The 55,827-nt window shown below is 72.1% G+C and carries 54 protein-coding genes and 1 tRNA gene (2 of these 55 running past the window's edge); 24 read left to right on the forward strand and 31 right to left on the reverse strand.

Annotated elements, in window-relative coordinates; translation table 11 throughout:
* From QSK37_RS23235 to moaA, 4 genes are all read right to left on the reverse strand, one after another.
* On the reverse strand, window positions 1-203 hold the 5' portion of the coding sequence (locus QSK37_RS23235) for a DUF6457 domain-containing protein (protein ID WP_285624740.1). 58 nt of this gene lie to the left of the window's left edge; the window shows 203 of its 261 coding nt (coding positions 1-203); the start codon lies at window positions 201-203; its stop codon lies beyond the left edge, outside the window.
* Window positions 196-783 (reverse strand): molybdenum cofactor guanylyltransferase, encoded by a 588-nt coding sequence (gene mobA / locus QSK37_RS23240; RefSeq protein ID WP_285624742.1) that lies wholly within the window; start codon window positions 781-783, stop codon window positions 196-198. Before mobA ends, QSK37_RS23235 begins: the two co-directional genes overlap by 8 nt.
* Complete coding sequence (locus QSK37_RS23245) at window positions 770-1,081, reverse strand: DUF3467 domain-containing protein (RefSeq protein ID WP_285583313.1); 312 nt, start codon at window positions 1,079-1,081, stop codon at window positions 770-772. Before QSK37_RS23245 ends, mobA begins: the two co-directional genes overlap by 14 nt.
* Before the next feature lie 127 nt (window positions 1,082-1,208).
* Window positions 1,209-2,192, reverse strand: coding sequence for a GTP 3',8-cyclase MoaA (moaA, locus tag QSK37_RS23250; protein WP_285624745.1), 984 nt, complete (start codon window positions 2,190-2,192; stop codon window positions 1,209-1,211).
* A 93-nt stretch (window positions 2,193-2,285) separates the two neighbouring features.
* On the opposite strand from moaA, the gene QSK37_RS23255 reads away from it, so the two are divergent.
* Complete coding sequence (locus QSK37_RS23255) at window positions 2,286-3,095, forward strand: alpha/beta hydrolase (protein ID WP_432705589.1); 810 nt, start codon at window positions 2,286-2,288, stop codon at window positions 3,093-3,095.
* A 39-nt stretch (window positions 3,096-3,134) separates the two neighbouring features.
* On the opposite strand, the gene QSK37_RS23260 is transcribed toward QSK37_RS23255, so the two are convergent.
* The gene (locus QSK37_RS23260; protein ID WP_285624751.1) at window positions 3,135-4,325 is read right to left on the reverse strand and encodes an RtcB family protein; all 1,191 of its coding nucleotides are present in this window, start codon (window positions 4,323-4,325) and stop codon (window positions 3,135-3,137) included.
* 129 nt (window positions 4,326-4,454) lie between these two features.
* On the opposite strand from QSK37_RS23260, the gene QSK37_RS23265 reads away from it, so the two are divergent.
* Window positions 4,455-4,772, forward strand: a complete 318-nt coding sequence (locus tag QSK37_RS23265) for a hypothetical protein (RefSeq protein ID WP_285624754.1) — start codon at window positions 4,455-4,457, stop codon at window positions 4,770-4,772.
* A 105-nt stretch (window positions 4,773-4,877) separates the two neighbouring features.
* Here the strand turns inward: QSK37_RS23265 and QSK37_RS23270 are convergent, their stop codons facing one another.
* Genes QSK37_RS23270 through selA form a run of 4 tightly spaced genes read right to left on the reverse strand, consistent with a single transcriptional unit; the run spans window position 4,878 to window position 9,185 of the window.
* A complete protein-coding gene (locus tag QSK37_RS23270; RefSeq protein WP_285624756.1) occupies window positions 4,878-5,810 on the reverse strand; it encodes a pirin family protein in 933 nt (310 codons plus the stop codon).
* Window positions 5,807-6,118, reverse strand: coding sequence for a GNAT family N-acetyltransferase (locus QSK37_RS23275; RefSeq protein ID WP_285624758.1), 312 nt, complete (start codon window positions 6,116-6,118; stop codon window positions 5,807-5,809). The genes QSK37_RS23270 and QSK37_RS23275 overlap by 4 nt, the downstream gene beginning before the upstream one ends.
* Window positions 6,119-6,147: 29 nt before the next feature.
* A complete protein-coding gene (gene selB, locus QSK37_RS23280) occupies window positions 6,148-7,899 on the reverse strand; it encodes a selenocysteine-specific translation elongation factor (RefSeq protein WP_285624761.1) in 1,752 nt (583 codons plus the stop codon).
* A complete protein-coding gene (selA, locus tag QSK37_RS23285; RefSeq protein WP_285624764.1) occupies window positions 7,899-9,185 on the reverse strand; it encodes an L-seryl-tRNA(Sec) selenium transferase in 1,287 nt (428 codons plus the stop codon). The genes selB and selA overlap by 1 nt, the downstream gene beginning before the upstream one ends.
* A 521-nt stretch (window positions 9,186-9,706) precedes the next feature.
* Between selA and QSK37_RS23290 the strand changes: the two genes are divergently transcribed.
* A complete protein-coding gene (locus QSK37_RS23290; RefSeq protein ID WP_285624766.1) occupies window positions 9,707-10,624 on the forward strand; it encodes an ornithine cyclodeaminase family protein in 918 nt (305 codons plus the stop codon).
* Window positions 10,625-11,293: 669 nt separating this feature from the next.
* On the forward strand, window positions 11,294-12,364 hold the full coding sequence (locus QSK37_RS23295; protein ID WP_285624768.1) for a lytic polysaccharide monooxygenase auxiliary activity family 9 protein: 1,071 nt from the start codon (window positions 11,294-11,296) through the stop codon (window positions 12,362-12,364).
* A gap of 47 nt (window positions 12,365-12,411) precedes the next feature.
* Here QSK37_RS23295 and QSK37_RS23300 read toward each other — a convergent pair whose 3' ends face one another.
* On the reverse strand, window positions 12,412-12,897 hold the full coding sequence (locus QSK37_RS23300; RefSeq protein WP_285583331.1) for a MarR family winged helix-turn-helix transcriptional regulator: 486 nt from the start codon (window positions 12,895-12,897) through the stop codon (window positions 12,412-12,414).
* A gap of 80 nt (window positions 12,898-12,977) precedes the next feature.
* On the opposite strand from QSK37_RS23300, the gene QSK37_RS23305 reads away from it, so the two are divergent.
* The gene (locus QSK37_RS23305; RefSeq protein WP_285624770.1) at window positions 12,978-14,426 is read left to right on the forward strand and encodes an MFS transporter; all 1,449 of its coding nucleotides are present in this window, start codon (window positions 12,978-12,980) and stop codon (window positions 14,424-14,426) included.
* A 54-nt stretch (window positions 14,427-14,480) separates the two neighbouring features.
* Window positions 14,481-16,379, forward strand: a complete 1,899-nt coding sequence (locus QSK37_RS23310; RefSeq protein ID WP_285624772.1) for a propionyl-CoA synthetase — start codon at window positions 14,481-14,483, stop codon at window positions 16,377-16,379.
* Here the strand turns inward: QSK37_RS23310 and QSK37_RS23315 are convergent.
* The 4 genes from QSK37_RS23315 to QSK37_RS23325 form a co-directional block, all read right to left on the reverse strand.
* Entirely contained in the window at window positions 16,376-16,639 is a 264-nt protein-coding gene (locus tag QSK37_RS23315) for a GlsB/YeaQ/YmgE family stress response membrane protein (protein WP_285624778.1), read from the reverse strand. The two genes, QSK37_RS23310 and QSK37_RS23315, sit on opposite strands and share 4 nt — an antisense overlap.
* Before the next feature lie 118 nt (window positions 16,640-16,757).
* Window positions 16,758-17,516, reverse strand: a complete 759-nt coding sequence (locus tag QSK37_RS23320) for a DUF6082 family protein (protein WP_285624781.1) — start codon at window positions 17,514-17,516, stop codon at window positions 16,758-16,760.
* A 248-nt stretch (window positions 17,517-17,764) separates the two neighbouring features.
* Entirely contained in the window at window positions 17,765-17,884 is a 120-nt protein-coding gene (locus QSK37_RS51780; RefSeq protein WP_432705584.1) for a DUF397 domain-containing protein, read from the reverse strand.
* A 21-nt stretch (window positions 17,885-17,905) separates the two neighbouring features.
* Window positions 17,906-18,799, reverse strand: a complete 894-nt coding sequence (locus tag QSK37_RS23325) for a helix-turn-helix domain-containing protein (protein WP_285624784.1) — start codon at window positions 18,797-18,799, stop codon at window positions 17,906-17,908.
* Window positions 18,800-19,337: 538 nt separating this feature from the next.
* Between QSK37_RS23325 and QSK37_RS23330 the strand changes: the two genes are divergently transcribed.
* The 3 genes from QSK37_RS23330 to QSK37_RS23340 all read left to right on the forward strand — a co-directional run bounded on the left by QSK37_RS23330 (window position 19,338) and on the right by QSK37_RS23340 (window position 21,337).
* A complete protein-coding gene (locus tag QSK37_RS23330; protein WP_285624788.1) occupies window positions 19,338-20,234 on the forward strand; it encodes an alpha/beta hydrolase in 897 nt (298 codons plus the stop codon).
* Window positions 20,235-20,330: 96 nt separating this feature from the next.
* Window positions 20,331-20,747 (forward strand): DUF2795 domain-containing protein, encoded by a 417-nt coding sequence (locus QSK37_RS23335; protein WP_285624790.1) that lies wholly within the window; start codon window positions 20,331-20,333, stop codon window positions 20,745-20,747.
* Between the two features lie 116 nt (window positions 20,748-20,863).
* Window positions 20,864-21,337, forward strand: coding sequence for a YflT domain-containing protein (locus QSK37_RS23340; RefSeq protein WP_285624792.1), 474 nt, complete (start codon window positions 20,864-20,866; stop codon window positions 21,335-21,337).
* A 10-nt stretch (window positions 21,338-21,347) separates the two neighbouring features.
* On the opposite strand, the gene QSK37_RS23345 is transcribed toward QSK37_RS23340, so the two are convergent.
* The 4 genes from QSK37_RS23345 to QSK37_RS23360 all read right to left on the reverse strand — a co-directional run bounded on the left by QSK37_RS23345 (window position 21,348) and on the right by QSK37_RS23360 (window position 23,631).
* Window positions 21,348-21,743 (reverse strand): hypothetical protein, encoded by a 396-nt coding sequence (locus tag QSK37_RS23345; RefSeq protein ID WP_285583346.1) that lies wholly within the window; start codon window positions 21,741-21,743, stop codon window positions 21,348-21,350.
* Window positions 21,740-21,985, reverse strand: a complete 246-nt coding sequence (locus QSK37_RS23350) for a hypothetical protein (protein ID WP_285583347.1) — start codon at window positions 21,983-21,985, stop codon at window positions 21,740-21,742. Before QSK37_RS23350 ends, QSK37_RS23345 begins: the two co-directional genes overlap by 4 nt.
* Before the next feature lie 64 nt (window positions 21,986-22,049).
* Entirely contained in the window at window positions 22,050-22,862 is an 813-nt protein-coding gene (locus QSK37_RS23355) for a hypothetical protein (RefSeq protein WP_285624796.1), read from the reverse strand.
* Window positions 22,855-23,631 (reverse strand): protein phosphatase 2C domain-containing protein, encoded by a 777-nt coding sequence (locus QSK37_RS23360; protein ID WP_285624799.1) that lies wholly within the window; start codon window positions 23,629-23,631, stop codon window positions 22,855-22,857. The genes QSK37_RS23355 and QSK37_RS23360 overlap by 8 nt, the downstream gene beginning before the upstream one ends.
* Window positions 23,632-23,898: 267 nt before the next feature.
* On the opposite strand from QSK37_RS23360, the gene QSK37_RS23365 reads away from it, so the two are divergent.
* Together QSK37_RS23365 and QSK37_RS23370 are read left to right on the forward strand one after the other, a co-directional pair.
* Window positions 23,899-24,849 carry a hypothetical protein gene (locus QSK37_RS23365; RefSeq protein WP_285624801.1) on the forward strand — a complete coding sequence of 317 codons (951 nt, stop codon included), beginning with the start codon at window positions 23,899-23,901 and terminating at the stop codon, window positions 24,847-24,849.
* A 219-nt stretch (window positions 24,850-25,068) separates the two neighbouring features.
* Complete coding sequence (locus QSK37_RS23370) at window positions 25,069-26,013, forward strand: GNAT family N-acetyltransferase (RefSeq protein ID WP_285624803.1); 945 nt, start codon at window positions 25,069-25,071, stop codon at window positions 26,011-26,013.
* A 63-nt stretch (window positions 26,014-26,076) separates the two neighbouring features.
* On the opposite strand, the gene QSK37_RS23375 is transcribed toward QSK37_RS23370, so the two are convergent.
* Together QSK37_RS23375 and QSK37_RS23380 are read right to left on the reverse strand one after the other, a co-directional pair.
* Window positions 26,077-27,171, reverse strand: coding sequence for a Vgb family protein (locus QSK37_RS23375; RefSeq protein WP_285624806.1), 1,095 nt, complete (start codon window positions 27,169-27,171; stop codon window positions 26,077-26,079).
* A 230-nt stretch (window positions 27,172-27,401) separates the two neighbouring features.
* Window positions 27,402-27,845, reverse strand: coding sequence for a hypothetical protein (locus tag QSK37_RS23380; RefSeq protein WP_285624809.1), 444 nt, complete (start codon window positions 27,843-27,845; stop codon window positions 27,402-27,404).
* Between the two features lie 1,041 nt (window positions 27,846-28,886).
* On the opposite strand from QSK37_RS23380, the gene QSK37_RS23385 reads away from it, so the two are divergent.
* Genes QSK37_RS23385 through QSK37_RS23400 form a run of 4 tightly spaced genes read left to right on the forward strand, consistent with a single transcriptional unit; the run spans window position 28,887 to window position 34,675 of the window.
* Window positions 28,887-29,411: a hypothetical protein gene (locus QSK37_RS23385; protein ID WP_285624811.1), complete on the forward strand. Its 525-nt coding sequence runs from the start codon at window positions 28,887-28,889 to the stop codon at window positions 29,409-29,411.
* Window positions 29,412-29,448: 37 nt separating this feature from the next.
* Window positions 29,449-30,435 carry a COG1361 family protein gene (locus QSK37_RS23390; RefSeq protein ID WP_285624813.1) on the forward strand — a complete coding sequence of 329 codons (987 nt, stop codon included), beginning with the start codon at window positions 29,449-29,451 and terminating at the stop codon, window positions 30,433-30,435.
* A 57-nt stretch (window positions 30,436-30,492) separates the two neighbouring features.
* Window positions 30,493-31,092: a hypothetical protein gene (locus QSK37_RS23395; protein ID WP_285624815.1), complete on the forward strand. Its 600-nt coding sequence runs from the start codon at window positions 30,493-30,495 to the stop codon at window positions 31,090-31,092.
* Between the two features lie 52 nt (window positions 31,093-31,144).
* Window positions 31,145-34,675, forward strand: coding sequence for a protein kinase domain-containing protein (locus tag QSK37_RS23400; protein WP_285624819.1), 3,531 nt, complete (start codon window positions 31,145-31,147; stop codon window positions 34,673-34,675).
* A 6-nt stretch (window positions 34,676-34,681) separates the two neighbouring features.
* Here QSK37_RS23400 and QSK37_RS23405 read toward each other — a convergent pair whose 3' ends face one another.
* Both QSK37_RS23405 and QSK37_RS23410 read right to left on the reverse strand, forming a co-directional pair.
* Window positions 34,682-35,248 (reverse strand): hypothetical protein, encoded by a 567-nt coding sequence (locus tag QSK37_RS23405; protein ID WP_285583365.1) that lies wholly within the window; start codon window positions 35,246-35,248, stop codon window positions 34,682-34,684.
* Between the two features lie 464 nt (window positions 35,249-35,712).
* The gene (locus QSK37_RS23410; RefSeq protein ID WP_285624822.1) at window positions 35,713-37,131 is read right to left on the reverse strand and encodes an FG-GAP-like repeat-containing protein; all 1,419 of its coding nucleotides are present in this window, start codon (window positions 37,129-37,131) and stop codon (window positions 35,713-35,715) included.
* 340 nt (window positions 37,132-37,471) lie between these two features.
* On the opposite strand from QSK37_RS23410, the gene QSK37_RS23415 reads away from it, so the two are divergent.
* Window positions 37,472-38,110, forward strand: a complete 639-nt coding sequence (locus QSK37_RS23415) for a hypothetical protein (RefSeq protein ID WP_285624825.1) — start codon at window positions 37,472-37,474, stop codon at window positions 38,108-38,110.
* Window positions 38,111-38,256: 146 nt separating this feature from the next.
* Here QSK37_RS23415 and QSK37_RS23420 read toward each other — a convergent pair.
* The 4 genes from QSK37_RS23420 to QSK37_RS23435 form a co-directional block, all read right to left on the reverse strand.
* Window positions 38,257-38,352, reverse strand: a tRNA-Sec gene (locus tag QSK37_RS23420).
* Between the two features lie 14 nt (window positions 38,353-38,366).
* Window positions 38,367-39,059 carry a YidC/Oxa1 family membrane protein insertase gene (locus QSK37_RS23425; protein WP_285624827.1) on the reverse strand — a complete coding sequence of 231 codons (693 nt, stop codon included), beginning with the start codon at window positions 39,057-39,059 and terminating at the stop codon, window positions 38,367-38,369.
* 199 nt (window positions 39,060-39,258) lie between these two features.
* On the reverse strand, window positions 39,259-39,552 hold the full coding sequence (locus QSK37_RS23430; protein ID WP_285624829.1) for a DUF6412 domain-containing protein: 294 nt from the start codon (window positions 39,550-39,552) through the stop codon (window positions 39,259-39,261).
* 365 nt (window positions 39,553-39,917) lie between these two features.
* Entirely contained in the window at window positions 39,918-41,708 is a 1,791-nt protein-coding gene (locus QSK37_RS23435) for an AMP-dependent synthetase/ligase (protein ID WP_285624832.1), read from the reverse strand.
* Between the two features lie 117 nt (window positions 41,709-41,825).
* Between QSK37_RS23435 and selD the strand changes: the two genes are divergently transcribed.
* The 3 genes from selD (at window position 41,826) to QSK37_RS23450 (ending at window position 45,303) form a co-directional block, all read left to right on the forward strand.
* On the forward strand, window positions 41,826-42,812 hold the full coding sequence (gene selD / locus QSK37_RS23440) for a selenide, water dikinase SelD (RefSeq protein ID WP_285624835.1): 987 nt from the start codon (window positions 41,826-41,828) through the stop codon (window positions 42,810-42,812).
* Window positions 42,813-42,874: 62 nt separating this feature from the next.
* Window positions 42,875-44,362 (forward strand): peptide MFS transporter, encoded by a 1,488-nt coding sequence (locus QSK37_RS23445; RefSeq protein ID WP_285624837.1) that lies wholly within the window; start codon window positions 42,875-42,877, stop codon window positions 44,360-44,362.
* 182 nt (window positions 44,363-44,544) lie between these two features.
* Window positions 44,545-45,303, forward strand: coding sequence for an LppU/SCO3897 family protein (locus tag QSK37_RS23450; RefSeq protein ID WP_285624840.1), 759 nt, complete (start codon window positions 44,545-44,547; stop codon window positions 45,301-45,303).
* Here the strand turns inward: QSK37_RS23450 and nrfD are convergent.
* From nrfD to fdh, 3 genes are read right to left on the reverse strand one after another with little or no spacing between them, the layout of a single operon-like run.
* Window positions 45,290-46,228, reverse strand: a complete 939-nt coding sequence (gene nrfD / locus QSK37_RS23455) for an NrfD/PsrC family molybdoenzyme membrane anchor subunit (protein WP_285624843.1) — start codon at window positions 46,226-46,228, stop codon at window positions 45,290-45,292. The genes QSK37_RS23450 and nrfD overlap by 14 nt on opposite strands.
* A complete protein-coding gene (locus tag QSK37_RS23460; protein WP_285583385.1) occupies window positions 46,228-47,067 on the reverse strand; it encodes a 4Fe-4S dicluster domain-containing protein in 840 nt (279 codons plus the stop codon). The genes nrfD and QSK37_RS23460 overlap by 1 nt, the downstream gene beginning before the upstream one ends.
* A gap of 1 nt (window position 47,068) precedes the next feature.
* Window positions 47,069-50,281 (reverse strand): formate dehydrogenase, encoded by a 3,213-nt coding sequence (gene fdh / locus QSK37_RS23465; protein ID WP_285624846.1) that lies wholly within the window; start codon window positions 50,279-50,281, stop codon window positions 47,069-47,071.
* Window positions 50,282-50,396: 115 nt separating this feature from the next.
* Here fdh and QSK37_RS23470 point away from each other — a divergent pair, with 115 nt between their 5' ends.
* From QSK37_RS23470 to QSK37_RS23485, 4 genes are all read left to right on the forward strand, one after another.
* A complete protein-coding gene (locus QSK37_RS23470; RefSeq protein ID WP_490246502.1) occupies window positions 50,397-51,392 on the forward strand; it encodes an SRA domain-containing endonuclease in 996 nt (331 codons plus the stop codon).
* A complete protein-coding gene (locus tag QSK37_RS23475; RefSeq protein WP_285624851.1) occupies window positions 51,368-51,592 on the forward strand; it encodes a hypothetical protein in 225 nt (74 codons plus the stop codon). The genes QSK37_RS23470 and QSK37_RS23475 overlap by 25 nt, the downstream gene beginning before the upstream one ends.
* 68 nt (window positions 51,593-51,660) lie before the next feature.
* Window positions 51,661-52,476 (forward strand): formate dehydrogenase accessory sulfurtransferase FdhD, encoded by an 816-nt coding sequence (fdhD, locus tag QSK37_RS23480; protein ID WP_285624852.1) that lies wholly within the window; start codon window positions 51,661-51,663, stop codon window positions 52,474-52,476.
* Between the two features lie 102 nt (window positions 52,477-52,578).
* Window positions 52,579-53,502, forward strand: coding sequence for an alpha/beta fold hydrolase (locus tag QSK37_RS23485; RefSeq protein WP_432705590.1), 924 nt, complete (start codon window positions 52,579-52,581; stop codon window positions 53,500-53,502).
* 173 nt (window positions 53,503-53,675) lie between these two features.
* On the opposite strand, the gene menC is transcribed toward QSK37_RS23485, so the two are convergent.
* Entirely contained in the window at window positions 53,676-54,782 is a 1,107-nt protein-coding gene (gene menC, locus QSK37_RS23490; RefSeq protein ID WP_285583392.1) for an o-succinylbenzoate synthase, read from the reverse strand.
* On the reverse strand, window positions 54,783-55,532 hold the full coding sequence (locus QSK37_RS23495; RefSeq protein ID WP_285624856.1) for a hypothetical protein: 750 nt from the start codon (window positions 55,530-55,532) through the stop codon (window positions 54,783-54,785).
* A gap of 90 nt (window positions 55,533-55,622) precedes the next feature.
* Between QSK37_RS23495 and QSK37_RS23500 the strand changes: the two genes are divergently transcribed.
* Window positions 55,623-55,827, forward strand: partial view of a M20/M25/M40 family metallo-hydrolase gene (locus QSK37_RS23500; RefSeq protein WP_285624858.1) — the beginning only. Its footprint extends 923 nt past the window's final position; only the first 205 of its 1,128 coding nucleotides appear in the window; its start codon is at window positions 55,623-55,625; the stop codon falls past the right edge of the window.

A 55,827-nucleotide genomic window follows, 5' to 3' on the forward strand; every position in this document is an offset into this window, starting at 1 on the left:
ATCTCGGTGAGGCGGGCGGCGGCGTCCCGTACAGGAGTGCCGCGGCCGACGGCGAGACCCATGAGGTAGGCGGTCAGTGGGGCGGCGGGCCTCGCGACGCCGTGGGCGACGTCGCGGGCCACGTCGAGGATCAGGTCGCGATGCATGTCGGCCGGGTCGATCCCGAGCTCGGCGCACGCCGCTCGGATCCACTCGTCAAGCACGGTTCTCTCCGATCATCCGGGACGCCGTCGCGATGTCCGACGGTGTGTCGCAGTCGTACCAGGGCGCCTCGCCCTCCGGGGCCGGTACGAGACGGGGTGCCAGGGGATCCATCAGACCGCGCAGCGACGTCGAGCGGTAGCCGGCGAGGGCCTCGGCCAGGTCCGGGGTCCGCCAGACGCCGGCGAGCCACTGCGGCCGGCCGTCCGCGTCGACCAGCACCGCCCCGGTACGGCCGGCCGCCTCACGCAGCAGCCCGGCCACGTGCGCGGGCCGCAGGAAGGGCAGGTCGGCGGCGAGAACGGCCGTCCACGGCGCCCGAACCCGCGTCAGCCCGGCTCGCAGCGCGGGCACCGGTCCGCCGCCGGGCGGATCCTCGCGGACGACGATCGCCTCCGGCAGTTCGGGACGGGCCGGGCCGACCAGGACGATCCGCTCCGCGGAGGCCACCGCCGCACCGACCCACGCGACCAGCGGACGGCCCCCGACCACCACGCCGGGCTTGTCGGCTCCGGCGAGCCGCCGCGCTCCCCCACCGGCGAGCACCACGGCGTCGTACGGCTCCGGATCACTGGTCGTCATGAGCGCTCTTGGCGTTCTCCCGCTCGTACGCGCTGAGGTTCTGCTCCAGTGACTTCATCAGTTCCCAGACCTGGGTGGGCGGGATGCGGACGCGGGCGACCACGCGCGCCGGCACGTGGAGGTAGCGGGTGCCGCTGTCCGGGTCCTCGGCCACCTCGGAGGGGCGTACCTCGGTGGAGAAGTCGATCACGAAGGAGTCCTGGGTACGCCAGACGGAGGCGAAGCTCGCGTGCGCTCCGACCTCGTGGTCCGGCGGGACCGTGATCTCGACCCGATGCTCCTGCGGCTGTTCGGTCACGGCACCTCCTTCGTCGACACCGCGACCAAGGTGCTGCGCCCACCCGTTCCCTCGGTCACGGCACCTCCTTCGTCGGTCCGGCGCCCAAAGTGCTGTCCCTGCCGGTTCGCTCGGTCACGGGTCCTTTCTACCCGCCGATGGCGGACATCGGACGTGCCGGCTGCAGGAAACTCGGATCATCGATGCCGTGTCCCGGCCGCTTCGTCGCGACGGCGGCGCGCCAGCGGGACGCCAGCTCCTCGTCCGAGGCGCCCGCGCGCATCGCGTCGCGCAGGTCGGACTCCTCGCGGGCGAACAGGCAGTTGCGGATCTGGCCGTCCGCGGTCAGCCGTACCCGGTCGCAGGCCCCGCAGAACGGCCGGGTCACCGAGCCGATGACGCCGACCGTCGCCGGGCCGCCGTCGACGACGAACCGCTCGGCGGGGGCGCTGCCGCGCGCCTCGTCGGGCTCGGGCGTCAGGTCGAAGGCGGCCGAGAGGCGGTCGAGGATCTCGTCGGCCGTGATCATGCCCTCGCGCCGCCAGCCGTGCTGGGCGTCGAGGGGCATCTGCTCGATGAAGCGCAGTTCGTACCCCTTCTCGAGGCAGAACCGCAGCAGCGGCACGGCGTCCGCGTCGTTGATCTCGCGCATGAGCACGGCGTTGACCTTGACCGGGCGCAGGCCGGCGCGCTCGGCCGCGGCCATCCCGTCGAGCACGTCCGGGAGCCGGTCGCGGTGCGCGAGCCGCTTGAACGTCTCGCGGTCGAGGGTGTCGAGCGACACGTTGACGCGGTGCAGCCCGGCCTCGGCGAGCGGGGCGGCCAGCCGGGCCAGCCCGATGCCGTTGGTGGTCAGCGAGATCTCCGCGCCCAGCGCGGACGTCCGCGCGACGATGTCGACGAGGCCCCGCCGCAGGAGGGGCTCGCCGCCGGTGTAGCGGACCTCGGTGACGCCGAGCCGCTTGACGCCGATGCGTACGAGGCGGACCAGTTCGTCGTCGGTGAGCAGCTCCGGCTTGGGCAGCCAGTCGAGGCCTTCCGGCGGCATGCAGTAAGTGCAGCGGAGATTACAGCGGTCGGTGAGCGAGACCCGCAGATCGGTCGCGACCCGGCCGTAGCCGTCCACCAGCAAGGAACGTTCCCCCTTGAATAGCCGCTGATCCCTTCAGCCTATGCCGTACCGGAACCGCGACGGCGGGTCTGGTGTTCCCCGGCCGGGACAACGATCATGGCGGGCATGGAATGGGACTTCACCGGTGCGCGCGAACGCATCACCGCCCGCGAGTGGCCCGCCGGCTCCCCGCGGTGGGTGGCGCTGCTGGCGCACGGCTACGGAGAGCACATCGGGCGGTACGAGTACGTCGCGGACACGCTGCTGCGGCACGGCGCGGTGGTGTACGGACCGGACCATCTCGGGCACGGCAAGTCGGGCGGCGAGCGGGTCCTGGTCCACGACTTCGAGGAGATCGTCGCCGACCTGCACACCGTCGAGGAGCACGCGCGCGAGCGCCACCCCGGGCTGCCCGTCGTGCTGATCGGGCACTCCATGGGCGGCATGATCGCGGCCCGCTACGCGCAGCACCACGGCGACGGGCTGGCGGCCCTCGTGCTGTCCGGGCCGGTCCTGGGACCGTGGGGGGCGATCACGGCGCTGCTCGGCGTGGAGGAGATCCCCGACGACCCGATCGACACGGCGACGCTGTCCCGTGATCCGGCGGTCGGCGAGGCGTACGCCGCCGACCCGCTCGTGTGGCACGGCCCGTTCAAGCCCACGACGGTGAAGGCGTTCGACCACTGCCTGTCGGCGATCGCCGGCGGCGGGCGGCTCGGCGCCCTGCCGACCCTGTGGGTGCACGGGGAGGCCGACGAGCTGGTCCCGTTGCGCGAGACACGCATCGGCATCGAGCAGATCCGCGGCGACGACCTGACCGAGATCCTCTACCCGGACGCCCGGCACGAGGTCTTCAACGAGACGAACAAGGACGAGGTCCTGGCGGACGTCACCGCGTTCGCCGCACGCCACGTCGGGGGGTGAACGACGGCGGCGGCGCCCCGGGCGGGGCGCCGCCGCCGGTCAACCCTTGACGCAGACGAGCTGGCGCAGGTGAGCCACGACCTCCACGAGGTCGGTCTGCGCCTCGATCACCGACTCGATGTCCTTGTACGCGCCGGGAATCTCGTCGATGACACCCGAGTCCTTGCGGCACTCGACGCCCCGCGTCTGCTCGATCAGGTCGTCGACCGTGAAGGACTTCTTGGCCCGGTTACGGCTCATCCTGCGGCCCGCGCCGTGCGACGCGGAGTTGAAGGACTTCTCGCTGCCGAGGCCGCGGACGATGTAGGTGCCCGTCGCCATGGAGCCCGGGATGATGCCGAGGTCGCCGTCGCCCGCGCGGATCGCGCCCTTGCGGGTGACGAGCAGCTCGACACCGTCGTAGGTCTCCTCCGCCACGTAGTTGTGGTGGCAGGAGATGATGTCGTCCCAGCGGACCCGCTTGCCGGCGAAGTACCGCGTGATGACGTTCTGGGTGAGCGCCATCATCACGGCGCGGTTGCGCCGCGCGTAGTCCTGCGCCCAGAACAGGTCCCGGCGGTACTCCTCCATCTTGCGCGTCCCGCTCAGGAACACCGCCAGGTCGCGGTCCGGCAGGTCCTGGTTGTGCGGCAGCCGCATCGCGGCCTCGATGTGGTAATCGGCCAGCTCCTTGCCGATGTTGCGCGAGCCCGAGTGGAGCACGACCCACACCGCGCCCTCGTCGTCCGCGCACACCTCCAGGAAGTGGTTGCCCGACCCGAGCGTGCCGAGCTGGGACGTCGCGCGGCCCCGGCGGGACCGGGCGATCGGCGCCAGCTCGTCGTAGCCCTGCCAGAACTCGTACCAGCCGCGTTCCTTCAGGCCCGGCACGGCCGAGGGGTCCACGGCCGTCTTGTGCGCACCGCGCCCGACCGGCACGGCCTTCTCGATCTTGGCGCGCAGGCGGCTCAGGTCATCGGGCAGGTCGTCGACGGTGAGGCTGGACCGGACCGCGGTCATCCCGCAGCCGATGTCCACGCCGACCGCGGCCGGGGCCACGGCGTCGCGCATCGCGATGACCGAGCCGACCGTCGCGCCCTTGCCGTAGTGCACGTCCGGCATGACCGCCACGCCGTGCACCCAGGGCAGATTCGCGACGTTGCGCAGCTGGTCGAGCGCGCTCGCCTCGACCTCGGCGGGATCGGTCCAGATACGGATCGGGACGTGACCGCCTCGCATCGTGTACGGCATCACCATCTCCTCTCCGAAACATCCGGTGTGCCGTGACTATGACGCCAGAAAATGATCACCCGTTTCAACTGGTTTTGCCGCGCCGCGCCGCGCCGACGTCCGCGAAGCCGCGCTGAAGCCGTCCCCCGCGTGATCACCGACAACGGCACCTCGCAGGTCGCCAACGACGAACCGCTGATGATCAACAAGCCGTCCGTTCCCACCGGTGTCAGGGGCCGCACCGGGAACCCCGGAGGACGCGCGGCCGTCACACGAGGAATGAATACGACGCCAAGGGCACAGGCCGCGATTCTCCTGATCGGCGCGATCATCGTGCTCCTTCAGGCGGCATGGGCGGCGACTCTGGCCGTGGCGTCCGGGGAGCCGCTGATCTGGCTGGTGTCCGGCACGGCCGCCGCCGCCGGCGTCTGGCTGTTGCGCCGGTGGCTCACGATGCGCCGCTCCTGAAGGCGTTCCCGGTGGTGCGGCGCTCCTTGGAGGTGATTCCTCCCGACCGGGAAGACCCGGACTCCTCGCGACCATTCGTTCCCTGCGACCGGGGCGCGGTCGAGGTCAACGAGGGCGGCGGCTCCGGGGGCGCAGGCGTACGGCGGGCAGGACCGGTGCGGGGATGCGCTCCCCTCCGTGGCCGGGGACCGTGCCGAACCGGTCGCCGTCCTCCCATTCGGCGCGGGCGGCGGCGATCTCCTCGTGGTCGCGGCCGACGAAGTTCCACCACATGACCAGGTCGTCGGGGAACGGCTCGCCGCCGAGCAGGACGGCACGCGCCTCGGCGGTGGCCGAGACGGTCACGTCGTCACGGCCGGTGCCGAGGTACAGCAGCGGGCCCGCGGCCAGACGCGTCCCGGCGACCTCCAGCTCACCGGACAGGACCAGCAGGCCGTGTTCGAAGTCACGGCGCAGCGGCACGCTCGCGGCGGTCCCGGCGGCGAGTGCCAGGTCGGCGCCGACGAGCGGCGTGTACACGGTGGCGGGCGAGACCGTGCCGCCGAGCGCGCCGGCGAAGACGGTCGCCCGCAGGCCGCCGTCCTCGTACACGGGCAGCTCGGTGTGCTGCTCGAACCCGGCCTCGATGGCCGCGCGGTCCGCGGGCAGCGCCAGCCAGAGCTGGAGGGCGTCCAGCAGCGGCGACTCACCGACGGAGAACTCCGAGTGGGACACGCCGTGGCCCGCGGTCATGAGGTTCAGCTGCCCCGGGCGCAGGAGCACGTCGTTGCCCAGGCTGTCGCGGTGCCTGATCTCACCACGCAGGGGCCAGGTGACCGTCTGCAGGCCGGTGTGCGGATGGGGCAGCACGCGCATGTCGGTGCGCTGCGGGCCGAACCGGTCGAGGAAGCACCAGCCGCCGACGGTGGGCAGCGACCGGTGCGGCAGCAGGCGGTCCACCCGCATTCCGCGAACACCGCCGAGGGGCACCTGCCGGGACTCGTAGAGCTCCGGCACCGCGCCCTCGGTGACCGCCGGACGAGCGTCCAGGTCGCTCATCCCGCGCCTTCGGGCCAGCGGACGTGCTCCTCGTACTCGGGATGCTTGCGCAGGTAGCCGGCGATGAACGGGCACAGCGGGACGATCACCCGGCCGCGGCGCACGGTGTCGTCGAGCGCGGCGGCCGCCAGTGCCTTGCCGACGCCCCTGCCCTCGAAGGCCGCCTCGACCTCCGTGTGGGTGAAGATCGTGCGGTCGGCCCGCTCCCGGTAGTAGGCCACCCCGGCGAGCGTCTCGCCGGACCACGCCTCGTACCGCTTCTTCTCCTCGTCGTGCCGCACGTCGAGTGCCGCGAGCTCTTCGGCCATGTGTCTCCCTTCGCCGCCCGGCCATCGTGTCAGAGGCCCCCGGCGGGCCCTCCCCCGGCCCGGAGCGTACGGCGGTCGCCGGTGCGGACGGTGAGCCCGCGGCGGTCCAGGTGTTCGAGCAGGGGCACGGCCACACGGCGGCTGGTGTCGAGGGCCCTGCGTGCCTCGCTGACCGTGAACGGCTGCGGCAGCGACGCGAGGACGCGCGCCGCCCGGTCGTCGGCGCCCGCCAGCAGCACGACGCCCTCGGCGACGCGCAACAGCGCCCCGGACCGCACGGCCGCTCCGAGGGCGCGTCCGGTGAGCCCCAGCTCGGCGAGCCGGTCGGCCTCCGGCGCGCGGAACGGGGCGCGCTCCAGGTCGGCGCGCAGCCGCCGTACGGCGTCGGCGACCGCGGCGGGCAGGCCCGCGGCGTCGCCGGCGTGCACGCGGCCGGACTCCAGGCGCAGCGGCGGGCCGGCGAGCGCGTCCACGAGCCGCCGGTCGGGCAGGTTCAGCAGGGAACGGGCGGCCTCGACCGGCAGGCCGGGTGCCAGCGGGTCGGCCTCGGCGTGCCGCGCGACCTCTTCGCCGAGCCGGCGGCGGAGGGACGCCCAGTGGGCGGGATCGGCGAGCCAGTCGCCCGCCACCGGCGCGCCCTCGGGCCGCACGCCCATCGCGACCAGCTCGGACCGGCGGATCAGGCCGTGCCTGCGCACCAGCTCCGCGGCGCCGGGCACGCCGGCGGCCAGCTCGCGGGCGCGGGCGGCCGCCGCGCCACGCCGCCGCAGGGCCGGCGGGCGCACGTCGAGAACGTCCGCGCCGGTGACCCGGCGGGCGCCGGGGTCGCGCAGCAGCAGCCGGTCGCCGACGTGCAGCGGCAGGGGCCGGGTGAGCGTGAGCCGCGCCGCGTCGTCGCCCAGCGGGCGCAGGCGTACGGGCACGGCGGCCGAGCCGATGTGCAGGATCGGCTCGCGCGGCAGCCGGGCGGCGTCCTCCACCCGGACGTCGACGAGGCCGGTGACCGTCCACTCGCCGGCGTGCAGCGCCATGCCGCGGAACACCTCGTCACGCTCGACGCCACGCAGGTTGATCGCGACGCGAGCGACGGCGGAGACCTCGGTGGCGTTCTCCTTCAGCGTCTGCAGCCCGCGTACGCGGACCGGGCGGCCGTCGAGGAGGAGTTCGCCGCCGGAGCGTACGGTGCCCGCGGGCAGGGTGCCGGTGACGACCGTGCCACTGCCCTTGATGGTGAACGCGCGGTCGACCCAGACGCGCACGGGGGCGTCCGGGTCGGAGGCGGGCAGGCGGGCGACGAGACGGCCGAGCGCGGCGCGCAGGTCCGGCAGCCCTTCGCCGGTGGCGCCGCTGACGGTGACCGCCTCGACGTCGCCCAGGGAGGTGCGGGCGATCTCGGCCCGCGCCTGCGCGAGGGCCTCCGCCGGGTCGGCGCGGTCGCAGCGGGTGACGACGAGCAGCCCGTGCCGTACCCCCAGCGCGTCGACGGCGGCCAGGTGCTCGGCGGACTGCGGCATCCAGCCCTCGTCCGCCGCCACGACGATCATGACGGCCGGGACCGGGCCGACCCCGGCCAGCATGTTCGTGACGAACCGCTCGTGCCCGGGGACGTCCACGAACGCCAGCCGCTCCCCCGCCTCCAGGCCCGTCCAGGCGAACCCGAGGTCGATCGTCATGCCGCGGCGGCGCTCCTCGGCCCAGCGGTCGGGCTCCATCCCGGTGAGCAGCCGGACGAGGGTGGACTTGCCGTGGTCGACGTGGCCCGCGGTCGCGACGACGTGCATCAGCGCTCCCCGAGAACGTCGCGCACACGGGCGGCGAGATCGGCCGGATCCAGCTCGGCCGGGACCGCGCGCAGGTCCAGTAGCACGCGGCCGTCCTCGACCCGGCCCACGATGCCGGCGCGGCGCAGCGGCACGGCGCAGTCCCCCGGGAGGCTGACGGCCACGCTCGGCAACTCCACGCCGGGCGCGCCACCGCCCCCGACCCGGGCGACCGAGTCGACGACCCGCGCGTCGTGGCCGGTGAGCTCCTTGGCGAGCAGCCCCGCCCGCTCGCGGACGATGACCGGGTCGGCGTGCAGGGCCCGCACGGCCGGCGGTTCCGGCCCGCGCAGCGAGGCCTCCAACGCGGCGAGGGTGAGCTTGTCGACGCGCAACGCCCGCGCGAGGGGATGCCGCCGCAGGCGTTCGACCAGCGCCGACCGGCCGAGCAGCAGCCCCGCCTGCGGGCCGCCGAGAAGCTTGTCCCCGCTGGCGGTGACCAGGTCGGCGCCCTCGGTCAGCGCCGTCGCGGCGTCGGGCTCGGCGGGCAGCAGCGGTTCGGGCGCGAGCAGACCGGAGCCGATGTCGGCCACGACGGGCACGCCCAGGCCGGTCAGGCTCCGTACCGGCGCCTCCGCGGTGAACCCCTCGATCCGGAAGTTGGAGGGATGCACCTTGAGCACGAAGCCGGTGTCCGGGCCGACCGCCTCGGCGTAGTCGGCGGCGGTCGTACGGTTGGTGGTACCCACCTCACGCAGGCGCGCGCCGGTCGAGGCCAGCAGCTCGGGCAGCCGGAAGCCGTCGCCGATCTCCACCATCTCGCCCCGGCTGATGACGATCTCCCGGCCCTGGGCGAGGGCGGTGGCGACGAGCACGAGCGCCGCGGCGTTGTTGTTCACCACGTGCACCGCCTCGGCCGCCGGACACGCGGCGGCGAGGGCGGCGAGCGTGCCGCGCCCGCGCCGGCCGCGCCCGCCGGTCTCCAGGTCGAACTCCACGTCGGTGCAGCCCGCCGCCTCGGCCAGCGCCACGCGCGCGGCCTCGGACAGAGGCGCACGGCCCAGGTTGGTGTGCAGGAGGACGCCCGTGGCGTTGATCACGGGCCGTAGGGTCGCCGCCGTCGCGGGCAGCGCCGCCACGGCCGCGTCGACGACGTCCTCGGCCGGAATCTCACCGGCGCGGGCGCGTTCCTGCGCCCGGTTGACGGCCGCCTTGACGATGCCCCGCCCCAGCCGTCCGGCCGCCTCGACGAGACGCGAATCAGCGAGCACGGCGTCGGTACGCGGCACGCGGCGTCGGGTGTCCATGCACTGAAATCTATGACCGCGAACGGACACGCGCCACGCGCGGCGACACCGCTGCCGAAGATCAGCGACGCGACGCTCCCACTCGGCTGAGACTGGAGGCACCGCGAACGGGAGATCCGTAACCGCGACCGGCGCGCCTGGCGCCACCGCCTTGGGGATCGGCGACGTGGCAGTCCCGCTCGACCACCGAGCCGAAAAGAACACGCGCCTGCGGCCGCTGCGCGCATGCTCACGGACAGAGTCAAGCCACACGCGGCGACGCCACTGCCAGGATCAACCGTCCTGCTCAACCACACCGACCCAAAAGCCGAACGCCCGCCTGCGGCCGCTGCGCGCGCGGCATTCATGATCACGAACAGACGCACGCCACACCCGGCGACACCACTGCCAGGACCAGCCGTCCTGCTCAACCACACCGACCCAAAAGCCGAACGCCCGCCTGCGGCCGCTGCGCGCGCGGCATTCATGATCACGAACAGACGCATTCCACACCTGGCACCATCGCTGCCAGGATCAGCCACGTGACACTCCTGCTCAACCGCACCGAGCTGACGGAACTCCTGGAGCCGGACGCGTGCCTGGAGGCACTGCGCGCCGGATTCCTCGCGTCGGCTTCCGCCGTTCGTCCGCTTCGGGTCCGCACCGACCTGCCCGGCCCGGGCACCGCCACCGCCCTCATCCCCGGGCTGCTCGACGGCGTGCCCGCGTACACGGTGAAGGTGAACGCCAAGTTCCCCACCGCGAACCCGGCCCTGCGCGGTGTCGTGTGCCTGCACGACCTGGCGACCGGGGAGCTCCTGGCGCTGCTGGACTCGGCGACCGTCACCGCGTACCGGACCGGCCTCGCGGCGGCCCTGGGCACGCACGTGCTGGCCCGTGCGGACGCGAGCACGGTCGCGGTCATCGGCGCGGGCGCCCAGGCCGACCTGGTGATCCGCGGGCTGCGCCGGCTGCGACCGGTGCACGACCTGCTCGTCACCGACCGCGAACCGGCACGCGCGGAGACGTTCGCCGCGCGGCACGGCGGCCGGCCCGTGACGCGAGCGGAGCTCTCGACGGCGGAGATCGTCGTCACCGCCACCTGGTCGCGGGAACCGGTCCTCCGCGGCGACGACGTCGCGCCGGGCACGCACGTGACCTCCCTCGGCGCGGACGAGCCGGGCAAGGCCGAACTCGCCGCGGACCTGCTGCGGACGGGCCGGGTGTTCGTCGACGACGTGGCGCTGTCGCTGGAGATGGGCGCCCTGGGCAACGCGGGCCTGGGCGCCGCGGACGCGGCCGGAACGCTGAGCGAGATCCTCGACGGCACGACCGGCCGCGCGAGCGATGCGGAGGTGACCGTGTACGCGCCGGTCGGCCTGCCGTGGCAGGACCTGGCACTGGCCTGGCTCGCCTTCCGCACCACGCGGTCCGGAACGCGCTTCGACTTCCTGGCCTGATCCGCCGCCACCCGCAACAGACGGCGACGGCCCTCTCTTCCGACCCGTCGCAGCGAACTCCCTACGAGCAACACGCCAGACCCACCGGCAACGAACATTCCGCCGACAGCACCAGCCCCGCCGCCGAAGGCCCCGCCGTAGCGGACGCCCGGCCGTAGTCGACGCCCGGCCGTAGCGGACGCCCCGCCGTAGCGGACGCCCCGCCGTAGCGGACGCCCCGCCGTAGCGGACGCCCCGCCGTAGCGGACGCCCCGCCGTAGCGGACGCCCCGCCGTAGCGGACGCCCCGCCGTAGCGGACGCCCCGCCGTAGTCGACGCCCCGCCCGCCCTGGGGGCTCCACCCCACTCCCATTGTCCAGGGCGGTTTCCCCCGGCGGAAGTACGCCCTGCCCGGCTGTGGACAACCCCCGCAGGTCCCGAAGGCTTCGGTGTCGCAGGCGGTGAAAGAGCGCCTTCCCGTCGACACGCAACGCGCTCGCACGGATACTGAGGGTGACGGCTCGTCCTCGCGGCGAGACGGGGGAACCGGACGACGGGCGTGGCCGTGGCGTCATTCGCATGCCGCATCAGCCGCGGCGTCACAACCCGCCGCCGGGCCCCTCGCTCGCGGCGAGACCCCAGGCGACTCCGTCGGACCCGACCGAACCGGCAGACAAGGAACGCGATCGGATGACCGAAACCCTCCCAGAGGTCGTGGCACCGCACACCCTCCGCGCCACGGCCGCCCATCGCACCGACGGTGACGTGACCCTGTACGGCGTCCAGCTGTCCTGGACCGTCGGCGACAACGACGGCGCGGACTGGCCTCCTCCGGCCGACTGGAACGACGGCGACGCCCCCTATCCGCACTACTACGAGGTCTGGCTCAATGACGGGCAGATCAGGCAGACCGCCGTGCTGTACTGGCCGGCCTGGGCACCGGGCTGGCAGCTGGCCCGTACTCACTGGGTCTGCCTGGGCGCCCACCCCTACCCGCAGTACCGGGTCAAGGTCCGTGCCAGGCTCTCCGACGGTTCCTGGAGCGCGTTCACCAACGAGGTCGCCGTCGCCGTCCGCTCGGGCGACAGCCGTCCGTACGTCGACCCGATCCGCGGGCCACGGACCGCCGCGCCGCCGCGCGGGAACACCCGGCACGGAAGCGCCGGTTCGCCTCCCAGCCGCGCCGTACGGGCGATCCGCGACAACGATCCCGCCGAGGTCTGCGAACGCGCACGGCAGCTGAACACCAGCCGTACCTGGCAGGAGGTCGTCCCGCCGGCGGAGGCGATGAAGGCCGATCCGCCGTGGAACGGCTCCTACCTCGAATACCGCAAGTTCTTTCGCGGCGGTGACATCGCCTCGGCCGCCAACCCCGCGTTCGCCGGACTCGACCTGGTCGGCGACTGGCCGGCCGCCACACTGCCGTCCTCGGCCGGCGAGTACGCCTTCTCGTACGCCTTCACCGCCCACCACATCGGTGAGACGTGGACGCACCAGTGGTTCGTCACCCGGGACGACTGGGATCCCAGCACGCCGCTGACCTGGGAGGACTTTGAGCCGACCCCGTTCATGACGGAGATTCACGGCGATCCCGGCGTCACCCGCCACACCACCGGGGCGCTCCCGCCCAAGGTCGGCCGGCACGTCATCGTCAACATCTGGGGCGGCCACGGCGGGCCGATCGACGACAACGGCAGGATGACCGGCGAGTTCTTCGTCTCCTGCTGCGACGTCGAGTTCACCGACGGGGCGGCGGTCTGACGAAGGAGAGGGCCGTGGAGGCGCGAGACACGCGCCTCCACGGCGTCTCAGCCGAGGCGGGGACCGAGCAGGTGACGTTCCTCGGCGTGGCGCAGGAAGTCGTCGACCATGCGGTGGCACAGCACGGCCAGGTCGTGGCGGTCCTCCTCCGACCAGTCCGCCAGGGCCTCGGCCATGCGGCGGCGGATCACCGCCCGCAGGCACTCCACCGCGTCCGCGCCCTCGGCGGTGATGCGGACGAGCTGGGCCCGTCCGTCGTCGGGGTCGGGGACACGTTCGACGAAACCGGCGCGTTGGAGGCGCTGCACCTGCCGGGTCACGTGGGGCGCCTCGACGGCGAGCCGGTCGGCGAGGGCGCCCATGCGTACCGGCCCCGGCGCGTCCGCGAGGGCGCGCAGCAGCGGCGCACTCGCCCGGTCGACGGCGACTCCCGCCTCCCCCACGATGCGGTCGTGCTGCCGGGCGCGCGTGAGAAGGTGCGCGATCCGGGTGAGGGCCCGCTCGATCTCGATCACGTCTTCGGGAGCGGTCATGGAGTTCATTCTAGTTAATACTTACTTAACTTAAGTAAGTAAGATATGGACGAAAACCGCATACCGGAGGAGACCCCCCGATGGTCGACATCGCCGCCAGACCACGCACCGACGGCGCGAGAACCCATACCGGGCTGACGTTGCTGGCCCTGTCCGTGTCCGGGATGGTGGTGTCGGTCCAGCAGACGCTCGTACTGCCGCTTCTTCCCCAGCTGATGCGGCACTTCCAGACCTCGGTCGGCTCGGTCACCTGGGTGTTCACCGCCTCGCTCCTCGCCGGCGCGGTCGCCACTCCCCTGCTGTCGCGGCTCGGGGACATGTACGGCAAGAAGAACCTCATCCTCGTCACGATGGGCCTGCTGCTGGCCGGCTCGATCGTCTGCGCGCTGTCCGGGTCCCTCCCGGTGCTCATCGCCGGCCGCGCCCTGCAGGGCACCTCGTCGGCCCTGATCCCGCTGGCCATCGGCATGATCCGGGACAGTTTCCCCCCGGCGAAGGTGACCTCCGGCATCGGCATCGTCAGCGCCACGATGGGTGTCGGCGGCAGCATGGGCATGATCGTGACCGGCTTGATCGCCGACCACACCTCCAGCTACCGGCCGGAGTTCTGGATCGCCGCGGCCCTCGCCGCCGCCGGGCTGGTGATGGTCGTGCTGAGCGCCCGCGACATCGGCGGGCGCACCGGCGGACGGCCCGACTACCTCGGCGCGGCCCTGCTGGCCAGCCTGCTCGTCTGCCTGCTGCTGGCGATCAGCGAGGGCAACGACTGGGGCTGGTCCTCCGGCGGCGTGGTGGGGCTGTTCGCCGCCGCGGCCGTGCTGACCGCCGTATGGGTACTGGTCGAACTGCGGGTACGCCAGCCGCTCGTCCGGCTGGGGCTGCTCATCGGCCGCCAGTCACTGTCGGCGAACTTCGCCTCGATGCTGCTCGGCTTCTCGATGTTCGCGGCGTTCACGCTGATCTCCACGTTCGTGCAGACACCCCGCTCGGTCGGCTACGGCCTGGGCGGCGACGTGCTGGACGTCGGCCTGTACATGCTGCCCAGCACGGTCACCATGCTCGTCTGCTCGGCGCTGGCCGGCCGCATCGCGCAGCGGATCGGCGCGGCGAACTCCCTCGCGATCGGCTCGGTGTTCGCCGGGCTCAGCTACCTCTGGCTCGCCCTCTCCCACTCACACGCGTACGACATGCTGGGCTTCAGCGCCGTCCAGGGCATCGGCTTCGGCGTCGCGTACGCCGCGCTCGGCACGCTGGCCGTGCAGCACGTGCCGATGGACCAGAGCGGCATCGCGAGCGGCATCAACTCCCTCGTCCGTACGGCGGGCGGCAGCGTCTCGGCCGCCGTCACCGCGGCCGTGCTGACCGGCGAGACGATCCCGGCGCTGCCCGGCGTACCGCAGCTGCACGCGTACGTGCTGTGCTTCGTGATCGTCGCGGTCGGCGCGTGGCTCGCCGCGGCCGTCGCGGTCGTCCACGGAATCCGGCACCCGGCGCCCGCCCATGGCATCGAAGCCCGGGAGACGTCTTGACGTAGGGGCGCACGCGATCGCCATAGTGGAGTCCCCCTTTGGCGGAGGTACGACATGGGCCCCTACACGGCCGCGTACGAACGCAGTCTCGGCGATCCGGCACGGTTCTGGGCAGAGGCCGCCCGGGACATCCGCTGGCGCACCCCTCCGGAGCGGGTCCTTGACGACGGCGCCGCGCCGTTCTACCGGTGGTTCACCGGAGGGGAGCTGAACACCTGCGAGAACGCCGTCGACCGGCACGTCGAGCAGGGCCGCGGCGACCAGCTCGCGCTCATCTACGACAGCCCGGTCACCGGCACGCGGCAGAAGTACACCTACCGGGAGCTGCGCGATGAGACGGCGCGGTTCGCCGGGGTGCTGCGCGGCCTCGGCGTCGAACGCGGCGACCGCGTCGTCCTCTACCTGCCGATGATCCCGCAGGCGGTCATCGCGATGCTGGGATGCGCGCGCATCGGCGCGGTGCACTCGGTGGTGTTCGGCGGCTTCGCACCGCGCGAGCTGGCCGTACGCATCGACGACGCCCGGCCCAAGGTCGTGGTGTCCGCGTCGTGCGGCATCGAGGGCAGCCGGGTGATCGAGTACAAGCCGCTGCTGGACGAGGCGCTCGACCTCGCCGCCCACAAGGTCGGCGGCTGCGTGATCGTCGGTCGCCCGCAGGCGCCCGCGCCCCTCGTCGACGGCCGTGACGTCGACTGGGATCAGGCGATGGCGGAGGCGCTGCCGGCGGACTGCGTGCCGGTCGCCGCCACCGATCCGCTCTACATCCTCTACACCTCCGGCACGACGGGGCGGCCGAAGGGCGTCGTACGCGACAACGGCGGGCACGCGGTCGCGCTGCGGTGGACGATGACGAACGTCTACGGCGTCTCGGCCGGCGACGTGTTCTGGGCCGCCTCGGACGTCGGCTGGGTGGTCGGGCACTCCTACATCGTGTACGCGCCCCTGCTCGCGGGCTGCACGACGGTGCTGTACGAGGGCAAGCCGGTCGGCACGCCGGACGCCGGGGCGTTCTGGCGGGTCGCCGCCGAGCACCGCGTGAACGCCCTGTTCACCGCGCCCACCGCGATCCGGGCGATCAAGAAGGAGGACCCGGAGGGCCGTCTCCTCGCCGGGCACGACCTGTCGGCGCTGCGCACCCTGTTCCTCGCGGGGGAACGCCTCGACCCGGGCACGTACGAATGGGCCACGCGCGTCCTCGACCGCCCGGTGATCGACCACTGGTGGCAGACCGAGACCGGATGGCCGGTCGCGGCGAACCTGCGGGGCCTGGATCCGCTGCCCGTCAAACCCGGCTCGCCGACCGTCGCCGTACCCGGCTTCGACGTACGGGTACTGCTGCCCGACGGGTCGATCGCCCCGCCCGGCGCCGAGGGCGACATCGCGATCCGGCTGCCGCTGCCGCCCGGGACCCTGCTCACGCTGTGGAACGACGACGAGCGGTACATCGAGTCCTACCTGTCCCGGTACCCGGGCCACTACCTGACCGGCGACGGCGGCTCGATCGACGAGGACGGCTACATCTGGGTGATGGGCCGCACCGACGACGTCATCAACGTGGCCGGGCACCGGCTGTCCACTGGAGTGATGGAGGAGGTGCTGTGCGCCCACCCGTCGGTGGCCGAGGCCGCGGTGGTCGGGGTACGGGACGCGCTGAAGGGACAGGTGCCGCGCGGCTTCGTCGTCCTGAAGAGCGGCACCGACCTGGACGAGTCGCGGCTGCGCGGCGAACTCGTACGCGCGGTACGTGAACAGATCGGCCCGGTCGCGGCGTTCAAGGAGGTCTCGGTCGTCCCGGCCCTGCCGAAGACCCGATCGGGCAAGATCCTCCGAGGGACGATGCGCGGCATCGCGGACGGCGACGAGGTGCCGGTCCCGTCCACCATCGAGGACGCCACGGTGCTGGACCGCCTGCGCCCGATCCTCCGGCCGCCCACGGCGCACGAGACGCGCTAGGTCTTCCTGGGCCAGAGCGTGGTCACGATCAGCACGCCGATCACGGCCACGATGATCTGGAAGATCGTCTCCCAGAAGTTGAAGCCGTGCGTCCTGAGGTTGAGCAGGTGAGAGATCCACGTGCCGATGAAGGCGGCGATGATGCCGACCAGGATGGTCAGCCAGATGGGCATGTTCTGACGCCCGGGCACCAGCAGCCGCGCGATCGCGCCGATGATGGCACCGAAGATGATCGCGGTGATGATCCCGCCAATGGTCATGACGACCCCCCGTGTTCGCGAGAACGACCCCGAAGGACATCCCGTTACCGACCGCATACCCCTGGCAGTGACGCATGACACCATCGCGGGACACAGACCGGCCTGAGTCGCGTCCGGTTCAACGGGCGCGGTGCCGCCCGTAAAGCCAGCCGGAGACCCCGCCCGCCCCGGCCGCCGCCAGCCAGACGATCCCGACCCTGACGAGGCTCGAGCCGGCAGGCGACCGGTGTGCAGCGCTCGGTGTACCGGCGCTCGAAGAGCACGCGCGAACGTACTCCGCCTCCGCGACCGCGGCGAATCGCCGCTGCCGTCTGCTCCCCACACCGATCCGATAACTGTCGCGCGCCGTCCTCCACCACTCACGCGTCTCGTCCTGGCGGAAGAACCGATCGAGGATCTCACGCAGCTCCCGCTCGGTCAGGTTGCCGAGGCCGAACTGAGAACGCCACTTGCTCATCCAGAGATTCATGAGCGTGTCGCGACGCGCCTGAGCGAGCGAACTCGGTGACGCTATGGTCCCGTCCACCGTGATGAGTTCGGGATTCTCGATGGCGATCCGCGCCAGCTCGATCTGCGTCAGCAGGGCGGTCTGTTCCTGGCCCGTGTGCACCTCCCGGCGCTGGGCGAGGAATGAGATCATCACTCCCCCGAAGGTCGGCACGGTCAGCAGGGCGGCGACGGCTTCGTACGTCTGGCCGACGTCGGCGAGCCCGGCCCAGTCGAGTCCGGGCAGCCGATCGATCGCCCGCAGCGCGAACGGAGACATGAGCACGGCCGCCAGACCGACGACAGCGGCCGTCGTCCAGATGACCAGCAGAACCGGGCGGGCGGCCCGCTCCGGAAGACGCCAAGGCCGGCGAAGCCTTTCACCGCTCACGTGAAACCCTCCAGCAGCGTGGCCGAGGGACCTTCACGCGCCGATCAGGGAGCGAGGAGAGCGGCCTGTCGGCAGAACCCTCGGGCCCGGCTCACCAGGCCGGACATCCGGACATCGGTGGTCCATGAAGAATATCGGCCCACCTCCTCCGTAGAAAAGTACGATCGAGAGGAAGTGGGCCTTGAAGTGCCGATGGTCACCATGACTCGACGCCATGCAGATCATCCGCACATTATTAATTCGCTATATCAAACCCGCGGCGACTCGTTCGCCGAAGCCACCAAAGCAACTTCAATGCACTGATTGTTCGCCATACTACGAGAGCTTTTCCTCCAGTCGAGGCCAGGACGCCCCACTTTTTGATCCATCACGGCTCACCCCCCTCCTTTTCATGATGTCCACATCTCCCGGGCGATCCTGGATATTCGCTCCATGGACTCCGCCGGCCCGAGCGCCTCTGCACTGAGTCGTTCGAAACTAAGCCTATACCGGTAGGTTTCGGTTGCCTCTTCTAGATACGAACACCCGTTGAGGTGCTCGATATACACGACATCATGAAACTGAATCCCGCCCACCAACGGGAATTGCAGAAGCGTGAAGGACCCCGTCGCGATGGGATGAGGTCCATCAAGTGGAAGAACTTGGAGGCTCAGGTTGGGGAGAACGGAGAGCTCTTCGAGGTGCTGCAACTGCTCGGTCATCACGGAGGCGTCGCCGTACCGCCTGAGGAGGAGGGCCTCGTCCAGCACGACCGACAGCTGGAGGGGCGTCTCGCGGGTGAGCACCGACTGGCGGGCCAGGCGGGCCTCCACCCGGGCGTCGACGCGGCTCGGCGGGATCACCTCGGTCGAGTGCGAGCGTTGCTCGACCGCCTGCGCGTACGCCTCGGTCTGCAGGAGGCCGGGTACGACCTGGGTCTCCCACTGCCAGATCTCCTCGGCCTCGATCTCGAGGCCGATATAGGAGGCGTACTGCTCCGGCAGCGCGTCGGAGAACGCCTCCCACCAGCCGCGGCGAACGGCGTCGCGGGCGAGCTGGAGCAGCTGTTCGCGGTACGAGCCTTCGACGCCGTACAGGTCGAGCAGCTGCCGGACGTCGGCGAAACGCGGAGCCTGGCGCGCATTTTCCAGCCGGCTGACCTTGGAGGCGGACCATCCCAGCCGCTCGGCGACGTCGTCACCGGTGAGATTGCCGACCTCCCGCAAACGCCTCAGCTCTGCCGCGAGCCGACGATTACGGACAGTGGCACTTCCGGGCCGGGGCAACCCTGAATCCTCTCCCACCCGGGCCGATGGCGTATTCCCGTCAGCCGAAATCTACAAATCTGGCGCAACTGTTATAGAGGCAGGAAGTAACGGAGTCAAGAAACCGCCGCTACACCTTTTAGTGAAACTTGCGAACGAGACGACCTTAGCGGACAACGCACCAAACAGCCAAGCGGTCAATCCGCTATCGGACACCTTGCGAAGATTGTGGACCGATACAGGTTCACAACAGAGATTCGTGTGACTTTCCTTCCCTGTGAGAACCATTGTGACACCTGAGGCGGGGGGTACACGAATGCCGCGCACGCCAGGCCGCCCCGCCTGCGAGGCACGGCGGTGCAGGATCGTACTGGATGTCCGGCCACAAGGGCGTGCGAATGGTGACAGTGGGGCCACGGATCGCACTCCCGCCCAGGTCAGACACCTCCGCCGGAGCCTCCCCACAGCGCGTGCGTGGACCGCGAACGCCCGCGAGACACGCGAACCCGCCCGGGCCTGCTCGCGTCGATACCTGTACGGACCGGCCGTAAGGGGCCGGCCAGAAAGGAGCCGTCGCATGGTGCGGAGGCGGACGTTCGTGTTCGGGGGCGCGGCGCTGGGGGGTGTCGCGGTCGCCGGCGGAGCCGGGGCGTTGCTCGTCGAGGAGGACGTCCTGCCGGGCAAGGTCGCGTTCGACCGGGCGATCGGACGGTGTCGCACGCTGCCGGAGGCGCCGGCCACCGCGGGCGTCGTCCGTTCCACGACCTTCCACTCGCGCCGCCGGCGCACCGACGTCACCGCGACCGTCGTGCTGCCCGCGGGCGTCACCTCGCTGCGCGGCCTGCCGGTCGCCGTCGCGCTGCACGGGAACGGCGGCACCGGGGTGAACACGGCCCGCGGCCTGCGGCTCGACCGCTATCTCACCGAGGCCGTACGGACCCGGAGCACGCCGCCGTTCGCTCTGGTGGCGGTGGACGGCGGGCCGAACTCCTACTGGCATCCGCGGGCGAGCGGCGACGACCCGCTCGGCATGATCACGGACGAGCTCCTGCCGCTCCTGAGCCGCCAGGGCGCGCGGACCGACCGGTTCGGGGTGATCGGCTGGTCCATGGGCGGGTACGGGGCGCTGGTGGTCGCCGAGACGGTGGGCGCGCCGCGCGTGGCGGCGACGGTCGCGGCGTCGCCCGCGGTCTTTCCCTCGTACGCGAACGCCCGCCGGACCAACCACCAGGCCTTCGACGGCCCGGGAGACTTCGCGCGGTACGACGTGTTCCGCGGGCTGGGACGGCTCCACGGAGTCCCGGCCTGGGTCGACTGCGGGACGAGCGACCCGTTCGCCCCGATGGTGCGGCGGCTGCGCGACCGGCTGCGTCCGGCCGGGGCGATGACGCGCGGATGCCATGACGGGGCTTTCTGGCTGCGGCGCCTGCCGGCCCAGCTCGCCTTTCTCGGCGACCGGCTGACATCCGCCTGAACACCATGCGACCTGGGACGACTTCCCCGGGGCGCGGCGGCGAAGGTAGACTCCGAAAACAAGGTCGAATGACGTCCGGCCGATTTCATCGTGGCAGTGGGCGCGTTTCTCGATGCGTTGATTGACAATCGGGGGGCGACCGGATTCATGGGCGACACAAAACTGATCAGTCCGGCCCTGTTGCAGCGACACCTTCACAAGGCCGGGTTTCCCGCCACCCGCGGCGAACTCCTCGCGCACGTCCGCGAAGAAAGCGACCGCGTGATCGCGGCCCTGCGTGAGCTTCCGGACCGGCGGTATTCGCGGCCCGCGGAGGTGAGCCGGGCGTTCGCGGAGTCGGTGAGCGGTTATCTCGGCGATATGTCCTATCCGACGCGCCGGGACGATCTCGCCGGGCACGCCGAGCGTCAAGGCGCCCCCTGGCCGGTGGTCGAGGCGCTACGGCGAATTCCGGACCGCCGGTACGACCGTCCCGAGGCGGTCGCCGAGGCCGTCGCCGAAGAAGAGAAATGACCGCGCCTGCCATCCATGGCATCGCGCCGGTCGTAGCCGACGAACGGGGGTCCGAGAATGAGCGAGCGAATCAGAAAGCCGGCGCGTCTGGTCGCCTCTCCTGCGAAGGAGGCCTCATGAGCGAGCGGAGCGCCATCGGCCCGCACAAGGTCGTACTGGGCACCTACAGCAGTCACGAGGCCGCCCAGCACGCGGTGGACCTGCTCGCCGAGCACAAGTTCCCGGTGGAGCACGTCACGATCGTGGGCACCGGGCTGAAGCTGGAGGAGCGCGTCCTCGGCCGCTGGACGCTGGGCCGCGCGCTGCTGACCGGCGCGAGCACCGGAGCGTGGATCGGGCTCCTGGTCGGCCTGATCTTCTGGATCGTCACTCCCCGTCTGGTGGAGGGCGCGGTGATCTCGGGCGTCATCCTGGGCGTCCTGTTCGGCGCGGCCTTCTCGGCCGTCGCCTACTTCCTCCAGAAGAGGGCGTACACCTCGATGCGGTCGGTGGTGGCGGACCGGTACGACCTCCTGGTCGACGCGGAGTTCGCCGAAGAGGCCCGCCGGCTCCTCTCGGCCGTGCTGTCCACCCCCGAGAGCGCTCGCTGACCGGGCGGTCTCAGGGCAGGCTCTGCACCGCCAGGCCGAGGGTCCTCCACTTGGCCGCCGCTTCGGCGCTGGTGACGATCGGCCAGCCTCGGTCGGCGGCCGCCCGCGCCACGTGCGCGTCGACGATGTCGCGGATGCCGGCCTGGCGGGCGGCGTCACCGATGGCGAACGCGTTGCGCTCGTCGAGGGCCAGCACGACCACCGAGGCGCTCTCCACCGCCCAGGCGAGCTCCTGGAGGCCGCGTTCGTCGGCCACGGCCGCGGCCTTCGTCAGGGCGGTCGCGGGCGCCACCAGGCTGTAGCCGCGGGCCGCGACGAAGCCGACCAGCGCGCGCATGTGCTGGCTACGGCCGGTCGCGAGGTCCACCAGTGCGGGAACGTCCAGGACGCGGCCGGAGAGGTTCACCGAGTCCGCCGGGAGTCCCCGTCGGCACTCTCGAAGATGCGGCGCGCCCAGTCGGTCGCCTCGTCGTCGAACGGTCCCCAGCGGCTCTCCACGGCGGCGACGAGCCGGTCGCGCGCCGCGCGGTCGCGTACGGCTTCGGAGACGTAGGCCGAGACGCTCGGCGCGGCTCCGGACGCGACGGCGGCGCGGGCGCTCTCCAGCACCTCCGCGGGCACCGTGACCGTGATCTTCTCCGTGGCCATGGACCCATGGTATGGCCAAAGCCGCAAGAAAGTATGGCTTCGCTGGTGAATACGGTTCCGCGCGTCAGAGACAGGGGCCGTCAGGCGTGAGCTCGGACTGCCGGAGCACCCGGTTCTCCCGGCGCCACAGCAGCCGGATCTCCTCTCGCAGCGCCGGATCGCTGCGGACCCGCGCGGCGAACTCCGCGGAGTCGCGGGTGCCGGCGAGCCGGCCGAGCCCGGGCAGGTCGGCGAGCAGCACCGTCAGCAGCGCGGCCTGCGAGGTCAGGCGGAACGGCCGGCCCTCGCGGTCGGTGAGGCAGCCGTGGCGCCCGGCGTACAGGCCGCAGCCGACCGGCACGCCGTCCAGGGACACGCGCACGGCGGCCGGTGTGCGGAGGCGGTGGTAGTTCGGCTCGGTCGCGTCCACGACGGCGAGCTGGTCGTCGTCGAGCCACAGGACGATGAGCCGCGCGGTGGCGCCCGGCACGAGCACTGGGGCCGCCGGGACGTATCCGGGCCGGCTCACGTGTGCGGACACGCCGGGCACGAGACCGGTCACCTCGGCGTACGTCATCGGCACCAGGATCGGCGCCCGTCCCGCGAGCTTGCGGTGCACCTGGGCGGGCGAGCCGTTGGACCCGACCGCCAGGACGGGGTGCCGGTCCGCGAACCGTGACCCGCCCGCGTCGCGGAGCGCGTCGTCGAGGGTCTCCCCACCGGGGAGGCGCCGGCTTCCCGGCGGCGCCCCGGGTTCCTCCCGCAGCGCGAGGAAGCGGTCGCCGGCCAGCAGCCCGGACTCCGCCGGCGGCCGTCCCGGGTAGACCAGCGGGTCGCCGATGGGGTCACGCGCCAGGCCGAGCGCGCCGAGGCTCCCTGCGGGGCCCGGTTCAGCCACGCGTCACGACCACGGCGGTGGCGTCGTCGTGCGGTTTGCCACGCGTGGCCGGCGCGGCGAGCTCGGCCGCCCGTACGAGGTCGATCACCCGGCCGGGTCCGGCGCTCCGCAGCTCCCGCAGCAGGTCGGGCCACGTGCCGCCGAAGCGTTCGACCAGCCGCGTGACGCCGTCACTGAGCAGCGCGAACATCTCGACCTCCGCCCAGGGGAACGTCGCGGTGACCGCCTCGTACGCGGCGGCGCGGCTGGTACTGGCCACCCAGAAGCCGCCCGGCCGGTTGCGGTGGGTCCGGACGGTCTCCAGCGTGTACGGCGGGCCGCCCGGGAGCCGGGTGAGACGGTCGTCCTCCACGACGACGACCGAGCCGTCCGTGCGCCGCACGACGACGGGCGAGTCGGCGAGCACGAGGCACTCCAGCTCGCCGCGGTCCCAGCGGGCGATCGCGACCGTCGAGGAGGGGCTGTCGGGGTTGGCCAGGTCGCAGGTGTCACCGTGCGCGGCGCAGACGTCCTTGATCGCGTCGGCCAGGACGTCGGGGAGGCCGCCGTCGGACCCGGCCGCCAGCCGGGCGCTCAGCGCCGCCGCGAGCCGGTGCACCAGCCAGGCGACGTCGTGCGCGCAGCCGCTGTCGACGCCGGCGGGCGCGGTGGCGCCGTCGAGCACGACCGCCCAGCCCGGACCGGCCACCACGTAGTCCTCGTTGACGGCGCCGGGTGCGGGCCGCGTCGCGTAGCCCACCTGGGCCGGCGTCTCACCGGGAGCGCTCACGAGCCCTCCATCGCCGGAAGGAGGGCTCGTGCGCGTGTGGTCGTCGATTCGCTCATGTCGTCCGCGATCGTAGCGAGGGCCGGCGGATGACCTGGGGGCGGTCCGGAGACGCGCGACTCACCGACTGTCGACCTTACGGGCGAAATGACAGGGAATATGACAAAGTTCGACCGGCGGTTAACTTTCCCAGACAGGTCCGTGGCTTCGGTGATTCTGGCTTCCTCGCGCCGGTTCCGGTGCTGGTGCACGGTGTGGAGCGCACTCGCGGTGACCGCCACGGCGGTGTGCCTCTGGGCGGCGTTCCTCGCCTACTCCCCCGCGATGGTGATGGCGGTCACGACGGGCGCCGCGCTGGCCGTCTACCCGGCCGTCCTGGCGCGCAGCCGGTTGTCCCTCACCGCCGCGGACCTGCAGGCGCGCTGGCCGCACAGCACGGCCGGCCCGCCGATCCCGTGGGCGGAGATGACCGGCGTCGAGCTCCGCCGGGGGCTCCTGCTGGAGAAGGTGCAGGTCATCACCGACCGGCCACGGGTGTTGTTCGCGCCCGCGCGGTTCCGGTACCGCGCCGATCCGGTCTTCGACGCGGCCGTGGCCGAGCTGTCCCGGCGCAGCGGCCGACCCGTGGGCGCCGCGCGTCCGCGGCTGGGCGCCGTCGCCGCCGGCGGTGCCGTGTGGGTCGCGTGCCTCGTGCTGCTGACCGCGATGGAGGCGCCTTGGAACGATCCGTCGTGGCCGTGGCGTCACGAGGCGGGGCGGCTGCCCGGCCTCTGCTCCATGTTCGCCTCGACCGCCCGGGTGCTGCTGCCGCCCGGCGACCGTACGCCCGACGCCGACCTGCTCCTGCTCGGCTCCGTCGCCCGGCAGGAGGGCTGCACCTGGAGAAGCGGCGTGGTCGGGACCTTCTCGGTCGGCCTGGGGCTGACCCACAAGGGCCCGTTCAGGAGCGCCGGCGCGACGGCGCATGACGGCTTCCGCCGTACGGTGGCCGGGGCCCGTCGCCCGGACCGGCACGCCACGCCGGTGAGCGGTCTCGCCGACGAGGCACGGGAGATCATCGACGGCACCGGCGGGATCGGCCTGACCACGGTCGACCTGATCGCCCGCCGGGCCAACGTGATCGTCACCGTCCGCCTCATCTCCACCGCCCCCGCGCCGGACGCCGCGCGTGCGGTCGAACGCGCCGCCCGCACCGCTCTGGCGAATGTCAGGTTCGGCTGACCCCGGCGGCGGCCACCGGAGTCCGTCTTCCGGAGAAAAGGGTTTGCCGGCAGGCTCCGGACGACTGTAGGACTGGCGTCCCGGCCTCACGCGAGGCCTGTGACGTACGAGAGGAGGGCAGGCCGATGCATCCCATGATCACCGCGCTCCGCCCCTCCCGGGACGTGGACCACCACTGATCCCGGCACGGACGGGCGCACGCCTCCACCGGAGAGTGCCTTGACCGTAGAACGGAACGACCTGACCCTCCGCCCGCTCAGCGGGCCCGACGAACTCCCGCTCTTCACCCGGCTCCCGTACCAGACGAACGACAAGCTCGCGGCCGACCTCGCCGAGGGGCGACGCCGCCCCTCGTGGATGTGGATGGCCCTGCGCGGCGACCGTCTCATCGCGCGGGCCGCCTGGTGGAGCCGGCCGCACCAGGACACGCCGCTCCTCCTCGACGTCTTCGACCTCGATGACGACGCGCCGGACCGGCTCGACGCCGGCGCCCGTCTGCTGAGGACGGCGATGGCCGAGGTCGTCCCGCCGGGCGCCCCGATCCCGGAGTACATCCGCTTCGTCCCGCCGGACTGGCGCGAGTCGCCCGGTCCGCGCCGGGCCGCCGAAGAACGCAGGTCCGTCGCCGAGGGCCTGGGCGCCCGGCCGCTCGTCGAACGCCTGCGGATGGAATGGCGACGCGGTGGCCCCGTCCCCGAGCCGGGCGGGCGGCTCGCCTTCCGCCCCGTCGGCGACACCGAGGAGCTCATCGGCCTGATGACCGAGGTGCTGGACGGCACGCTCGACGCCCACGGCCGAGCCGACCTGACCCGCATGCCGGCCCGCGCGGCGGCCGAGGCGCACTACGAGGACGAACTGGCCCGCTATCGGAGCCCGCGGGAGTGGTGGCGGATCGCGACGCTGCCGGACGGCGATCCGGTGGGGTTCGTCGTCCCCGCGCACAACGGATACAACCCGGTCATCGCTTACATCGGTGTACGCCCCGCGCATCGCGGTCGAGGGTACGTCGACGAGATCCTCGGGGAGGGCACCCGGGTCCTGGCCGCGCAGGGCGTGGACCGGATCCGGGCGTCGACGGATGTGGGGAACACACCCATGGCGAAGGCGTTCGCTCGCGCCGGCTACCCCGCGTTCGAGCACCAGCTCGACATGACGTGGAGTTAGCGCCCATCGTGCCTGCCGCGGATGCGCGGTCCGCGCATCCGCGGCAGGGCGCCGGGGCCCGGGTCAGAGGGCGGCCTTGGCGATCTTGTCGACGTAGTCCTCCGTGAACCAGAGGTTGTCGTCCTGGGCGACGGTGATGTCGAACGGCCCGGCCAGCGTGTTGGGCAGGGCGTACTCGTTGACGGTGCCGGATGTGGTGCTGCTCGCGAGATTGCCGGCGACCTGTTCGACGAACCAGAGGTTGTCGTCCGGGCCGGTGGTGATGCCCCAGGGGAAACTGTTGGGGTCCGACAGCGGGTATTCGGTGAAGGTTCCGCTGGTGGTGACGGACCCGATCTTTCCGGCTCCGTCGGTGTACCAGAGCTTGCCGTCGGGGCCGGCCGTGATCCCGATGGGCATGGCTCCGCTGCTGGGCACGGTGTATTCGGTCACGGACCCCGACGTCGTGACCTTGGCGACGCCGCCGGTGAGCGCCTCGGTGAACCAGAGGTCGCCGTCCGGGCCGGTGGTGATGCGCATGGGGTAGGCGCCCGACGACGGCACGGTGTACTCGGTGATCGTCCCGGAGGTCGTGATCTTGCCGACGTCGTTGCCGGTGAGGTCGGTGAACCACAGGTTGCCGTCGGGGCCGGCGGTGATGTCCCAGGGATAGGCGCCCGCGCCCGGGAGGGCGTACTCGGTGAAGGCGCCGGTGCCGGTGATCCGGCCGATCTTGCCCGCGTTGGCCTCGGTGAACCACACGGCGCCGTCGGGTCCGGTGGTCAGGTGGGCGGGCTGGGAGTCGGCGGTGGGTACGGAGTACTCGGTGAACACTCCGGCCAGGGTGACACGCCCGATCTTGTTGGCGTAGTTCTCGGCGAACCACAGGTCGCCTTCGGGGCCGAGCGTGATGCCGACGGGTGACGACGGGCTGGTGGGGATGGACAGCTCGCTGATCGTCGGGGTTCGCCTCATCCGGGCCGCCGGTGCGGCGGACGGGAAGTGGCAGCGGATGGCGCGGTGACGCGGCGTCCGTTTGAGGCTGAGGCACAGCTTCACCCACGGACGCGTCCGGTCGGGATGCGGTTCGGTGGACGCCGCGCACACGGACGCGTTCACCGCGAGGACGAGCGCGGTGAACGCGCATAGGAATCGAAATGACGTGAATCTGTGACGCATGACGTCCCTTCCACCGAAGAATGAAGTGAGCAGACGGGCGGCCAGGCGACATTTCGGGGCTTGAAGGTCGAGATCGCCGGATTTCCCTGTTGGTCCCGGCGTGACGCTTGGCGGCCGTTCCCGGACACCATCGCGAGTACGCTTCAGGGCCGGCGGTCCAGACATCTCCAACAGCGCGGGAAGATATGCTCGCGGCCGGTTATCGGTCCGTCAATTATCACGACTCATTTTCAGGCGACGGCGTGGGTGATGGTGCCGGTGTAGGTGCCGGCGACGGCCGAGCCCGGGACCGTGACGACCAGCGTCGGGGCCCAACTGGTGGAGGTGACCCCCGCCGCCTTCCCGGCGGTGAAGGCGGTCACCGTTCCCGACAGGGAGACGCGCTGGGCCGCGGTGGGCTCGCCGGCGGTGCGGGTGCCGGCGCCGGAGAAGGCGGTGACCGGGCCGGACCAGTAGGCCACGGCGCTCTTGGCGATCGTCTCGGCGGAGGTGCCCCTGCCGGTGGTGAAGTTGGTGGCCGAGACCGTCGCCGTCCAGCCGGCGACGCCGGGGCGGCCGTCGCTCACGGTCACCGTGCCCATCGACGCGCTGATCGTGCCGCCCAGGGGGCCGCTGCCCAGATTGGCGGTGTCGGGCACGGTGATCGTCAGCACGGACGCCCGTGCCGCGGTCATCGGCCGGCGAGACGCCCGGGCGTCGCCGGCCGCACACGATGAGCGGACCGTCCGCGACCCGCGTCGCTCACCGCGTGGGACGGCGACGAACGCGGCAGGCCGGACGCGGTCCCCGGGATCGACCGGCGACCCGCGACGGGCGCGTCGTGGCCGCCCGCTCAAGATCGCGCGCCCGTTCCGGCCCGCTGAGGCGGCAGGGGTGACTCCCCTGTCGCGCGTGGCGTCTTCCGAAGGGGACGGGTCCGGCCGCTTCCGCGTGGTGGGCTCATCCGCCGGATCCGGCGATGGGGAAGCGAGCAGCGAGGGCACCGGGAGACCGGGCGAAGCCGGGGCCGTCGCCCGGCCCGGTCTCATCGGACCGGCGGACGCGGCGTGCCGCGGTGCGTCCGGCGGGCACGAGACGCTCACCGGGGACATTCGCCATGGTGCGTGGCCGCCGGGTGTGGCCCGAGCCGCCGGAGTGCCCGACGTGACGGCAAGAGCGACCACCGCCAGCACCAGGCCGGCCCGGTCGCACTGGCTCATCAGCTTCACCGATCCGTCTCCTGACCGTCGCGTCGGCCGTCTCACAGGCCGGTACAGCGTAGATCTCCGGATCGGGCCATGCCAGCCGGCCACACCTCCCGGCGGTAAATCGCGAACAAAGACATCATCGGGCACGGAACCCGCATCATTCACGGCGGGCTCCCGAGCCGGTTCGGACGGCATTCCGGATTGGTCCGGTGCTGAATTATCCGGAAATCAATCCTGTTCCATCAACTGGGCAACCCCGCCATTCCGGCGGGACACATCATCATTCGCATCCGCCGCCGATCGGCGCACTTCGGTATTCCTCACCGACCAAGCAGTGATCAAGCAGCGGGCAAAACTGACCGGCCGGTGTCACGGACGGTTTCGGCGCGATGATCGCTGAGCAAGATCTGATCGCCTGCATCAGCCCGACGTCATGGGGCGGGGCGTGCATCGAAGGGAATGGCCACGTTGTCCGGAACACGCCGTCTCGGCACCGCCCTAGCGGGCGTTGCCGCCATCACCTCCGCCGTGCTGGTAGCACCGGCCTCACACGCGCGGGCCGGTACCTGCCCCGCCTCGACCACCTGCCCGACCACGGTGACGTTCGCGGTGACGGCACCGGACTCGTTGACGATCACCGTGCCCGATGGGCCGGTCAACCTCGGCGGTAACACGCCCGGTAACCAGATCACCGGGCAGCTCGGCCTGGTCACGGTCTCCGACCAGCGTGCCTCGCTGACGGCCACCTGGACCTCCACGGTGTCGGCGAGCAACTTCACCACCGGCGGCGGTACCGGCGCCGAGACCATCCCCAGCAGCAGCGTGCAGTACTGGTCCGGCCCGGCCACCGCCACCACCGGCACCGGCACGTTCGTTCCCGGACAGGCCAACGCCGCGGCGGCCGTCACGCTGGATCAGCCCCGGACCGCGTTCAGCAAGACCACCGGGTCCGGCGACAACTCCGCCACCTGGAACCCCACGCTGATCGTCAACGTTCCCACGCAGGCGGTGGCCGGCACCTACACCGGCACGGTCAGCCACCAAGTTGCCTGATACGCCCGCACCGTGGCGCGCTCGCGCGGTCGCCGCCATGCTGACCGCGTACGCCTGGACCGGGCCGGCTCCGGTCCAGGCGCGAGCCGACGCCGCGCCGCCCCCGGACGTCCCGAACTCCATCGCGATCGGTCTGACGGGGATCCCGGCCAGCCGGCTGGACGACCCGCGCGCACGACTGTTCATCGATGACCATGTCAACCCCGGAACCACCTTCACCCGGAGCCTGCGCGTCTACAACACCTCGGACAGGCCCCAGCGCCTTCGGCTGTACGCCGGCGCCGCCACGATCAGGAAGCACCGGTTCGGCTTCCCCCCGCCCGCCGCCCCCGGCAACGAGCTGACCTCCTGGATCCACCTCGACCACACCGCCCTCACCGTCCCGGCGCACGCCGGCGCGCCGCTGGCGGCCAGGTTCACCGTGCCGGCCTGGGCGCAGCCCGGCGAACGGTACGCCGTCATCTGGGCGCAGGTGTCCTCCGAGAAGGCCGGGCCCCACGGCAACGTCACCCTGGTCAACCAGGTCGGCACCCGCGTGTACCTGCACGTGGGGCCGGGCGCCGAACCACCCTCGGACTTCCAAGTCGGCCCGCTGCGGGCCCAGACCACTCCCGACGGTCACCGCACGCTGACCGCCACCGTCGCCAACACCGGCCAGCGCGCCATCGACCTGGAGGGCCGGCTGTGGCTGACCGGTCCCAGCAACCTCAGCGCCGGTCCCTTCACCATCACCCGTGGCACGACCCTGGCCCCCGGCGACCGCGGGCCCGTCACCGTTCCGCTGGGGCCCGACGTGCCGGACGGGCGCTGGAACTACCGCCTCACCCTCCGCAGCGGCCGCGTCACCCGCACCACGACCGGCACTCTTCTCCTCGCGGAGAGGCCGGGTGCCTCCGGGCGGCTCGCCTCGCTCACCCGCCTGTCCACGATGCCGCTCACTCTCGTCCTCGCCGGCATCGTCTCGGCCGCGCTGCTGGTGCTCATGCTCGCCGTCCGCCGACGCCGGGCCCGACGGAGCCCGTGAGGCCGAAGCCGCGAGGACGAGGCCGCGGAGGACACGGCCACGACGGATAATCCGGGTGTGGACGTTCCTGAGCTTCTCGCTCGCGCGTGCGAAGTCGTCCCAGGCGACGTGCGGAGCGACGCCGGGTTCTCCCCCGACGACGTTCGCGCGTGCCTGCACCGCGCCGAGTGGGACTCCGCTCTCGAGCTCCTCGTGGACCTCCCGGACTCTCCGTGGCAGACCGTCGCGTTCTGGCACCTGCTCGAACGGGCCGCCGAACTCCTGTGGATGCACCGGGACGCGGCCTGGTGCCGGTGGCGCGGCCGGGAGGTCCGCCACGGCGTCATCCGCGCCGAGCTGCGGCTCGTCCCGCCCGAGGCCGCCGGTGGCCGTCGCCTGCCGATCCCCGGTGCGGGACAGCTGCGTCCGATGTGGGCCGTCGGCGCTCCCGACACCGGACTGCGCATCGCGCGGGTCTGGGTCGAGCGCGCACCGGAGATCCCACCGGGCGGGCGCGGCGTGATCCGGCTCGCACCTCTCAGCCCGGCCGCCTGGAGCCACCTCGAACGAGGTGCGCTGATCACCATGCACGAGGGAAGGCCGGTGGCCGGCACCGCGACGATCGTTCAGGTCACGCCCCCGCGGGAGCCACACGTCGAAGGGCCCGAATCACCGTGAACCACCAACTCGGCGGCCGTTTGGTGCATCTTTTCCTGTGAGGGGAGGCACGATGCCGATGAGCCGACGCCGCCGGGACGCCGACGAGCGCACGGTCGCGGGCCGCTATCGCCTGGAGGCCAAGCTCGGCGCGGGCGGCATGGGCGAGGTGTGGCGGGCGCGCGACGAACGCCTGGGCCGTACGGTCGCGCTGAAGCTGATCAAGGGCGGGGACGGACCGGACTCACCGGCCGGCCTCGCACGGTTCGAGCGCGAGGCCAAGGTGACGGCGATGCTGTCCGGCCATCCGCACATCGTGACCCTGTACGACTTCGGCCGAGACCCGATCTTCGTGGTCATGGAGATGCTGACGGGCCGTACCCTCGCCGACGTCCTGCGGGAGGGACGGCCGGAGATCGGCCGGGTGCTCCGATGGTGCCGGCAGGTCAGCGAGGCACTGGCCGCGGCGCATTCGGCCGGCATCGTGCACCGGGACATCAAGCCGGCCAACCTGCACGCCGGGCCGGACGACACGGTCAAGGTGCTCGACTTCGGCATCGCCGCCCTGACCGCGGACGCCGGCGACCACACCCGGATGACCACGACCGGCGTCGTCATCGGCAGCTGCCCGTACATGGCGCCGGAGCAGATCCGGGCCGAGCCCGTGGACGGGCGCACCGACCTGTACGCCCTCGGCTGCGTGCTGTACGAGCTGGTCGTCGGCGAACCCCCCTTCGGCACCGGTCCGATCTATTCCGTGCTGGAGGGCCACGTCAACGGCGAGGCGATCGCCCCGCGCCTGCGCCGCCCGGACGTCCCCGTCGGCCTCGACCGGCTCATCCTCGCCCTCCTCGCCAAGCGGCCCGCCGACCGCCCGGCCGACGCCGCGACCGTACGGGACTTGCTGGACGACCTCATCGCCGGTAAGCGAGGCGGGCCCGCCGCGGCGTCCCGGCTCGCGTCCCTGGACGACGTCCTCACCGAGCTGGCCCGCGCGGACGGCCGGGACGACCCGGCGGCGGCCGTGGCCGCGTACGCCGACGCCGTGCCCGATCTGGAACGAATGCTCGGCGAGGATCATCCGCAGGCGCTGGACGCCCGGCGCCGGCAGGCGGGATGGACCGCGGCCGCCGGCGACCCGGAGCGGGCTCGTGACCTGTACGCCCGGCTCGTCCCGGACATCGAGGCCGTCGTGGGGCCGGACGACAGGGGCGCACTGATCGCACGCCGCGACCTGGCCGAGCAGACCGGGCAGGCGGGCGACGCGCGAACCGCGGCGCGGCTGTACGAGGAGCTTCTCCCGGCGCTGGAACGCGTGCTCGGCGCCGACGATCCGGTGACGCTCAACGGCCGGGCGCGGCGGGCGGACTGGGTCGGCCACGCCGGCGACCCGGTCGCGGCGATCCGGCTGTTCGACGAGGTCATCCCGCAGATGCGCCGGGTCCTCGGCACCGATCACGTCGAGGTACGGAAGGCGTTCGACGCGAAAGAGGTGTGGCGGCCGGCGGGCCAGGCCGCCGACGACCGGCGGCTCGAGCGGCTCGAACACCGCCTCGGCGACGCCGGGCTCGTCCAGAGATCCGGGGAGCGCGAACGCGCCGCGGAGCTGTTCCGCGCGCTGATCTCCGACCTGCTCGACGAGGTCGGCCCCGACCACGCGCTGACCGCGCACGCGCGGCTCGGGCTCGCCGACTGCCTGCGCGAGCTGGACGACTGGCCGGGCGCCGTACGGCTCGCGGGCGAGCAGGCGGAGTCGTACGCGCGGTTCCTGGGGCCCGACGACCCCAGGACGCTGGACATGCGGCTGATGCACGCCGGCTGGACCGACCGCATGGGCGACCCGGTCGCCGCCGCCGAGCTCTACCGCCCGCTCGTGGCCGATCTGGAGCGGGCGCTCGGCCCCGGCGACCGGCGTACGCTCATCGCCCGCCGGGATCTGGCCGACTGCGTCGGCAAGGCGGGGGACGCGGCGGAGGCCGTCGAACTGCTCGGCGACGTGGTCGCCGACCTGAACGGCGCACTCGGCCCCGGCGACGGCGTCACCGTACGCGCGCGTGAGCGGCTCGCGTGGTTCACGGCCGACACCGGAGAGAAGGCCCGGCTGTATGAGGACCTCCTGCCCGCCCTGCGGCGGGTGGTCGGCGAGGACGACGAGGTGACCCTGCGGGCGCGTCAGGCACTGGCGGGCTGCCGGGAACGGCCGGCGGAGAAGGCGGAGGCGCTCCGGCCGGTGGTCGCCGACATGCGCCGGGCGCTGGGCGCGCGGCACGGCACCACTCTCAACGCCCGCGCGGCACTGGCCTTCGCGACCGGCCAGGACGACCCGGCGGAGGGCGCCCGGCTGTACCGCGAGCTCATCCCCGACCTCGCCGAGGCCGACGCGCGGGCGACGCACGGCGGCATGGACGTGCTGCTGGCGTCGATCAACCTGTCGAGCACCACCGCCCGGGCCGGCGACGCCGCGGAGGCCGTCCAGATCCTGGGCCAGATCATGCCCAACGTGGAGGAGGCCTTCGGCGCCGACCACTTCCTCACCGTGAACGCTCGCCGCAGCCTCGCCGAGCTGCGGCACCGGCTGGCCGACCCGGCTCCGACCTCGGCCCTGAACGACCGGTTCCGCGCGATCCTCGCCGACGACGCCGACCCGGCCCGTACCGCCGCGGCACTGGCCGAGCTCGTCGCGGACTTCGAGGCCGCGGTCGGGAGGGACCATCCCGACACGCTCCGCTGCCGCGAGCGGCTGGCCGCCATGACCGCGCGGGCCGGCGACCCGGCCGCGGGCGCGGAGATGTACCTGGCCCTGCTCCCCCGGTTCGAACGCTGCCTCGGCGCCGAGCACGCCGAGGCGGTGGCCGCCCGGACCAACGGCGCCCACGTGATGGACGACGCGGGCCGGTACGCCGAGGCCCTGGAGACGTTCCGCCGCACGGTGCCCGACCTGGAACGGATCTTCGGCGTGGACGACCGGCGCGTGCTCGACGCCCGGTGGGCGGTCGCCTGCCTGCTCGTCCGTACCGGCGACCAGGACGGAGCCGATCGCGAGCTCGCCCAGGCGCTCCCGGTCATCGAGCGGGTGTTCGGGCCGGACGCCCCGGAGACGCGCCGGGCACGCGAGTTGCGGGCACGCTCCGCCGCTCCCCGGGAAGAGGTACGTTCGACGGCCGCCGGCGACACGAAGTTCCGGTTCACCGACGCGGCCCGGCGGGCGCTGGAGGGCGCCGTCCGGCACGCCACCGCCGAGGGCCATCCGGAGGTCACCGCGGTCCACCTGCTGCTCGAACTTCTGGGGGACCCCGCGATCGGCACGGACCTGGTCACCGTCGGCGCGGATCCGGACGCCATCCGCGCCGACGCGATGGCGGCGATCGCCCGGCTGCCGCGCGCCACCGGCTCCTCGGTAGGCCGGCCGGCGGCCGACCGTGCGCTGGTCCGGGCGGCACGTGAGGCCGGGGAACACGCTCGGCAGCGCGGCCAGGAGTTCACGTGGGCCATCGACCTGCTGACCGCGCTGTCGGCGGGCTCCGGCGACGCCGCCGCGGCGCTGGTGAAATGGGGCGCGTCGAGCGGGACGCTGCGTTCGGTGGCACGCCGACACGGCATGTGAGGGCGGTCAGCGGCCGGTGCGGTGAGTCCAGTCCACGCGTTCCGACGACGTTCGCTCCCGGCCGTACTCGGCCATCTCGCGGAGGGCACGAGCCACCGCGCCGCCGACGCGCGACGCGTCCAGCGCCGCCGCGAGCAGCCTGAGGTCCTGAGCGCCCAGCGGCCGCCCGCGCCGGTCCCTTAGGACCAAACGGACCGCCGGCCCGCGCGCCTCGTTCCGGGCGACGAGCACCCGGAACGACCGGTCCCCCCGGAGACCCGCCGTGTGCGTCAGGTCGACCTCACGCGCCGCGGCGAGGTCACACCGTCGGACGCCTCCTGAATCCTGGACGACCAGGACGGTGCCCTCCATCCAGGCCACCTGCGCACGCCGGTCCCGCTCCCGCCGCAGCGCGAGGGCCACGACCCCGGCGGCCGCCGGCCACGCCACCAGCGCCGTCCACCGTAGGGAGACCGTCGCCCCGACCGCGGCGACGGGCAGCACCACCACGAACACGGCCAGCGCGACGTCGTTGAACCCTCGGGTTCCAGCGTCCTCTCCCGCGGCGACCCCCAGCTCCTCGCGTGCCACCACGGTGCCCATTGTGGGACCCGCCGGGCGGAGAGTACAGGTGGGCCGCGGCCATGGCGAGGCTCTGACGACGGCTTCGACGGCGGTCGCTTTCGCGGCCCGCTCGAGACGATGCCCACGACAGGGTCGGCCACGGCGGCTCCCCCATGGCGATATCAACGGCGGCCAGACGATCGATGCCTCCGGACGCGGGAGCGATCGCCGTTCTCGTCAACGAGGGTCTGGTGCGCGTCGAGCACGTCCACGGCGCCTTCGTGCAGGAGGTCCCCACGGCGAAGCGCGTGCGACGCATCGACCGCGACTACCGCAGTGGAACCTCCCCCTACCGTGACTTTCCGTTCCGGCCGCTACATCAAGCCCGCTACCGCCAGAATCCGTTCCGCTCCAGTCTCGCGGGCCGTACGCCACGGCCAACCGGCTCTCGCCGGCTGCCGGGCTCCCCTCGGGGAAGCCCGGCAGTGGCTCGCCTACGGTGTGATCGCCCAGCCGTAGCGCGCGTCCGTCGGGTTCTGGCCGAACGCCGCCGGGCCGAACGTCATGGCGTTCTTCGTCGTGGTCCCGGAGTTCGACCCGCGCAGCGTGGTGACGACGCCGGCACCGTACGGCGCGCCGTCCCAGGACTTGTTCTCGCCGACCGCCGAGGCCGTCAGATCCGCCCGGCCGTCCGCGTTGTGGTCGATCAGGGAGACCAGCCAGCCGAACTCGTCCCCTTGCTCCGCGGTGTCCGGGACGCCAGAGCTGTCCTGGGTGAACGCCTTGGCTTTCGCGGTGGTCAGGCCGCTCCCGCCACCGCGCAGGACGACGACCTCGCCGGCGGCTGTCGCGCCATGAACGGCCTTGCCCTGCGCCCCGACGGCGACGTCGGGGTAGCCGTCGCCATCGACGTCACCGACCGCCACGGCCGAGCCGAACTGGTCCCCGTACACGCTGGTCCCCGGCACGCCGGAGGTGTTCTGGTCGATCGTCTGGACGCGGCCGCCGGTGAAGCCGTTCGCGGTGCCGTACTCCACCTCGATCTGTCCACCGGTGTAGCCCGCGGGCTGGCCGGCGACCAGGTCGGCGTGGCCATCCTTGTCGATGTCGCCGACGGCGATGCTGACGCCGCCGTCCACCAGGACCCGGGCGTCACCCTGAATCCCGTTCGCCGAGCCGGGAAGGTAATAGACCTCCGGCGTGCCGCCGACCGCGGTCCAGGCGGCCAGCACGTCGGTGTAGCCGTCCCCGTTGACGTCGCCGGTGATGATTCCGTCCTCGCCGCCCCAGCCGTCTTCACCGCCGAGGGAAATCGCGGGATTGTCGTAGCCGCCGTGCGGGAAGCTGTAAGTGTCGACCGTCCCGGTGACGTAGACCGAGCGGGAGCCGACCAGCAGGTCGACCTGACCGTCGCCGTTGACGTCCCCCGCCCCGACGGCGCTTCCGATCGCCCTGTCGCCGGGCACGAGGTACCCGTTGCCGAGGCCGTCCGCGCTGCCGAACAGCACCGTCACCGAGCCGCTGGTGGTGTTGCCGTCGATGCTCTCCCCGAGTGAGCCGACGGCGAGGTCGGCGAAGCCGTCCCCGTTGAAGTCGCCGGCCGCGAGGGAGGATCCAAAGGCGTCGCCTTCCTCCGGATCGTCCGGCACTCCGGCGCTCGCCTGGCTGATCGTCACGCCGTTCGCCGGGTCGAGCCCGTTCTTCGAGCCGTAGACGATGGTGACGTATCCGGCGCCCCCGAGGCCGTCGACCGTGCCGCCTGGCCCGCCGATCGCGATGTCCTGGTAGCCGTCCCCATTGAAGTCATGCCCCGGTTGTGCCGACGTCGCCGAGTGGGCCGGCCCGGCGATCACCATGAGCGCGGCGGTCGTCGCAAGCGCGGCAGCCCCCCGTGTGAACAGACGTCTTCTCATTCCCCGTACTCCTTCCAACGTCTGCACGGAAGACGCTCACGCCGAAACGGCGGACCACAGAAACCAAACAAATGGCGCATTACGGCCACCCGGTGCACCGAACACCTGATCAGCCCGTCGGGTCCAGGCTTACGACCTATTTTGCGGTTCGCCGGAACTTCGGACCCTCACCGAGGCAGGACCGAGGTCGCTGTGGTGACCGGGTCAGCCGCGAGTCGACCGGTGTGGTGAGCGCTGGCATGCTGAGCCGATGGGAATATTCAACCGAGGAAATCCCGATTCAAGGCATTACACCGCGCCAGGATGCTCGGCGCACGGGCCTTGCCAGGCGCTGGGGGCGATGCGTCCGGAGGTGCGGGACGCGCAGTTGTCCCTGATCATCAGTCGTCAGCAGGACGGCGGGCTCGGGTCCGACCCGGTCGCCTATGACATCGGCGAGGGGCTGTCCGCCGTCCTCGTCGTCAAAGCCGAGTCACGTCGGCGCGGCGGCTCGCACGAGGCGATGACGGTGGCCCAGCATGCCGCGGCCCAGTGGGGCGCCGACCCCGGTGCGCTCTGGCAGCGCGCACTGGCGAACATGCGTCAGGACAAGCTCAACATCCGGGCGTTCGACACCAACGTCGGCGTCAAAATGCACGTCGTGAACGGCACCGGCTGGCCCGCTGTCGGCCAAGCGCTGCGCGTCGAGGAGGTGCTGGGCACCTCGCTGCCGAACGGCGCGATCGTCACCCTGCCCACCAACAACTCCTTCATCGCCCTGCCGATCCAGTCGCGCCAGGCGCTGAACATGATCCCGTTCCTCGTGCAGACGAGCCGGCAACTGATGAAGGGCGATCCGGCGCCGATGAGCGACGGCGTGTTCTGGTACTCCCGCGGCCGCTTGGAGTCGATGGGCGTCACCCTGAAGAGCGACCAGGACTTCGGTATGAGGTTCTCCGGCACGTTCAAGCAGATGCTGGACTCCCTCCCGCAGAGCTGACGGACGCCCGAGACGGAAACGGGCCGCCGGCAGCGCTGGCGAGCAGCTCACGGCGCGCGTCGTCGACGTGCCGAACCGCTCGGCGACCTTGCCGGGCCTTGTCCGCGCCGCGGCATCTCCCCTGGTCAGTGCGGCACTAGAGAAGGTGGCGGAGGCGTACGGGAATCGAACCCGCCCACGACGCCGAGCGCCGTGCAGTGGTTTTGAAGACCATGGGGGCCACCAGGCACCCTCCCGCCTCCGCCCGTGAGCCTACTCAGGTACCCGCGGGTGTGCGCCAGAGGATGGCGCGTTCGGCCGCGGTCCAGAGGGTCGTGGTGAGGACGTACAGGCCGGCGGCCAGGGGAACGTACGCGGCGACCAGCAGGGTGCCGTACGGAAGGACGCGCGTCACCCGGCCGAGGGGGCCCGGCGGTGTCGGCGCCTGCCGGGACGTCCACCAGGCCACGACGGCGAGCAGCGCGAACAGGCCCAGGAAGACCAGGCCGTGCGGGCCGAAGGCTCCGGCGGACAGGAGCCAGCGCGCGCCCAGGGGCGTGCCGAGCAGCGTGTGGGCCAGCAGCAGGTTCGCGTGCCCGCCCACGGCCGGGGACAGGAAGATGCGGTAGACGACGGCGAAGACCGGCATCTGCAGCAACGACGGGCCGATCCCGGCCCACATCGAGGTGCCTTCGGCGCGGTAGAGGGCGCCGATCTCCTGATGCGCGCGGACCGGGTCGGCGCGGTGACGTTCGCGAAGCTTCTTGACCTGCGGTTCCAGGCGCAGGCGCGCCTGGTTGGCCCGGGCCTGCCGGACGCTCAGCGGCAGGAGCGCCAGGCGGACGCATGCGGTGAACGCGATGACGGCGACGGCGGCGCTGAGGCCGCCCGTGAGCGGTTCCAGCAGGGACATGAGGCCGGTGACGAGGTGGTACGCGACGCCGACGGCGGCGTCGAACAGTGCGAACATGCGGTGAGGAGACCCTTCGGCTCGAACTCCTGAGAGGACAGGCGGGAGGGCCGCACCCGCGCGGCGGCCACGGGGCCCGGCGGACGGTGGAGGCCAGGGGCCCCACCCGCTCGGCAGGGCGTCTCCCCGCGGAGCGGAACGAACCGGTCAGGCGACGACACGGCGAGCCCGCCGCGCGGCGGGCTCGGGAGAACCGGCGCTAACGATGTGCGGCCCGGGTACGGGCCGACGGCGCTCGGGGACGGGGGCGACCCGCGGCGTTGGGGTCGCACAGCCGGACGATGGCGGTACGGCGGGCACGCGAGCGCATCGCCGGCGACGGCCCGGCCCCCTCCGCGGCGAACCGCACTGCGGGACGGCGCGCGGCGAGCAGCACCAGCCCGGCAACGGCGAGAGCCGCCGCGGCGAGCAGAACCCCGGACGGCGTGAGCGCGTCGGCGACGTCCCAGCCCGCGACCAGCACGGTGACGGCGACGGCCAAGATCCGGGTCATGCCCTACAGACGCTCACCGCCTCACACCGGTTCCCCGGAACCTCCGGAATCTCCGGTGAGCAATCCACCGAACGGCACCTTGGCCGGGCCCGACAGAATTCCGGCGACAGGCCAACGACCGAAGGACACGAAAGGAACGGCGGGCCGCCGTCGGCGGGACGGCGAGAACCAGCCGGCGCGGGAGACCCGGCATGTCCTCGAAGCCGGATGACGGACCCCGCGCCATCCGGCGTCCGGGTTCCCAGGGGACGCCGGGTCCTTTGCGTCGGTTCGTGTCAGTCGTCCTGCTGGTGGGGCGGGCGTCCGTCGACGCTGAGCGTCATCGGTTCCCTGCGCCGCCCGGCGAGCGACCCATCGGCAGGCGGTCAGGCGTCGTACAGGGTCGCGAACGTGTCGGCGTACTTGGCGTGGATCACCCGGCGCTTCAGCTTCAGCGTCGGTGTCAGCTCCTCGCTCTCCGCCGTCCACTCGTCCGGCAGCAGGCGCCAGCGTTTGACCTGTTGTACGCGGGCCAGTCGGCCGTTGGCCGCCTCGACCGCGTGGGCGATCTCCTCCAGGACCAGCGGATGGGACGCCAGGGCCGCCAGGTCTCCCTCGACGCCGCGCGCCGCGGCCCACGCCGGTGCGACCTCGCCGTCCAGGGTCAGCACCGCCACCACGTAGCGCCGCCCGTCACCGTATGCCAGGGCCTGGCCGACCAGGGGGTGTTCCTTCAGCAGGTTCTCGATGAGCGACGGGGCGATGTTCTCCCCGCCCGCCGTGATGATGATCTCCTTCTTGCGGTCGACGACCTTCAGGAAGCCGTCGTCGTCGAGTTCGCCGAGGTCGCCGGTGTGCACCCAGCCGTCGGCGTCCAGCAGGTCGTCCGAGGGCCGGTTGAGGTAGCCGGGCGTGCAGATGGTGCCGCGGATGAGGATCTCGCCGTCGTCGGCGATCCGGATCTCGATGCCCGGCATCGCCCGCCCCACCGTCCCGAGCTTGAAGGAGTCCGGCCGGTTCGCGGTGGCCGCGCCGGTCGTCTCCGTCATCCCGTACACGTCGAGGATGCGCAGGCCCAGGCCGGCGAAGAAGCGCGCCACGTCGATCGGCAGCGGCGCGGCGGCGCTCAGCGTCTGCCGTACGCGGTCCAGGCCGATCAGGGCGCGCATCGGCGCGAGCACGGTCTCGTCGGCCCGCTGGAACGCCTCCAACACGGCCGGGGTCGTCTCCCGCCCGTACTCGCACGACTCGACGTACGCCCGTCCGGCGTCCATCGCGGCGGTGACGGCGGCGCGCCGGGAGTCGTCCTGCTCCGCGGCGAGGACGGCCTGGATGGCGGCCATCATCTTCTCCCACACGCGGGGCACGCCGAAGAAGCCGTGCGGGCGCGCCCGGGCCAGCGTGGCCGCGAGCCCGCCCGGGTCGGGGCAGAAGTAGACGTGCGTGCCGCGGACGACCGGCAGGTAGATGCTGATCACCCGGTCGGCGATGTGGGCGAACGGCAGGTAGGAGACGCCGACGCTGCCCGCCGGGAGCTCGGACGTCATGTCCGACACGCGGCACTCGTACAGCGCCATGCGGTGCGTGACGATGACGCCCTTGGGGCGGCCGGTCGTCCCCGAGGTGTAGAGCACGGTCAGCGTGGAGTCCGGCGTGAGGTCGCGCCAACGTTCGGCGCCGGGCTCCCCCATGCGCAGGAACTTCTCCCACGACATGTACGGATCGCCGGACGGGCAGTCCTCCAGCACGATCACCGCCCGCAGGTCCGGCAGCCGGGACAGGACCGGCGCCCAGCGCTCGACCTGGGACGGGCCGTCCAGGACGGCGTACCGGGCGTCACAGTCGCCGACGACGTACGCGATCTGCTCGGGTGCCAGCGTCGCGTACAGGGTGGTCGGGACGCCTCCCGCGTGCACGACGCCGAGGTCGGCCAGGACGTGCTCGGTGCGGTTGGGCATCATCAGCGCGACCGTGTCGCCCGGCTCCAGGCCGAGCGCGGTGAACGCCGCGGCGATCCGCAGCACCCGATCCCGGGCCTCGGACCAGGTCAGAGTCTCCTCACCCTGGGTGAAGGCGGGGGCGTCCGGGTGCCGCGTCGCCGTCTCCAGCAGCGCGTCGGCGATCGTGGCACCCGCGATCACCTTCTCGACCTCGGCCCGCTCCTCCAGCACGCCCATTACGCCTCCGGTGTCAGTGCTCGCTTACAGGGCAGCATCGCACCATGGAGAACTCCGCTCGGACAAGGGTTACGGCAGGATGAGTTCCGTCGCGGAACACCGACGCGGAGGGGCCTCATGAAGTATCGGCTCACGCAGTACGCCCACGGCGGCGGCTGCGCCTGCAAGATCCCGCCGGGCGAGCTCGAGTCGGTCGTGGCCGGGCTCATCGAGGCCCCTCGCCCGGACGACCTGGTCATCGGCCTCGACGACGGCGACGACGCGGCCGTCGTGCGGATCGAGGAGGACAACGCCGTGGTCGCCACGGCCGACTTCTTCACGCCCGTCGTCGACGACCCGTACGACTGGGGGCGGATCGCCGCGGCCAACGCCCTCTCGGACGTGTACGCCGTCGGCGGCCGTCCACTGGTCGGCGTGAACCTCCTGGGCTGGCCGCGCGACACGCTGCCGATGGAACTCGCACGCGAGGTCCTGCGCGGCGGGCTCGACGTGGCGCGCGAGGCGCGCTGCCACGTCGCGGGCGGGCACAGCGTGGACGACCCGGAGCCGAAGTACGGCATGGCCGTGACCGGCCTCGCCGACCCGGCGCGGCTGCTCCGCCTGGACGCCGGACGCCCGGGCATGCCGCTCTGCCTGACCAAGCCGCTGGGCATCGGCGTGCTGAACACGCGGCACAAGACGACCGGCGAGGTCTTCCCCCAGGCCGTCGCGGCGATGACGACCCTCAACGCGGGCGCCTCACGGGTCGCGCTGGACCGCGGTCACGCCTGCGCCACCGACGTCACCGGCTTCGGCCTGCTCGGCCACCTGTACAAGATGGCGCGGGCGAGCGGGGTCACCGCGGTGATCGACTCGTCCGCCGTCGACTACCTCGACGGCGCGCGCGAGGCGGTACGGGACGGTTTCGTCTCCGGTGGCACGCGACGCAACCTCTCCTGGGTGAGCCCGCACACCGACTTCGGCGGCGTCGCGGAGGAGGACCGGCTGCTGCTGGCCGACGCGCAGACCTCCGGAGGTCTCCTCGTCGCGGGGGAGATCCCGGGCGCCCCGGTCGTCGGCGAGCTCATCGGGCGCGAAAGCCACACCCTGATCGTTCGCGAGTAGATCGCCGAGGGTACGAAGCAGGCACACTCTCATGGCCGCTGCGGAGATTCGGGGGAGACCGCATGGCCGCATCGGCGACCGACGCATGCCGCGAACGCCGCTTCCTGGGGCATCCGCGGGGGCTCGCCACCCTGTTCCTGACCGAGATGTGGGAGCGCTTCAGCTTCTACGGCATGCGCAGCATCCTCGTGCTGTTCCTCGCGGCCCCCGCGGCCGAGCACGGCCTCGGCCTCGCGGACGGCACGGCCAAGGCGCTGGCCGGCGTGTACTCGGCCATGGTCTACCTGGTCACGCTGCCCGGCGGCTGGATCGCCGACCGGATGCTCGGGCCGCGCCCGTCCGTCCTGTACGGCGGCGTGATCATCATGCTGGGGCACATCGCCATGGCGATGCCCGGCGGCGCCGGGTTCGTCTACCTCGGGCTCACCCTGATCATCGCCGGCACCGGGCTGCTCAAGCCGAACATCGCCACGCTCGTCGGCCACCTGTACGGCGAGGACGAGGACGCCCGCCGGGACGCCGGGTTCTCCATCTTCTACATGGGCATCAACCTCGGCGCGTTCCTCGCACCGCTGGTCGTGGGCACGCTCGGGCAGAAGGTGTCCTGGCACCTCGGTTTCGGCGTCGCCGCGGTCGGCATGGCGCTGGGCCTGGCCCAGTACGTCCTCGGCCGCCGGCACCTGCCCGGCGGGCGGCCGTCCCGCCGGCTCGACGACCGGGAGCGCCGCCACCTGCACACGGCCGTCCTCGCCGGCTCCGCCGCCGTCGCCGCGATCGTCCTCCTCGGCGCGGCCACCGGCACGCTCACGCTCGACAACATCACCTGGGCGGTCGCCGTCGTCCCGCTCGGCGTCGCCGTGGCCTACTTCGCGTTCATGTTCTTCGGCAGCCACGAGATCACCTCGGAGGAGCGCGCCCGGCTGCGCGCCTACGTCTGGCTCTTCGCCGCGGCGTCGGTGTTCTGGATGGTCTACGACCAGGCCGCCACGGAACTCACGACGTTCGCGCAGCACAAGACCGACCTCTCCGTGGCCGGCTGGGACGTGCCGTCGAGCTGGCTGCAGGCGATCAACCCCATCATGGTGATCGTGCTCGCCCCGGCGTTCGCCGCCCTGTGGGTACGGACGGGCGACCGGCTGAGCACTCCCCTGAAGTTCACCGCCGCGATGGTGCTCGTCGGCCTGTCCTTCGTGGTCATGATGTTCGCCGCGGCCAAGGCCTCTCACGGCGTCCGGGTCTCCGCGCTGTGGCTCGTCGTCACGTACCTCATCCAGACCACCGGTGAGCTGTGCCTGAGCCCGGTCGGGCTGTCGGTGACGACCAAGCTCGCGCCGCGGGCGTTCGCCAGCCAGATGATCGGCCTGTGGTACCTCGCCATCGCCGTGGGCGACGCCGTCGGCGGCCAGATGACCCGGCTGGCCGGCACCGTCCTGTCCGAACCGGCCTACTTTCTTACCCTGGCGCTTCTCGCGCTCGTGACCGGCGCCGCCCTCGCGGCCGGAATCCGGCCGTTGCGCGCCCTGATGGCCGAGCACCCCGCGAGCGACTGACCCGCACCGACACGCCCGCACCCCCTCTGTCCCAGTGATGACCGAATTCGGTCATCAGAGCGTTTCGCCGGGATCCAAACGGTAAACACCACCGTCGAAGGTAAAAGAGCAATTTGCGCAGTGGGGCGAGTCCTAGTTGGGTAAGAGGACACGTTTTACGGGGAAAGAAGGGGCGGCCGTTCGTGCATGAGCAACCCGAGGGCTACGGCCAGCAGCCACAGGGACAGGGGCCTGGCGGCTATCCTTCGCAGCCTCCGCCCTACCCGGGCGGACAACCGGGACAGCAGCCTCCGTACGGGCAGCAACCGCCGTACGGCCAGCAGCCCTCGTACGGCCAGCAGCCTCCTTACGGCGCGCAGCAGCCTCCCGGCGGTCCTCCGCCCTGGGGCCAGCCCGGCGCCGGCGGGTTCGGGCCGCAGGACCCGATGGGTCCCGGCGGCTGGGGACCGCTTCCGCCGCCCGGACCGCCCGGCAAGAGCAACTCCGGGCCGATCGTCGTCGTCGCGATCGTGGCGGCGCTGGTGCTGCTGGGCGGCGGCGGCGCGATCATCTGGGCGCTGAGCAGCGACGACGGCAAGAAGCCCGTCAACCCGGTGGCGGCCAGCACGCAGCCGACCGCGGCTCCGAGCTACACACCGCCGAACGACGTGCCGAGCACCCTCCCGACACCGTCCGACTCCGCCACGCCGTCGGGCTCGCCCACGGTGGACGAGTCGATGTTCGTCCAGGCCGGTGACTGCGTACGGATCGCGGGCAAGGCACCGGACCTGAAGATGTTCAAGACCGACTGCGACTCGGCACCGTACAAGGTGCTCAAGCGGTTCTCCGGCACGTCGGACAAGAACAAGTGCAGGAGCGTCTCGGGTTACACGACGGCGTTCTGGGCCAAGAGCAAGAAGTACACCTTCCTCAGCTACGTGCTCTGCCTCAAGCGCCAGTAGCCCGGCGGGCCCGCTGGGGCACGACGGTGTACTTGGGGTCCTCGGCCGAGGCGAGCCCGGCGTAGAAGACGCCGAACCGCGTGCACAGCGCGCCTCCGGTGAGGGCGAGCCCGGACACCACCGCGGCGGTACGGCTGCGGCCGGCGACGAGCGTGCCGGCCGCGCCCGCCGCCGTGAGCCCGCGGCCGAGACGCAGCAGCGTGCCCGCGCGCCCCGTCCGGTACGGCTCGGAGATGAGTTCGGCCTGCTCACGCATTCCCGCGCCCTTCTCCAGGGTGCCGGCCGCGGCGAGCTCCAGGCCCGCGCCCAGCAGGGCCATCCGTCGCGCCGGCCCGGCCTGCCCGCGCGGGACGGCGGCCATCCCGACGGCGCCCGCGCTCGCGAGCGCGCTGCCCGCGAACAGCAGCGGGAGGTGACGGTACCCCTCGTGCCAGGCCGGAACGGCCGTGTCGGCCATCAGCACACCGGTGTAGGTGGCCAGTACGGGGCCGGTCAGCGCGGCGCCCGCGCCGGCGGCCCGGCCGAGCCACGGCGCGATCCCGGTCACCCCGGAGGCGGCCGACAGGCCGGTGAGACCTCCGTGCGTGGCCAGCACCCACGATCCGACGCTCATCGGCGAGGTCGGCTTGAACACCCGCAGCATGTTCAGGAACCGCTCCGGTCGTCCCAGCTCGGCGATGAGCAGCGCCGAGCCCGCGGCCGCGGCCGTCGCGGCGGTGACCCGGCCGGTGAGCGAGAGCCGCCCGCGCCCGGTCGCGTCGGCCATCGCCGCCATCGCCGCCGCGGCTCCCGACAGCCCGCCGAAGTAGAGGTAGCCGGGCAGGTGGGGCGCCTGCCAGCGCGGCCGTTTCAGCACCGGCCGCCCGTAGTAGGACCCGAACTCCGCGCGCGGCACCATCGACCGCTCGCCCCCGCGTTTCGGCATCAGCGCCTCCCGAGAAAGGACACGGCGACGCAGCCGGCCAGGGCCGCCGCGGCGCCCCCGGCCCACTTCCACATCGCGGGCAGGTCGCGCGTGGTCACCACCGGGTCCGGCGGCAGGCCGTAGGTCTCCGGCTCGTCCAGCAGCAGGAAGAACGCGCCGTCGCCGCCGACGCCGTCGTTCTCGTCCTCGCCGTAGAGGCGCGCCTCCGCGACGCCCTCCGCGTGCAGCTCGTCGAGGCGGGCACGGGCGCGTTCGCGCAGCTCGTCCAGTGGCCCGTACTGGATCGAGTCGGTCGGGCAGGCCTTGGCGCACGCGGGCTCCATGCCGTCGCCGATCCGGTCGTAGCACATCGTGCACTTCCAGGCGCGGCCGTCGCCCTCACGCCGGTCGATCACGCCGTACGGGCAGGCCGACACGCAGTAGGCGCAGCCGTTGCAGACGTCCTGCTGCACGACGACGGTGGCGAACTCGGTGCGGAACAGCGCGCCGGTCGGGCACACGTCGAGGCACGCGGCGTGCGTGCAGTGCTTGCACACGTCCGAGGCCATGAGCCAGCGGGTGCCGCCGTCGCCGTCGCCGACCTCGCGGGGCCGGGACTGCTCGATGAACGCCACGTGCCGCCACGTGCTCGCGCCGAGCTGGCCGGTGTTGTCATACGACATGCCGGTCAGCGCGAACCCATCGTCGGGGATGGCGTTCCACTCCTTGCACGCCACCTCGCACGCCTTGCACCCGATGCACACCGACGTGTCGGTGAAGAACCCGGCGCGCGCCGGCGGGTCGGCGTACCCCGCGTCCTCGGCGACGTCGTGCAGCGGCCCGTACAGGCTGTCGCTCATCTCAGTCCTCCGGGATTCCCGCCTGGCGGCGGTAGCGGCGTACGAGGGCACCGAGCGCGGCGCCCTGGGGACGGCGGCCGGGGCGGATGTCGCAGGTCGCGGCCTTGCTCTCCTGAATGTGGGTGTTCGCGTCGAGCACGATGGGCAGCAGGTCGTTGGCCGAGTCGCCCCGCACGACGCCGGAGGTACCCCAGTGGTAGGGCAGCCCGACCTGGTGGACGGTGCGGCCCTGGATCCGCAGCGGCGACATCCGCTCGGTGACCAGCACCCGCGCCTCGATCGCGGTCCGCGCGGTGACGATCGTGGCCCAGCCGCCGTTGGTGAGCCCGCGCTCGGCCGCCAGGGCCGGGGACACCTCGCAGAACATCTCCGGCTGCAGCTCGGACAGGTACGGCAGGAAGCGGCTCATGCCGCCCGCCGTGTGGTGCTCGGTGAGCCGGTACGTCGTGAAGGCGTACGGGTACACCGTGCTGCCGGCGGGGTGGTAGCGGTTGCCGCGCCGCGGATACAGCTGCCGGGCCGGGTTGTCCTGCTGGGCGTAGAGCGGGTTCGCGACCGGCGACTCCTGCGGCTCGTAGTGGGCCGGCAGCGGCCCGTCGACGAGTCCCTTGGGCACGAACAGCCACGCCTTGCCGTCGGTCTGCATGATGAACGGGTCGGTCCCGGCGATGGCGTCCTGCGCCGTCGCCCCCTCCGGAGGCTCGTACGACGGCGGCTTGGTCTTCTCGAAGTCCGGCACGTCGTGGCCGGTCCACTGCTCGCCGTCCCACCAGACGTAGGCCTTGCGCTCGCTCCACGGGCGGCCCTCGGGGTCGGCGGAGGCGCGGTTGTACAGGATGCGGCGGTTCGCCGGCCAGGCCCAGCCCCACTCGGGCGCCACCCACGACTGCTCCGGGCCCGGCCTGCGGCGCGCGGTCTGGTTGACGCCGCCGGTGTAGCAGCCGGAGTAGATCCAGCAGCCGGAGGAGGTCGAGCCGTCGTCCTTCAGCGCGGTGAAGCCGGAGAGCGGCCTGCCGTCGCCGTCGTATCCGTTGATCTCGGCCAGCACGGCCTCGGCGGACGGGTCGTCGTGCGGCCCCTCGACCGGATAGTCCCAGGTCAGCTCCTGGATCGGCCGGTCGTTCCGATCCGTTGAACCGGCCAGCCGCTCACGTACGCGCAGGCCCAGGTGGTAGATGAACCACAGGTCGCTGCGCGCGTCGCCCGGCGGGTCCAGCGCCTTGTGGTGCCACTGGAGCAGACGCTGGGTGTTGGTGAACGTGCCGTCCTTCTCGGTGTGCGCCGCGGCGGGCAGGAAGAACACCTCGGTGGCGATCTGCTCCGGGCTGGTCTCGCCGGCGGCGATCTCCGGGGAGTTCCTCCAGAACTCCGCGCTCTCGATGAGGTTCAGGTCGCGCACCACGAGCCACTCGGTCGCGGCGAGGCCCTGCCTCTGGAGCCGCCCGCCCGCCGACCCGACGGCCGGGTTCTCCCCCATGAGGAAGTAGCCCTTGACCTTGCCGGCGATCTGGTCCAGCACCGTGTGGTAGGTGCCGTGGTCGCCGGTCAGGCGCGGCAGGTAGTCGAAGCAGAAGTCGTTGTCCGCGGTGGCGGCGTCGCCCCACCAGGCCTTGAGCAGGCTGACCATGTAGGCACGCTTGTTGCCCCAGAAGCCGGTGTCTCCGGCCGCGCGTTCGAGGTAGGTGTCGAGGTCTTCGTGCTCGTGGGCGTACGGCATCGGCAGGTAGCCCGGCAGCAGGTTGAACAGTGTCGGGATGTCGGTGGAGCCCTGGATGCTCGCGTGCCCGCGCAGCGCGAGGATGCCGCCGCCCGGCCGGCCGATGTTGCCCAGCAGCAGCTGCAGGATCGCGGCCGTGCGGATGTACTGGGCGCCGACCGTGTGCTGGGTCCAGCCGACGCTGTAGACGAACGCGGTCGTCCGGTCGCGGCCGGAGTTCGCCACGATGGCGTCGGCGAGCTCGGCGAACCGCTCCGGGCCGATGCCGCACATCTCCTCGACCAGCTCGGGTGTGTACCGCGCGAAGTGCCGCTTGAGGATCTGGTAGACGCAGCGCGGGTGCTCCAGCGTCTCGTCGCGGCGCGGGGCGTGCCCGGTCTGCGACGGCGTCGCCTCGAACGTCGCGCCCGGCCCGTGTTCGTGGGACCGGTCGTCGTCGGTCTTCGCCTCGTCCCGCGCACCGGCCGCGGCCTGAGCGTCGCCGTTCTGGTACGCCCAGCTCGTCGGGTCGTACTCCCGTTTTTCGGCGTCGTAGCCGGAGAACAGGCCGTCGAGGTCCTCGGTGTCGCGGAAGTCCTCGCCCACGATCGACGCTGCGTTGGTGTAGTTGAGGACGTACTCCCGGAAGTCGTGGCCGCCGCTCAGCACATGGTTGACCAGCGCGCCGAGCAGCACGATGTCACTGCCGGCCCGGATGGGCAGGTGGCGGTGCGCCACCGCGCTGGTGCGGGTGAACCGCGGATCGACGTGGAAGACCTTCGCGCCGCGCGCCTTGGCCTCCATCACCCACTGGAACCCGACCGGGTGGCACTCGGCCATGTTCGAGCCCTGGATGACGATGCAGTCGGCGTTCGCCAGGTCCTGCTGGAACGTCGTGGCGCCGCCGCGCCCGAAACTGGTCCCCAGACCGGGGACGGTGGCGGAGTGTCAAATACGGGCCTGGTTCTCGATCTGGATCGCGCCGAGCGCGCTCCAGAGCTTCTTGATGAGGTAGTTCTCCTCGTTGTCGAGCGTGGCGCCGCCGAGGCTGGCGATGCCCATCGTGCGGCGGACGGGCTTGCCCTCGTAGGTGTCCTCCCAGCCGCTCCGCCGCGCGTCGACCACCCGGTCGGCGATCATGTCCATCGCCTCGTCGAGGTCGAGCGACTCCCAGTCGGTGCCGTGGGGACGCCGGTAGAGGACCTTCGTCTGCCGGCCCGGGGAGGTGACGAGCTGCTTGCTGGCCGACCCCTTGGGGCAGAGCCGCCCGCGCGAGATCGGGGAGTTCGGGTCACCCTCGATCTGGATGACCTTCTCGTCCTTGACGTAGACCTTCTGCCCGCATCCGACCGCGCAGTAGGGACACACGGATTCGACGACCCGGTCGGCCTGGCCCGTCCGCGCCCGAAGCGCGTCGGTGTCCTTCGACCGCGCGGCCTTGCCACGCCCCAGCCGGTCGGAACCGGTGAGCTGGCGGAGTACCGGCCAATACTCGATGCCCACCCGCTTATTGAACATCCTTTATTGGGGATCTTGCCACCCACCCGGCCCAGAGCAGCCTTCCGCATCACAGACAGGCCGACTCTCTGCTATTTTTACCCTAGAAATTTGACCTAAAGTTCGGAGCTACGCGATGGCAGGGCGATGGCGGCTCAAGCCGGGGGACGCGGTTCTCCGCCGAGATCTACACAGGGAGTACGGCGGGCGGCTTCAGGGCGGCATCGGCCCCTCAAGCATGACCTCGAATGTCTTGCTGTTCACCAACCCGGCTGTGGCACGCCAGCATGGATTCCCGGAGGGGTGGGGCCAGGACGGTTGCTATCACTACACGGGAGAGGGCCAACGCGGGGACCAGCGGATGGCTCAGGGCAACCTCGCCGTGTTGAACCACCGCGTCAACGGCCGCGCCCTTCGCCTGTTCCGGTCGGCATCAGGCGGCGTCGTCGAGTATTTGGGAGAGTTCGAGGTCGACGCAGAACACCCGTACTACCTGATTGACGCTCCTGAGATCGACGGCGGAACGATCCGCAACGTGTTCGTCTTCCGACTCAGGCCTGTCGGTGAGGTCAAGCAGGACGGAGCCCGTAGCCCACGAACCCCGCAGCCTCGGCCCACGATCACGCAGTTGCCCGTGGAGGCGGAGGGTATCGAACGCACCTTTACCGAGCCGTCACGTGAGCCACAGACGGCCCAGCAGCGCGAAACCGCCTTGATTCGCGCCTACTCCGATTACGCCATCGCCCAACTCGGACACGAGATGGTGAAGCAACGGATCGTCCCGGCCTGGGAGGCGACGCCCCTCTGCATCGACCTGTATGACCGCACAGTCCAGGAGCTGATCGAGGCGAAGGGCACCGCCACCCGGGAAGGGATACACAGTGCCATCGGGCAGTTGTTGGACTACGCCCGATACGTCGATGCCAAGCGGATGACGATCCTGGTGCCATCCCGGCCTCGCACGGACCTCGCCAAGCTATGCGAGTCCCTGCGCATCGATCTGATATGGCCCAACGGATCATCCTGGGAGCGCCTGTCCGAAGAGAGCTCGCGCGACGAAGGCAGTTCGACGAGCCAGCGAAGCCCGACACCAGAGGAGGTCGGCGAATGGGCTGGCCCATCCCTGCCCTAGGTCGCGGCCTGGTCACCGTGGCCGCCCTTGTGGTTCCTATCGTCATCACCCTCGCACTGCTCCCGGCCCTTATAGCGTGGCCGTTCCTGTCACGGCCGCGGCAGCAACGCCTGCATCGGCTGCTCGAAATGGTGCTCACGCGGACCACCACGATCATCACCGACTCGCGGCAACGCGGCGCGGTGGACCGGCGCCAATGAAACAGATTCGGCGGCGCCCCGCGTACGGAGAGGCGTTCCCTGCCTTGCCACGGGGTAGCGTCGGGCGCATGGGCCGAGTGACGGTGCGGCGGCGGATCGCGCACATCGACGAGCGGGGCGCGCGCGGGCGGCCCGACACGCTGGTGGTCGAGGAGCCGTTGGAGATCCGGCTGGCCGGGCGCCCGCTGTCGGTGACGATGCGCACCCCCGGTGACGACTTCGACCTGGTCGCCGGGTTCCTGCACGGCGAGGGCGTGGTGCGGTCCGCCGACGACATCCGGGCGATGCGCTACTGCGCCGACACCGACACGATGAACGTCATCGACGTCACGCTCGCCGAGGGCGTCGAGCCGCCGGAGGTCTCGGTCGACCGGTCGTTCCTCATGACCAGCGCGTGCGGGGTGTGCGGCAAGACGAGCATCGACTCGATCCGGCAGCGGTCGCGGTACGACGTGAGCGCGGACCCGGCGCGGCTGGCCCCGGAGACGCTGGCGCGGCTGCCCGAAACGCTCCGCGACGCACAGCGGGTCTTCGACCGCACCGGCGGGCTGCACGCGGCCGGGCTGTTCGACGCCGAGGGCTCGCTGCTGGCGATGCGTGAGGACGTCGGGCGGCACAACGCCGTCGACAAGGTGGTCGGGTGGGCGCTGAAGGACAAGCGGGTGCCGCTGACCGGGCACGTCCTGCTCGTCAGCGGGCGCGCCTCGTTCGAGCTGACGCAGAAGGCGCTGCTCGCGGGCGTACCGGCGCTGGCCGCCGTGTCGGCGCCCTCCTCGCTCGCGGCCGACCTCGCCGAAGAGGCCGGGATGACCCTCGTCGGCTTCCTACGCGGCGCGTCGATGAACGTCTACGCCGGCGCGGACCGGATCGAACCTGGCCCTTGACCCGATGGGGCCGGACCGGCATATATTGGACGCCGTGTCCAATGAGCGGAAGCGAACGAGCGAGCGGAGTGGGCGGTGAGGGACGAGCCGCCCGCGGAGCGAGTGAGGAGCGGACGCGACCAAGGGACACGTGCCGATGCTCAGGCCGCGGAGCACTCGCGGCGGATCCAGGGGGACGGCGTCGATCTGGCCGTCCACGAACGTGGCCGGGGTCCTGCGGTCCTCCTCGTGCACGGCTTTCCGGACACCCACGCGGTCTGGGACGGGGTCGCCGAGCGGCTGGCGGCACGGTTCCGGGTGATCACCTATGACGTACGCGGCGCGGGCGCCTCGTCGCGGCCCCGGCAGCGCGACGCGTACCGGTTCGAGCACCTCGTCGCGGACATGCGGGCGGTGCTCGACGCGGTGAGCCCGGGCGCGCCCGTGCACCTGGCCGGCCACGACTGGGGGGCGATCCAGTCGTGGGAGGCGGTCTGCGCGATGCCGGAGCGGTTCGCCTCGTTCACCTCGATCTCGGGCCCGTGCCTCGACCACGCCGCGCGCTGGATGCGCGCGGGCCTGCGCCGGCCCTCAGGCGTACGGGCGGTCGCCCGGCAGCTCGCGCACTCGTGGTACATCGCCGCGTTCCAGACCCCGGTCGTGCCGGAGCTGGTCTGGCGGCACATGCTCGCCCGCCGCTGGGCGAGCCTGCTCGAACGCACCGAGGGCGTGGCGGTCCGCACGCACCCGGCGCCGACGCTCGCCGAGGACGCCGCCGCCGGGGTGAACCTCTACCGCGCCAACATGCTCGGCCGCCGCCGCGCCCCGGGTGAGCGGCGTACGACCGTGCCGACCCAGGTCGTGGTCGCGACGGGGGACGCGTTCGTGACTCCGGCGCTGGCCGCCGAGGCCGCCCGCCCGTTCGCCGAGCGGCTCCAGGTGCGCCCGGTCCGCGCTCCGCACTGGGTGCCGCTGACCCAGCCCGGCGAGATCGCCCGCCTGATCGCCGAGCACATCGCCCAGGCCGGCACGAGTGCCGCGCGCTGACCGGGTTGCTTGCGGAGCGGCACGCTGGACACCTCGCACAAGAACGCCCGGTCCGGGTCGTACTGACCGCTTCGCGCTCGGCACCGTTCCGGCACGGTCACGCGCACCCGGCCGGTCTGCCCGTACCCCGCGGTCGCGCGCCACGCCGGCACGCGCCGGGCAGGGGGCCGGGCTCAGACGGTCAGGGTCGCCGAGGCGAGACGGCGGACGAGCGGCTCGTCGATCTCGTGGCCCAGGCCGGGCGTCTCCGGCACCGGCACCCGTCCCTCCGTCGCGCGAATCGGGGGTTCCACCACGTCGTGGGCGTAGTACTTGTCCGAGCCGGACACGTCGCTGGGCAGCGTGAACCCGGGCAGCGCGGCGATCGCCACGTTGGCCGCACGGCCCACGCCGAACTCGTGCATGCCCCCGCACCACACGCGCCAGCCCGCCTCGACGGCGCGGTCGTGCGCGATGCCCGCCACGGTCAGGCCGCCCATCCGCGAGACCTTGATGTTGAGGACGCGTCCCGCGCCGAGCTCCAGTGCCGTGTCGAGCTGGTCCAGGTCGTCCACGGACTCGTCGAGACAGACCGGCGTCTCCAGACGCGCCTGGAGACGGGCGTGCGCGGCCAGGGCGCCCGGCGCGTACGGTTGCTCGATCATGGTCAGGCCGAAGCGGTCGAGCGCGGTGAAGACCTCGGACTGGTCCTCGCCGTAGGCGCCGTTGGCGTCCACGTGCAGCGGCAGGCCGGGATGGGCCGCACGCACGGCGCGCACGGGCTCGACGTCCCAGCCGGGCGCGATCTTGAGCTTGATCCGGCGGTAGCCCTCCGCGGCGTACCGGCCCACCTGGACGAGCAGATCGTCGATCGTCGGTTCGATGCCCAGGCTCACGCCCGCCTCGATGGCCCGGCGGTCGCCGCCGAGCGCGCGGGCGAGCGGCGTGCCGGCCGCCCGCGACCACAGGTCCCAGCAGGCGATGTCCAGGCCGGCCTTGGCGAAGTGGTGGCCGCGGACCCGCTTCCAGAGCGCGCGGACCTGGGCCGGGTGGTCCCAGTCGGCGCCGCGCAGGGCCGGCGCGAGGTACCGCTGGAGCGTCAGCCAGCAGATGTCTACTGTCTCCGAGCAGTAGTACGGGTCGCTGGGCGAGGCGATCTCGCCCCAGCCGACGGCGCCGTCCGCGTCGGCGACGCGGACGAGGATGTGCTCGAGGTGGGTCTTGCGGTGGGAACTCGTCTGGAAGGCGTGGACGAGCGGCAGGCTCAGCCGGAACGCCTCGACCGTGGTCACGCGCGGCACTCAGCTCTCCTCGCGGCTCGGGCGGAAACGGTAGACGGCCGTGTGACCGTCGCAGACACTGCAGGAGATCGCCTGCAGCCCCTCCCCGGTCAGCCGGGTCAGGGCGTCGGCGACGTCGTCCCGCAGGTGGTGCGCCGCGGCCCGGTCGCGGGCGACCAGGCCGTCCCAGTCGCGCGGCATGCCGACCAGCACGTCACCGCCGGCCTCCCGGCGGGTCTCGCCCCAGCCGACGTGCGGCGGGCGCGGCAGGTCACGCGAGGCGTCCGCCAGCAGGTCCCACTCGACGATCAGCCGATCGGTGCGCATGCCGGGATCGCGGCCGGAGTCCTCGACGCCGTACAGGTCGCGGGTGAACCAGCGGCCCGTGGCGCCGAGCACGTCGAAGTTGAAATGGGCGTTGTGCGTGCGGACCGGGTCGAAGGCCCAGCGCATGACGGTCACACCGGTGGACAGGACGTAGTCCCGCTGGCTGAACTTGAGCGTACGGCCGATGCCCCGGCCCTGCCAGCCGGGCAGCACCGCCGCGACCTGCGAGTAGTGGTAGACCGTCGTGGTGTCCGAGCCGAGGAAGCCGTACGTGAAGCCGACGAGGTCCTCCCCGGCGAAGGCGCCGATCACCGAGCCGGCGTTGCGCGAGAGCGCGGCGAGCAGCCGTGGGCTGACCGCCGGGTCGGTGGCGGACAGTGCGAACGCGGTGCGGTAGACCTCCACGCCCGCGCGCATCTCGGCGGCGGTGGTGAGAGGTCGCACGGTGATCGGCGGGGAGAGTGTCAAAATCTTCTCTTCTACGGCAAATGACGATCAGTACGGCGATTTCACGGCAAGTTTAGTATCAAATCCATGGACAACGACCTGGCGCGACGCCTGACCGCGGCGGCGACCGACCTGCTCCCCTTCGGCCGGGAACGGCTGCGCGCGTACGCGCTCGCCGAGTCGCCGTCCGGTGACGCCGAGGCGCTCGCCCGGTGCGCCGACCTGATCGAGGCCGGGCAGCGGGAGGCGGGCGGCCGCGTCTACCGCGACGACGGCCACCTCGTCACCGACT

Source organism: Actinoallomurus iriomotensis (genome assembly GCF_030269445.1).
GTDB lineage: Bacteria > Actinomycetota > Actinomycetes > Streptosporangiales > Streptosporangiaceae > Actinoallomurus > Actinoallomurus iriomotensis.

What these genes read in the sequence shown, in the direction of transcription:
- QSK37_RS23315 (WP_285624778.1), bottom strand. Translation starts at nt 16,639, where the DNA reads ATGACCATTGGCGGGATCATCACCGCGATCATCTTCGGTGCCATCATC.
- QSK37_RS23435 (WP_285624832.1), bottom strand. Translation starts at nt 41,708, where the DNA reads ATGGGCGTGCTGGAGGAGCGGGCCGAGGTCGAGAAGGTGATCGCGGGT.
- QSK37_RS23390 (WP_285624813.1), top strand. Translation starts at nt 29,449, where the DNA reads ATGCTGACCGCGTACGCCTGGACCGGGCCGGCTCCGGTCCAGGCGCGA.
- selB (WP_285624761.1), bottom strand. Translation starts at nt 7,899, where the DNA reads ATGCACGTCGTCGCGACCGCGGGCCACGTCGACCACGGCAAGTCCACC.
- QSK37_RS23415 (WP_285624825.1), top strand. Translation starts at nt 37,472, where the DNA reads ATGCGTCCGGAGGTGCGGGACGCGCAGTTGTCCCTGATCATCAGTCGT.
- fdhD (WP_285624852.1), top strand. Translation starts at nt 51,661, where the DNA reads ATGGGCCGAGTGACGGTGCGGCGGCGGATCGCGCACATCGACGAGCGG.
- QSK37_RS23260 (WP_285624751.1), bottom strand. Translation starts at nt 4,325, where the DNA reads ATGCCGTACACGATGCGAGGCGGTCACGTCCCGATCCGTATCTGGACC.
- mobA (WP_285624742.1), bottom strand. Translation starts at nt 783, where the DNA reads ATGACGACCAGTGATCCGGAGCCGTACGACGCCGTGGTGCTCGCCGGT.
- QSK37_RS23445 (WP_285624837.1), top strand. Translation starts at nt 42,875, where the DNA reads ATGGCCGCATCGGCGACCGACGCATGCCGCGAACGCCGCTTCCTGGGG.
- QSK37_RS51780 (WP_432705584.1), bottom strand. Translation starts at nt 17,884, where the DNA reads ATGGATCAAAAAGTGGGGCGTCCTGGCCTCGACTGGAGGAAAAGCTCT.
- selD (WP_285624835.1), top strand. Translation starts at nt 41,826, where the DNA reads ATGAAGTATCGGCTCACGCAGTACGCCCACGGCGGCGGCTGCGCCTGC.
- QSK37_RS23375 (WP_285624806.1), bottom strand. Translation starts at nt 27,171, where the DNA reads ATGCGTCACAGATTCACGTCATTTCGATTCCTATGCGCGTTCACCGCG.
- QSK37_RS23350 (WP_285583347.1), bottom strand. Translation starts at nt 21,985, where the DNA reads ATGGCCACGGAGAAGATCACGGTCACGGTGCCCGCGGAGGTGCTGGAG.
- QSK37_RS23305 (WP_285624770.1), top strand. Translation starts at nt 12,978, where the DNA reads ATGGTCGACATCGCCGCCAGACCACGCACCGACGGCGCGAGAACCCAT.
- QSK37_RS23460 (WP_285583385.1), bottom strand. Translation starts at nt 47,067, where the DNA reads ATGAGCGACAGCCTGTACGGGCCGCTGCACGACGTCGCCGAGGACGCG.
- QSK37_RS23380 (WP_285624809.1), bottom strand. Translation starts at nt 27,845, where the DNA reads ATGACCGCGGCACGGGCGTCCGTGCTGACGATCACCGTGCCCGACACC.
- QSK37_RS23295 (WP_285624768.1), top strand. Translation starts at nt 11,294, where the DNA reads ATGACCGAAACCCTCCCAGAGGTCGTGGCACCGCACACCCTCCGCGCC.
- QSK37_RS23400 (WP_285624819.1), top strand. Translation starts at nt 31,145, where the DNA reads ATGCCGATGAGCCGACGCCGCCGGGACGCCGACGAGCGCACGGTCGCG.
- nrfD (WP_285624843.1), bottom strand. Translation starts at nt 46,228, where the DNA reads ATGCCGAAACGCGGGGGCGAGCGGTCGATGGTGCCGCGCGCGGAGTTC.
- QSK37_RS23300 (WP_285583331.1), bottom strand. Translation starts at nt 12,897, where the DNA reads ATGACCGCTCCCGAAGACGTGATCGAGATCGAGCGGGCCCTCACCCGG.
- QSK37_RS23430 (WP_285624829.1), bottom strand. Translation starts at nt 39,552, where the DNA reads ATGACCCGGATCTTGGCCGTCGCCGTCACCGTGCTGGTCGCGGGCTGG.
- QSK37_RS23330 (WP_285624788.1), top strand. Translation starts at nt 19,338, where the DNA reads ATGGTGCGGAGGCGGACGTTCGTGTTCGGGGGCGCGGCGCTGGGGGGT.
- QSK37_RS23470 (WP_490246502.1), top strand. Translation starts at nt 50,397, where the DNA reads ATGGCAGGGCGATGGCGGCTCAAGCCGGGGGACGCGGTTCTCCGCCGA.
- QSK37_RS23475 (WP_285624851.1), top strand. Translation starts at nt 51,368, where the DNA reads ATGGGCTGGCCCATCCCTGCCCTAGGTCGCGGCCTGGTCACCGTGGCC.
- QSK37_RS23270 (WP_285624756.1), bottom strand. Translation starts at nt 5,810, where the DNA reads ATGAGCGACCTGGACGCTCGTCCGGCGGTCACCGAGGGCGCGGTGCCG.
- selA (WP_285624764.1), bottom strand. Translation starts at nt 9,185, where the DNA reads ATGGACACCCGACGCCGCGTGCCGCGTACCGACGCCGTGCTCGCTGAT.
- QSK37_RS23425 (WP_285624827.1), bottom strand. Translation starts at nt 39,059, where the DNA reads ATGTTCGCACTGTTCGACGCCGCCGTCGGCGTCGCGTACCACCTCGTC.
- QSK37_RS23275 (WP_285624758.1), bottom strand. Translation starts at nt 6,118, where the DNA reads ATGGCCGAAGAGCTCGCGGCACTCGACGTGCGGCACGACGAGGAGAAG.
- QSK37_RS23340 (WP_285624792.1), top strand. Translation starts at nt 20,864, where the DNA reads ATGAGCGAGCGGAGCGCCATCGGCCCGCACAAGGTCGTACTGGGCACC.
- QSK37_RS23410 (WP_285624822.1), bottom strand. Translation starts at nt 37,131, where the DNA reads ATGAGAAGACGTCTGTTCACACGGGGGGCTGCCGCGCTTGCGACGACC.
- QSK37_RS23310 (WP_285624772.1), top strand. Translation starts at nt 14,481, where the DNA reads ATGGGCCCCTACACGGCCGCGTACGAACGCAGTCTCGGCGATCCGGCA.